The 56097-nt window shown below is 69.1% G+C and carries 52 protein-coding genes, 1 tRNA gene and 1 pseudogene; 31 read left to right on the forward strand and 23 right to left on the reverse strand.

From position 1 onward, the window contains the following. Window positions 1-644: 644 nt before the first annotated feature. Entirely contained in the window at window positions 645-1133 is a 489-nt protein-coding gene (locus ACIBTV_RS20055) for a hypothetical protein (protein ID WP_396706903.1), read from the reverse strand. A 234-nt stretch (window positions 1134-1367) separates the two neighbouring features. Beyond that, window positions 1368-2867 carry a hypothetical protein gene (locus ACIBTV_RS20060; protein ID WP_396707248.1) on the reverse strand — a complete coding sequence of 500 codons (1500 nt, stop codon included), beginning with the start codon at window positions 2865-2867 and terminating at the stop codon, window positions 1368-1370. A 93-nt stretch (window positions 2868-2960) separates the two neighbouring features. On the opposite strand from ACIBTV_RS20060, the pseudogene ACIBTV_RS20065 reads away from it, so the two are divergent. After that, window positions 2961-3419: pseudogene (locus tag ACIBTV_RS20065) on the forward strand (SMI1/KNR4 family protein); the annotation flags it as partial. Window positions 3420-3698: 279 nt separating this feature from the next. Further along, window positions 3699-4118, forward strand: coding sequence for a hypothetical protein (locus ACIBTV_RS20070; protein ID WP_396706905.1), 420 nt, complete (start codon window positions 3699-3701; stop codon window positions 4116-4118). 2231 nt (window positions 4119-6349) lie between these two features. On the opposite strand, the gene ACIBTV_RS20075 is transcribed toward ACIBTV_RS20070, so the two are convergent. The 4 genes from ACIBTV_RS20075 to amcA all read right to left on the reverse strand — a co-directional run bounded on the left by ACIBTV_RS20075 (window position 6350) and on the right by amcA (window position 8297). Next, window positions 6350-6805 (reverse strand): hypothetical protein, encoded by a 456-nt coding sequence (locus tag ACIBTV_RS20075; RefSeq protein WP_396706907.1) that lies wholly within the window; start codon window positions 6803-6805, stop codon window positions 6350-6352. A 4-nt stretch (window positions 6806-6809) separates the two neighbouring features. Continuing rightward, window positions 6810-7754, reverse strand: coding sequence for a polymorphic toxin-type HINT domain-containing protein (locus tag ACIBTV_RS20080; RefSeq protein WP_396706909.1), 945 nt, complete (start codon window positions 7752-7754; stop codon window positions 6810-6812). Between the two features lie 136 nt (window positions 7755-7890). Beyond that, window positions 7891-8133: a hypothetical protein gene (locus ACIBTV_RS20085; RefSeq protein WP_396706911.1), complete on the reverse strand. Its 243-nt coding sequence runs from the start codon at window positions 8131-8133 to the stop codon at window positions 7891-7893. Next, window positions 8133-8297 (reverse strand): multiple cyclophane-containing RiPP AmcA, encoded by a 165-nt coding sequence (amcA, locus tag ACIBTV_RS20090; RefSeq protein ID WP_396706913.1) that lies wholly within the window; start codon window positions 8295-8297, stop codon window positions 8133-8135. The genes ACIBTV_RS20085 and amcA overlap by 1 nt, the downstream gene beginning before the upstream one ends. 369 nt (window positions 8298-8666) lie before the next feature. Between amcA and ACIBTV_RS20095 the strand changes: the two genes are divergently transcribed. Continuing rightward, a complete protein-coding gene (locus tag ACIBTV_RS20095; RefSeq protein ID WP_396707225.1) occupies window positions 8667-9872 on the forward strand; it encodes a helix-turn-helix domain-containing protein in 1206 nt (401 codons plus the stop codon). 10 nt (window positions 9873-9882) lie between these two features. Continuing rightward, window positions 9883-10623: a 5-formyltetrahydrofolate cyclo-ligase gene (locus ACIBTV_RS20100; protein ID WP_396706915.1), complete on the forward strand. Its 741-nt coding sequence runs from the start codon at window positions 9883-9885 to the stop codon at window positions 10621-10623. Between the two features lie 650 nt (window positions 10624-11273). Here ACIBTV_RS20100 and ACIBTV_RS20105 read toward each other — a convergent pair. Then, entirely contained in the window at window positions 11274-11966 is a 693-nt protein-coding gene (locus ACIBTV_RS20105) for a hypothetical protein (protein WP_396706917.1), read from the reverse strand. A gap of 81 nt (window positions 11967-12047) precedes the next feature. On the opposite strand from ACIBTV_RS20105, the gene ACIBTV_RS20110 reads away from it, so the two are divergent. After that, window positions 12048-12659 carry a hypothetical protein gene (locus ACIBTV_RS20110; protein WP_396706919.1) on the forward strand — a complete coding sequence of 204 codons (612 nt, stop codon included), beginning with the start codon at window positions 12048-12050 and terminating at the stop codon, window positions 12657-12659. Between the two features lie 250 nt (window positions 12660-12909). Here the strand turns inward: ACIBTV_RS20110 and ACIBTV_RS20115 are convergent, their stop codons facing one another. Further along, entirely contained in the window at window positions 12910-14331 is a 1422-nt protein-coding gene (locus ACIBTV_RS20115; RefSeq protein ID WP_396706921.1) for an integrase, read from the reverse strand. A gap of 891 nt (window positions 14332-15222) precedes the next feature. On the opposite strand from ACIBTV_RS20115, the gene ACIBTV_RS20120 reads away from it, so the two are divergent. Continuing rightward, window positions 15223-19656 (forward strand): hypothetical protein, encoded by a 4434-nt coding sequence (locus tag ACIBTV_RS20120; RefSeq protein WP_396706923.1) that lies wholly within the window; start codon window positions 15223-15225, stop codon window positions 19654-19656. A 1204-nt stretch (window positions 19657-20860) separates the two neighbouring features. On the opposite strand, the gene ACIBTV_RS20125 is transcribed toward ACIBTV_RS20120, so the two are convergent. The 3 genes from ACIBTV_RS20125 to ACIBTV_RS20135 form a co-directional block, all read right to left on the reverse strand. Beyond that, window positions 20861-21310, reverse strand: a complete 450-nt coding sequence (locus tag ACIBTV_RS20125; RefSeq protein ID WP_396706926.1) for a hypothetical protein — start codon at window positions 21308-21310, stop codon at window positions 20861-20863. Between the two features lie 171 nt (window positions 21311-21481). Continuing rightward, entirely contained in the window at window positions 21482-22228 is a 747-nt protein-coding gene (locus tag ACIBTV_RS20130; RefSeq protein WP_396706927.1) for a glycosyltransferase family 2 protein, read from the reverse strand. Then, window positions 22225-23040, reverse strand: coding sequence for a GntR family transcriptional regulator (locus ACIBTV_RS20135; RefSeq protein ID WP_396706929.1), 816 nt, complete (start codon window positions 23038-23040; stop codon window positions 22225-22227). The genes ACIBTV_RS20130 and ACIBTV_RS20135 overlap by 4 nt, the downstream gene beginning before the upstream one ends. Window positions 23041-23215: 175 nt before the next feature. Between ACIBTV_RS20135 and ACIBTV_RS20140 the strand changes: the two genes are divergently transcribed. The 11 genes from ACIBTV_RS20140 to ACIBTV_RS20190 all read left to right on the forward strand — a co-directional run bounded on the left by ACIBTV_RS20140 (window position 23216) and on the right by ACIBTV_RS20190 (window position 30838). After that, window positions 23216-23614: a transcriptional regulator gene (locus ACIBTV_RS20140; RefSeq protein WP_396706931.1), complete on the forward strand. Its 399-nt coding sequence runs from the start codon at window positions 23216-23218 to the stop codon at window positions 23612-23614. Next, complete coding sequence (locus ACIBTV_RS20145) at window positions 23614-23826, forward strand: hypothetical protein (RefSeq protein WP_396706932.1); 213 nt, start codon at window positions 23614-23616, stop codon at window positions 23824-23826. The genes ACIBTV_RS20140 and ACIBTV_RS20145 overlap by 1 nt, the downstream gene beginning before the upstream one ends. Window positions 23827-24091: 265 nt before the next feature. After that, complete coding sequence (locus tag ACIBTV_RS20150) at window positions 24092-25729, forward strand: FtsK/SpoIIIE domain-containing protein (RefSeq protein WP_396706934.1); 1638 nt, start codon at window positions 24092-24094, stop codon at window positions 25727-25729. Further along, complete coding sequence (locus ACIBTV_RS20155) at window positions 25726-26031, forward strand: spread protein (RefSeq protein ID WP_396706936.1); 306 nt, start codon at window positions 25726-25728, stop codon at window positions 26029-26031. Before ACIBTV_RS20150 ends, ACIBTV_RS20155 begins: the two co-directional genes overlap by 4 nt. Before the next feature lie 27 nt (window positions 26032-26058). Continuing rightward, window positions 26059-26247: a hypothetical protein gene (locus ACIBTV_RS20160; RefSeq protein ID WP_396706938.1), complete on the forward strand. Its 189-nt coding sequence runs from the start codon at window positions 26059-26061 to the stop codon at window positions 26245-26247. Further along, window positions 26244-26954, forward strand: a complete 711-nt coding sequence (locus ACIBTV_RS20165) for a DUF2637 domain-containing protein (RefSeq protein WP_396706940.1) — start codon at window positions 26244-26246, stop codon at window positions 26952-26954. Before ACIBTV_RS20160 ends, ACIBTV_RS20165 begins: the two co-directional genes overlap by 4 nt. Continuing rightward, entirely contained in the window at window positions 26951-27388 is a 438-nt protein-coding gene (locus ACIBTV_RS20170) for a hypothetical protein (protein WP_396706942.1), read from the forward strand. The genes ACIBTV_RS20165 and ACIBTV_RS20170 overlap by 4 nt, the downstream gene beginning before the upstream one ends. Before the next feature lie 5 nt (window positions 27389-27393). Continuing rightward, entirely contained in the window at window positions 27394-27612 is a 219-nt protein-coding gene (locus ACIBTV_RS20175; RefSeq protein WP_396706944.1) for a hypothetical protein, read from the forward strand. Further along, complete coding sequence (locus tag ACIBTV_RS20180) at window positions 27609-29321, forward strand: replication initiator (protein WP_396706946.1); 1713 nt, start codon at window positions 27609-27611, stop codon at window positions 29319-29321. The genes ACIBTV_RS20175 and ACIBTV_RS20180 overlap by 4 nt, the downstream gene beginning before the upstream one ends. Before the next feature lie 93 nt (window positions 29322-29414). Then, window positions 29415-29621: a helix-turn-helix domain-containing protein gene (locus ACIBTV_RS20185; RefSeq protein WP_396706948.1), complete on the forward strand. Its 207-nt coding sequence runs from the start codon at window positions 29415-29417 to the stop codon at window positions 29619-29621. 452 nt (window positions 29622-30073) lie between these two features. Continuing rightward, complete coding sequence (locus ACIBTV_RS20190; RefSeq protein ID WP_396706951.1) at window positions 30074-30838, forward strand: tyrosine-type recombinase/integrase; 765 nt, start codon at window positions 30074-30076, stop codon at window positions 30836-30838. Window positions 30839-30895: 57 nt separating this feature from the next. On the opposite strand, the gene ACIBTV_RS20195 is transcribed toward ACIBTV_RS20190, so the two are convergent. Together ACIBTV_RS20195 and ACIBTV_RS20200 are read right to left on the reverse strand one after the other, a co-directional pair. Continuing rightward, window positions 30896-30970 (reverse strand) — tRNA-Val (locus tag ACIBTV_RS20195). 50 nt (window positions 30971-31020) lie between these two features. Then, the gene (locus ACIBTV_RS20200; RefSeq protein ID WP_396706953.1) at window positions 31021-31608 is read right to left on the reverse strand and encodes a TIGR02611 family protein; all 588 of its coding nucleotides are present in this window, start codon (window positions 31606-31608) and stop codon (window positions 31021-31023) included. Window positions 31609-31881: 273 nt separating this feature from the next. Between ACIBTV_RS20200 and ACIBTV_RS20205 the strand changes: the two genes are divergently transcribed. Continuing rightward, window positions 31882-32313, forward strand: a complete 432-nt coding sequence (locus ACIBTV_RS20205; protein WP_007457244.1) for an SsgA family sporulation/cell division regulator — start codon at window positions 31882-31884, stop codon at window positions 32311-32313. Between the two features lie 122 nt (window positions 32314-32435). Here ACIBTV_RS20205 and ACIBTV_RS20210 read toward each other — a convergent pair whose 3' ends face one another. Next, window positions 32436-33212, reverse strand: coding sequence for an SDR family oxidoreductase (locus ACIBTV_RS20210; protein WP_396706955.1), 777 nt, complete (start codon window positions 33210-33212; stop codon window positions 32436-32438). Between the two features lie 217 nt (window positions 33213-33429). Here ACIBTV_RS20210 and ACIBTV_RS20215 point away from each other — a divergent pair, with 217 nt between their 5' ends. The 3 genes from ACIBTV_RS20215 (at window position 33430) to ACIBTV_RS20225 (ending at window position 35202) form a co-directional block, all read left to right on the forward strand. Then, window positions 33430-34347 carry a helix-turn-helix transcriptional regulator gene (locus ACIBTV_RS20215; RefSeq protein WP_396706956.1) on the forward strand — a complete coding sequence of 306 codons (918 nt, stop codon included), beginning with the start codon at window positions 33430-33432 and terminating at the stop codon, window positions 34345-34347. An 82-nt stretch (window positions 34348-34429) separates the two neighbouring features. Then, window positions 34430-34885 (forward strand): RrF2 family transcriptional regulator, encoded by a 456-nt coding sequence (locus ACIBTV_RS20220; RefSeq protein WP_396706958.1) that lies wholly within the window; start codon window positions 34430-34432, stop codon window positions 34883-34885. A gap of 137 nt (window positions 34886-35022) precedes the next feature. Continuing rightward, the gene (locus tag ACIBTV_RS20225; protein ID WP_396706960.1) at window positions 35023-35202 is read left to right on the forward strand and encodes a DUF4236 domain-containing protein; all 180 of its coding nucleotides are present in this window, start codon (window positions 35023-35025) and stop codon (window positions 35200-35202) included. A 50-nt stretch (window positions 35203-35252) separates the two neighbouring features. Here the strand turns inward: ACIBTV_RS20225 and ACIBTV_RS20230 are convergent, their stop codons facing one another. Both ACIBTV_RS20230 and ACIBTV_RS20235 read right to left on the reverse strand, forming a co-directional pair. After that, on the reverse strand, window positions 35253-36254 hold the full coding sequence (locus ACIBTV_RS20230) for a hypothetical protein (protein WP_396706962.1): 1002 nt from the start codon (window positions 36252-36254) through the stop codon (window positions 35253-35255). A gap of 24 nt (window positions 36255-36278) precedes the next feature. After that, window positions 36279-36800: a VOC family protein gene (locus ACIBTV_RS20235; RefSeq protein ID WP_091590357.1), complete on the reverse strand. Its 522-nt coding sequence runs from the start codon at window positions 36798-36800 to the stop codon at window positions 36279-36281. A 49-nt stretch (window positions 36801-36849) separates the two neighbouring features. On the opposite strand from ACIBTV_RS20235, the gene ACIBTV_RS20240 reads away from it, so the two are divergent. Beyond that, complete coding sequence (locus ACIBTV_RS20240; protein WP_396706964.1) at window positions 36850-37311, forward strand: MarR family winged helix-turn-helix transcriptional regulator; 462 nt, start codon at window positions 36850-36852, stop codon at window positions 37309-37311. Between the two features lie 57 nt (window positions 37312-37368). After that, the gene (locus ACIBTV_RS20245) at window positions 37369-39048 is read left to right on the forward strand and encodes a tetratricopeptide repeat protein (RefSeq protein WP_396706966.1); all 1680 of its coding nucleotides are present in this window, start codon (window positions 37369-37371) and stop codon (window positions 39046-39048) included. A gap of 162 nt (window positions 39049-39210) precedes the next feature. Here ACIBTV_RS20245 and ACIBTV_RS20250 read toward each other — a convergent pair whose 3' ends face one another. Continuing rightward, on the reverse strand, window positions 39211-40587 hold the full coding sequence (locus tag ACIBTV_RS20250) for an ATP-binding protein (protein WP_396707227.1): 1377 nt from the start codon (window positions 40585-40587) through the stop codon (window positions 39211-39213). Window positions 40588-40637: 50 nt separating this feature from the next. After that, window positions 40638-41294 (reverse strand): response regulator transcription factor, encoded by a 657-nt coding sequence (locus tag ACIBTV_RS20255; protein ID WP_396706968.1) that lies wholly within the window; start codon window positions 41292-41294, stop codon window positions 40638-40640. Window positions 41295-41387: 93 nt separating this feature from the next. Between ACIBTV_RS20255 and ACIBTV_RS20260 the strand changes: the two genes are divergently transcribed. Continuing rightward, the gene (locus ACIBTV_RS20260; protein ID WP_396706970.1) at window positions 41388-42512 is read left to right on the forward strand and encodes an outer membrane lipoprotein carrier protein LolA; all 1125 of its coding nucleotides are present in this window, start codon (window positions 41388-41390) and stop codon (window positions 42510-42512) included. A 97-nt stretch (window positions 42513-42609) separates the two neighbouring features. Here ACIBTV_RS20260 and ACIBTV_RS20265 read toward each other — a convergent pair whose 3' ends face one another. Further along, complete coding sequence (locus ACIBTV_RS20265) at window positions 42610-43503, reverse strand: LysR family transcriptional regulator (RefSeq protein ID WP_396706971.1); 894 nt, start codon at window positions 43501-43503, stop codon at window positions 42610-42612. A gap of 83 nt (window positions 43504-43586) precedes the next feature. Between ACIBTV_RS20265 and ACIBTV_RS20270 the strand changes: the two genes are divergently transcribed. From ACIBTV_RS20270 to ACIBTV_RS20290, 5 genes are all read left to right on the forward strand, one after another. Next, a complete protein-coding gene (locus tag ACIBTV_RS20270) occupies window positions 43587-44522 on the forward strand; it encodes an EamA family transporter (RefSeq protein WP_396706972.1) in 936 nt (311 codons plus the stop codon). 42 nt (window positions 44523-44564) lie between these two features. Continuing rightward, window positions 44565-46859: a HelD family protein gene (locus ACIBTV_RS20275; protein WP_396706974.1), complete on the forward strand. Its 2295-nt coding sequence runs from the start codon at window positions 44565-44567 to the stop codon at window positions 46857-46859. Between the two features lie 88 nt (window positions 46860-46947). Beyond that, window positions 46948-47250, forward strand: coding sequence for an amphi-Trp domain-containing protein (locus ACIBTV_RS20280; RefSeq protein ID WP_396706976.1), 303 nt, complete (start codon window positions 46948-46950; stop codon window positions 47248-47250). Window positions 47251-47397: 147 nt separating this feature from the next. Further along, window positions 47398-48345: an ion transporter gene (locus tag ACIBTV_RS20285; RefSeq protein ID WP_396706977.1), complete on the forward strand. Its 948-nt coding sequence runs from the start codon at window positions 47398-47400 to the stop codon at window positions 48343-48345. Window positions 48346-48456: 111 nt separating this feature from the next. Then, on the forward strand, window positions 48457-48678 hold the full coding sequence (locus ACIBTV_RS20290) for a hypothetical protein (RefSeq protein ID WP_091590374.1): 222 nt from the start codon (window positions 48457-48459) through the stop codon (window positions 48676-48678). Window positions 48679-48735: 57 nt separating this feature from the next. Here ACIBTV_RS20290 and ACIBTV_RS20295 read toward each other — a convergent pair whose 3' ends face one another. After that, window positions 48736-49158 carry a hypothetical protein gene (locus ACIBTV_RS20295; RefSeq protein ID WP_396706979.1) on the reverse strand — a complete coding sequence of 141 codons (423 nt, stop codon included), beginning with the start codon at window positions 49156-49158 and terminating at the stop codon, window positions 48736-48738. A gap of 185 nt (window positions 49159-49343) precedes the next feature. On the opposite strand from ACIBTV_RS20295, the gene ACIBTV_RS20300 reads away from it, so the two are divergent. Both ACIBTV_RS20300 and ACIBTV_RS20305 read left to right on the forward strand, forming a co-directional pair. Then, entirely contained in the window at window positions 49344-51386 is a 2043-nt protein-coding gene (locus tag ACIBTV_RS20300) for a glycerophosphodiester phosphodiesterase family protein (protein WP_396706981.1), read from the forward strand. Between the two features lie 225 nt (window positions 51387-51611). After that, window positions 51612-51995, forward strand: a complete 384-nt coding sequence (locus tag ACIBTV_RS20305; protein ID WP_396706982.1) for a hypothetical protein — start codon at window positions 51612-51614, stop codon at window positions 51993-51995. Window positions 51996-52113: 118 nt separating this feature from the next. On the opposite strand, the gene ACIBTV_RS20310 is transcribed toward ACIBTV_RS20305, so the two are convergent. The 3 genes from ACIBTV_RS20310 to ACIBTV_RS20320 form a co-directional block, all read right to left on the reverse strand. After that, the gene (locus ACIBTV_RS20310; protein WP_396706984.1) at window positions 52114-53067 is read right to left on the reverse strand and encodes a sporulation protein; all 954 of its coding nucleotides are present in this window, start codon (window positions 53065-53067) and stop codon (window positions 52114-52116) included. 108 nt (window positions 53068-53175) lie between these two features. After that, on the reverse strand, window positions 53176-53952 hold the full coding sequence (locus ACIBTV_RS20315; protein ID WP_396706986.1) for a DeoR/GlpR family DNA-binding transcription regulator: 777 nt from the start codon (window positions 53950-53952) through the stop codon (window positions 53176-53178). Between the two features lie 30 nt (window positions 53953-53982). After that, window positions 53983-55983 (reverse strand): beta-galactosidase, encoded by a 2001-nt coding sequence (locus ACIBTV_RS20320; RefSeq protein WP_396706987.1) that lies wholly within the window; start codon window positions 55981-55983, stop codon window positions 53983-53985. Between the last annotated feature and the right edge of the window lie 114 nt (window positions 55984-56097).

A 56097-nucleotide genomic window follows, 5' to 3' on the forward strand; every position in this document is an offset into this window, starting at 1 on the left:
GAACTCACGGGGGTAGGGCTTGGGCACAGCAACATCCTTCCAGCTCACCGTCAGGGCAAGCCATCTCAGATGTCACCTGTCGGTGCAGCAGACCCGTTTGACCAACTGCCCGAGACCTTGGACCCGACTAGGAAGCAAGCGATCGTCCAGCGGCTCGAATACGGAGGGCTGCCTACGCAGGCGCAATGGGCAGACCTCAATAAGTAGCGTGAGCAGTCACACCTATGTGGTCGAGCCTTGCTTCGGTGCAACGCGCCGGCCTGCGGGCTGACACGTCTCGACCGCCACGACGGCAAGCCTGTCGATCACCCGTAGCGGTACCGCCGATCCCGCACGCGCTCAAGCTGTGCGCGCCTACTCGACCAGTTGAACCAGCACTAACCGTGGGAGGGAGCGGCCGAACGCTGGCGTCGACGCCCGGCCAGTGGATGGTGGCCTCGGACGCTCGGGAAGGTCCACATTCGCAAACTCGCCACCGCCCTCGACGAGCACACCGTCACCGTCTATGACGCCGACACTCCGATCGCGGCCGTTCCCCGCCGCAGCACCACCGATCCGAACCGCACCAGAGCTAACACCAGATCGCCATCCCGGGTCAGGACGGCAGCCTCGCCTTCGTGCGTGACCTGGCAACGTTTCGTCGGCTATGGGGCTGACCTCAGCCCGAGCGCACCGTGTTCGATGAGGCCCGCGGGAAGGTCGGTCCGTCCGGACTTCTGCGTCGTCAGCGCGACGAGCTCGGCACGCAGGTCCACGGCAGGCTCACCGAGCACGATCGCGCTGAGCACAAGCTCGACCATCACTCGGTCATAACGTTCAGAGCTGCGACGGTAACGCGACGGGTCGGACTCCACCGTCGCCGCTGAGATACGCCAACCACCGCCACCAACGGGCGAGAACGACGCTTCGAAGACCCCGTTACCGGTCCAGCTGCGATGCAGGAACGCGACCTGGTCCTCAACGAACACGTTCCACTTCTCGTCCATGCCGCCGCGAGCCTCGAAACCGAGCTTGATCCGTTCCCACTGCTCGTCGAACCACGTGCGGGTCGGCAGCTCGGCCATCGGCATCGGCGCCACGATCGGAAACACCTGCCGCAACGACGACCGGGTGACCGGTGACGGTTCGATCATCAGCAGATCCTACGGGCGCGACGGCGTTGACAACCGGACCATGACCACGCAGGAGCCCGACACCCCTACCATCGACCGAAGCACCAGCACGACTCGAACTCGACCTGGCGTCAAGCATCCTGCGGTGCCGTTTCCGTCAACCCATCATGGAAGACCGAGCCCCCGACGCTGGTAGCGCGCGCTCTGGCCTGATCTTGCATCGCTCGAACGCCACGGTAGGCCCGAGGGAGTCAGTTAGAAGTCACGCCACTCGTCGAGCCACTGGTCGGCCAGATGCGATGGGACTTCAGCTCGGGCAGCGAGTTCCATAAACGCGGCGCAGGCTTCGTCTCGGCGCAGCGTGTCGATGATCTCGTACTTCTGATCGATGCCGTTGAGCGCCTCAACCAGGGTGCGCAGAGCCGCTTCAGCTTCGTCGGCACGCCGATCATGGTCCTGCGGAAGCTTGTCAATGGTACGGACCGCTCTGGCGTATGCCTTGCAGGCGGCGGCTCCGCCTCGGGCGTCGTCGTCGACCCAGTCCCTGAACGGGTTGTTCAGGTTGGCAAGCAGCCACGTGTCGGACTTCGCGCCTTCGATGATCAGGCCCACCCCGGCGCCGCGGTAGCGGGCCTTCAAAGCCGGCACGATCGATCGGCGTAGACCGCCGATGCTCAGCTGCGTCAGCGAGATCAGGTCCGGCAATGTGTCCGCGTCCAAACCGTAGCCATCGAAAAGCTCGAGAACAGCCAGACGGGGCAGACCGGACAGAGCCGCGGCGTCGACCAGCCGCCCCGGGGGCTTGCGCCAGAAGATCCGGAAGCTCTCCAGCTCTTTCAGTTCCCCCACGGCAGCGGCGGACATGGTGCCGCCACCATCCAGGGCGACCCCTCGAACACCGTGCAGACCGGCAGGAACCGTCGTTTCCGCGTCGGCGCCGGTCAGGGTGAGATGAAGCCACCGGCCGTCGTCCGCCGCGTACACGGCCAGACTCGGGTCCACTGCCGCTAGCTCAAGGCCATGCAGGCCGCGGGGCAGCCGAACCTCGCGAACATCCGCACCGTGCAGCGACAGGTGCTGCAGACCGGTGTCAGCCAGATCAACGACCGGCGGGGCGTCCAGCCACGTCAGCCACGAAACAACAGGGCGCTCTGCCAACGCTCGTGCCAGACCTCGGTCCGGTCCCGCCCACGTCAACGCCGTACAGCGGGGCAACTGATCGAGAGCGGACCACCGCACCGGTCCGGACGTAGGCACCCGCACCGACCCCTCACCGTTCAAGTCCAGCCGAGACGTGGCCGCGCCGAGCGTTGCCGCCCCGGCACCGAAGTCGACGTCAACCTGGCCGCGGGTGGCCGCAGCACGGTAGGCGGACTTCACTGCCGCCGGCAGCTGGTCCCAGCGGCGCTGCCTGACTACATCGTCGGCAAGTGACTGCCAGCCCGAGTACGTGTTCGACAACGCCGGAACATCGTCAGGAACGGGCAGCCTTCCGATCCACGCGAACCCCGGCGGCACCGCATGCCAGCTGCCGATCGACAAGTGAGCAAGGCGCCCGTCATGGGCATGATGGTCAAGCCTCAGCGGCTCAACGCCGCGCAGCTCGTCCAGGCTCGGCCGGTCCACCGAATGCCAACACAGCGCATACGCCGACGTCACATCGGCATCGGCACCCGTGACCTGACACGCCCCAAAACCACCGTCGGACAACCTCATCACGGCGACATCGCCGGGACGCACCGCTCGGTCAACCACCCCGCGAAGCTACCCGACCGGGACAACCACTCGCCCGCCCGAACCGTGCCACGGCGCGCGACCGGAGGTCGAGTCCGTAATCATGCAGGACTCTCGGTGGAAGCGCAGCTTGGGCAGCAGTTGCCCGCCTCGTACGTCGACCCTGCCCGTCGACACAACGGCGGCTCGTTCGCCCGCGACGCCCACCCCGCACCCAGCCGAACATCCTGGGCCGAGGACCACATTGGCGTGTACACCCTGGCGGCGATCGGCGGAACTGCTCGGTTCAGCCTCTGCGGCGAGTTCGGCAGCGCGTTCTGGGTAGCGAAGTGGAGCTACCCGGAAATCGGCATCTACATCTCCAACTACCCGTCGGCGGGTCACGACATGGTCGCCCTCGACTATCGCTCGCCCGGTGAGCCGGCCGTCGTACACGTCGACCAGGAGTGGAACTACCGGATCACGATCCTCGCCCCCGACTTCGAGACCTTCATGGTCAGCATCTCCTCATACCCCGATAGCGTGTCGGAGCGTGGATCGAGGATGGCCGTGTCTTGGGCAGGCAGGCCGTGAGCGTTGGTGGTGACCGAAACGGCCTCGCCGGTGCGGCCAGCGCGGTCGGTGACGGTGAGGCTGGGCAGCTCGGCAAGGAGGGTGAGCACCGCGGCGCGCTGGGTCGGGCTCAGCAGCCGCACGCCAGCGAGTTTGGGCGACGTCCTGAAGGTACTGCACCGGTGCCGTCGCGGCAGCTAACGCCTGATCCAAGATGGTGAATAGCGGGCGGTTGCAGCGGATGCGGTTTCCTGTGGTGTCTGTTTGAGTCCTGTGTTTTGTCGATCTCGGAGGTAACAGATGTTGACCGAAAGATTGGACTTTGGCCCGATCGGCAGCGCCACTTGGCGCCACTTCCCTGAGGTGCGTTCGTCGATTAGGGAGCTTGTGTGCGACGAACTCGACTCGGCTATCGAGGAAGACCGCTTCCCTGAGGCAATCGAGCACTTCAAGTACGTGCTAAATGCTGTTAGTCCGTTGCTATTCGATCGTCTGGGCGTTGTTGATCTCGATCCAGACTTGGTACGCCGGTTCTGTCTTTTCTGTCGAGAGGTGCTTGACTACTCCGGGCCGGATTCCTACGACGTGTCATATACATTTCAAATGTACGTTCTCGAAAGCCTCGACGGCCCGTCGGTCGTCCGGCTCATCAAGCACATCGATCCTGGGCTGGTTGATTTGGTCCGCACCCGCTATCCGGGTAGTTGGGCTGATGAATAAGGTGTCGGGCCGCCGATGCCCGGGCTCTCAGGTGCTTCCATCGGGTAGGGATCTGTAACCCATGGACCAACCGTGACTTCGTTGGCGACTTCGTTCTGACGCCTTCGGATCCGCCGAAGCGGTCACCGCCCAGTAAGCCCTGGTCAGAGGATTTCCTGTGGGAGCGAGTCTCAACTGCCGGAATCCCTACCGACTCCGCCACGTCGAATGCAGAGCCGCACGTCGATGCCAGATGTCCTCCGGTGAATGGCGCCAGCGGGTCCAGGACGACAAGCCTCTATCAGCCAGGTGGGAGCAGTCAACGCTGACCACTTCGGAGTTCTCTGGGTGGTCACGTGGACCGGGCTCGCCGCATCACCGCAGGTCAAAGCCCTCTTTCCCGTCCGGTCTCGGTGAGCACTTCGGGCGCGGTGACCACTTCGCCAACCTGCACCCAATCTGCTCCCAATTGCAAGGCCAGGCCATCCAGCGGCTCCTTACCGCCGTGACCTGCGCATACACTAGCGCCAGGCGACATAGACTTCTGTCGACTGCTGCGCAAAACCGCTGAGCACTCCGTGTGAAACAGGACGCCGCACCGCCTCTGACCTGCGAGAACGAGGAGCCGCAGCTCAGGGTGGGTGCGGTTGAGTGCTGTTCAGTGCGGTTCGATGCCGTTCGGAGCCGTTCAGGGCACCCGCGTGCTCCCAACCTGCTCCCCCGATCCCCAGGCTTGTCACCGGGCTGCCGCCAGCCGGACGCGGATGGGTGCTACCGCAGGTCGTTCGTCATTCCGCCGTAACCGTGGACGGGACCGGCCGCACGCTGGCGTCGACGCCTGGCCAGTGGCCGGCGGCCTCATACGCTCCCGGTTTGCTCCCACGATCCTGCGGTGGACCGGAAACCCTCACCGATGCAGCGCCCTATCAGCGGCTAGATCAGTGCGTCGGCGGACGACTCGCAGCGTCGGCCCTATTCGTCGTAGATGGTCGGCACAGTCTTACGACCGTACCGGAGGATGTATTGTTCGAATCCAAAGGGAGGAGGGCTCAGCGAGCATTCATGCGCAGGCCGAGCCCTCCCCTTTGATTGCAAGCTCAAGCGACGACCACTGTCACCCTGACTCGGCATTTCCCGAGGTTCAACAAGCACGCGGACCACGATTGACCCGACCCTTGGAGGGTGACGGCCCAACATCGTCCAAGGCCGGAAACGCCGCCAACTTCAAGATCCGCCACCTGGATTACCCCGTTCAAGGCTGCATTGCGAGACACTAGGTCTGTTCCAACGGGCAACTCTTCACCTTCGCCAGCTTGTGCTTGCCGATTTGGCTGTCGACGGTCAATTGGAGGGCCTTAGCATCGCCTGCAATGCGCCGCAACCCCCTGCAACCATCCATCCCGACCAGCCCAGCCCAAGGGCAGTCGCGACGCCGGCCATATCGCCGACAGCTCTTCAGCTAGACCGAAACCCTTTTCGGCCAGATCGAGCCGACCGGCCACGGCCGAAATGAAGATACCGTCTTCAACTTCGTTTACGGCAGGTGGCAAACCGCCTTCAGCCTGCGCCGCGCGAAACGGTGGTACTCCCCGACAATGTCTTCAGTTGACGGAGGATCGCCAAGAGACAGCGGACTCTGCGCAGACATTCGCCGGAACGCGTCTTGGCACACCTGGTCGTGCTGGGCAAAGCTTATCGACTCCTGGACCCCGGAGCCCCCCTGAAGTCGATGAGGCATCGTCATCGTGACGACTGGAAACTCGCGCGTCAAAGCGTGCACGTGTGCGGTTGAAAATGCGAGTCTCCTGCAGCGGACACATCCAAGGTAATTCCCATCAGAAGCAAACCATGATCGAAGAATGCCGTGAAACAGCCAATCAGGTTCGTCCTCAGTGTCAGGATGCAAGATTTCCTCGATTGATCTGAGTTACGGTTCCACCTTGTGATCGAGTACGTCGATGATGGCAGAGCGGGCATGACTCACTTCGGACGTCAGTTAATAAGGCGTAGGAACCTCGGTGATCACCTGAATCGGTCACGCCCGCCCTGCTACCCCAGGCAAGGGCGCGTCTACCCCAACCGCCTCAAGCCAGGCATCCCCGCGACTTTGCCGGGGCCCTGGGCTGCTCACCCCTCCTCAAGTTCAGGCAGAAACAGTTCTCACGCCCCGGGGACACGCCCGACATCATTTCGTTCAGGAGTTCTTAGCCTCAGAGCTCACGATCTGCTCCCACGACTCGGCTTTTACTCGATTACTCACCTTCGGCGACCCCGTACTCGATCTCGAAGAAGTCGCGCAACTCCCCTAGAGAAGTAACCCACTCGGAGATCCTGACCCCATCCTCGTTGACTGACTCGTAGGTCGGGACTGATCGACTTGGATTCGCGAGATCGATTTCGTGGTCGAGTTCGTTAGCGAAGAATAGTCGCTCCTGAATCCGAATCTCATTACCAAGTCGGTAGAGGACATACCCTCTCAGCCAGTTAGCACTGAGCGGATCAACCACCAAGGTCAAGAGTACAGCCCTGTCAGCGCCGTCGAGGATCCGCTGCAGCTCACTTCTCCAACTCGCACGGTAGGCCGCCTCATCCCACTCGGATGTTGGAGCTTCGAAGGCCTCATCGAGGCCGTCAGCAGTGATCCGACCGAGACTAACGCTAGAACCGAGCACGGCGTCGCCCGAGCGGGCGAGTCTGATGCTAAACATCACTCTAGGGCTTCAGGTAGTTGAGATCAGAATCGTATGTACCAAGGCGGTTCCCCTTTCGATCAAACATCTTCCAGCCATTCAGCGTGTTGTGCCCAGTGACGTCAGGCGTGATGTAGCGCTTGCCGTCAAAGAACGCAGCCTGCCCTTTGGAGTCGAACGGAACCTTCTGCGCTGGGACGCGCTGCGAGAACCCGAGGGAGCCGGCCCGCTCCTTCAGCCATTGCCCTTTAGACGCGCCATCCGGAATCTGGAGCCCTCGTCCCTGCTGACCGCTGGGTACCGAGCCTCCGCCCGGTGGACAGTTATGCACCAGTACGGGACTGCTCCCAGCCAGCACATAGTACGTGTGGATGTCATCGACGGTGAGGTTATATGCACCAGCACGGTGAGCGGTAGTCCAGTCGATCCCGTTGACTGCTGGACCGTCACCTTCGGGCGTGAGGAGGCGGTCGCCGAGGGTGACGTCCTGTGCCTCCTGCCATCTGTGCTTGGTTTGGTTCCAGAAGGGATGGTCCTCGGTTGTGGTCAGGGAGCTGTTGTCGTCGAGCTTGAGGTCGACGAGCTGGTCCTCGTGAACCCATACACGCGTGACGACACGCCGACCCTGTTCGCCTGTCTCCGGGTCAGTCGCGAGGACCTGGTCGCCCGTACGGATATCTGCGATCGGTTTCGTCGTCCCGTCGGCCATGAGCACGTGCGTGTCACCACTGAAGCTCATCGCTCCGCAGCTGGTCGACGCCGTGCTAGCCTTCCCGGCCCTCCCGGCCTTGATGGCTTGTCTGGCCATTGCCGCCGCGTAGCCGATCGAATCGGCACTGATGTCGCAGTAGTCCGCGCATACCAAGATGGTGCGAGCCTCGAAGAGTTCCTCGTACCAATCGCCGCAGGCATCCCTGCCGATCTTGTCACAGACCTGCATGGCGAGGTCCAGCTCAGCTTCGGCCATCCAGCGAGGGTTGGCAAGAGATCCGTCTGTGTTCTGGTAGGCGAAGTATCCTGCACGGAGTTCGCCCCACGTTCGGGTGAACTCCTCGAGGTTCACGTCGTCTGGAACACGGACGGTCTTTCCAAGATCACGTTCGTCATCGTTGCTCTGTTTGGGCGTACTGCCGGAGCAGCGCGGCCAGCAGGCGGAATGCTTGGATTTGTTCGAGGAATAGGCTCACGCGGTTGTCCTGGTACTCGGTGAGAAGAGCGACCTTCGCCGCTCCGCATGGCCATGGTTGTCCGCAGCGGCGACACAGCCACAACGGGCGTAGCGGCAGATGCTCCACGAGCTCACCCGCGAGTGGGCGTCCCAAGGTGCGGCCCTGCTCCTCTGTCATCAAAGATCGTCCTCCCGGGCCTGCTGCTCAAAGAGCCGACGCCACACGTGGGTGAGCAGCGGCGGATCAGGGCGATGCGCCTGCTGCCGCGCGGGAACGTGGGTCAGGGTTTCGGATCGCCAGCTCTGGTCGTCTCTCGCGTTACGCGAGACATACACCGTCATTCCGCCACCCCCCTTCCAGCTCGGTGAGCGGTGGGCTCGCCGGTGGTAGGCGAACCCACCGCCGCACTACAGCGGCTAGGAGCAGGCCGCCGGTCACCCACCCACGCAGCCCTCGTGGCAGTACGCAGATGGGGCATCACCCACAGGCGACCGGGAGTACCACGCGGCGGTAGCGACCGATGATCGAGGTTGTCCTCGGCAGCCGTATCAGTTCGATCTAGCTCTTCGGAGCTCACCTCGCACCCCCGCTCGGTAGGTCGGGCATGATCGCCGCCCGTGGCTTCACCTAACCGCGGAGGGCATGCGGTTCACAGAGCGGCGATGACGCAGAACTGATGCATCCTCATTGCGCTACACGGCGTGAGCTGGATGAATGAGTCCGTGATGGTCAACGGCGGAGGAGGGCGGCGCCCGGGCAAGCGTCGGCATCGGCTGGCCGAGCGCCGGAAGGCGTTCGGCTTGAGCCAGGAAGGCCTTGCCGAAGTTCTTGGCGTCGACCGCTCTACCATTGTGCGGTGGGAACGGGCAGAGACTGATCCACAGCCGTGGCATCGACCGCGTTTGGCTGCGGCTCTCAAACTGTCGGTCGAGGAGCTGGCAGACCTGTTGGTCGAGGTCGACCAGCCACCGTCGCCGCCCAACGAGCGTCTCAACTATGTGCTGCGGCACCCCCGCCGCGTCGACCTAGTCACCGTCGCGTACCTACGGGAGCGTGTGCAGTGCCTTGACGAGCGCTACGACCGGATGCCTTCGACGCTTCTGCTCGCCGAGGCGGGGCAGCTACACGGCCAGGCGACCTTCCTGCGCCAGCACGCCAGCGACGGCTTGGTTCAGCGTGAACTGGCCGCAGCCGTCGCCGAGTCCGCCACGCTGATGGGTCAGCTCGTGTGGGACGCCTCCCAGCGTCACGACCACGCCGCCAGCGCCGCATACTTCGACCAGGCGGTCCGCGCCGCACAGGACGCCCGCGACGGAGTCACTGAGGCCAACGCGTTGCTGCGCAAGAGCTATCTCGCTCTATACGGCACCAAGCAGCCGACCGCTGGCGTTGCCTTGACCGTGCGCGCCGCCGGCGTAAGCCGCACCGGCAGCCACGTGATCGCGGGCCTCGCCCAACTGCACCGTGCCGAGGCGCACGCGATGCTCGGCCAGGCCCGCGACTGCTTCGATGCCCTTGGTGCCGCTGAAGATCACTTCGCCTCGGTAGATCGTCGGGATCCGGCCGCTGCCCTTTTCTGTCCCAGCCATCACGCGCGACTCGCGGGGTCTTGTTGGTTGTCTCTGGGCAAGCCGGCCGACGCCATCACCGCCTTGGAGGAGGCTCGACAACTCATCGCCGCACGCCGCAAGTCGACCGCCGTCGTCCTCGGCAATCTCGCCCTTGCCAGCATCCTTCATCGTGACGTCGATGCCGCCACGTCCTACCTGCACCAGACCATCGAGGTCATCGAGCGGACCCGCGCTGGTGGCGGCCTCAACCTCGCCTTCGCCGCGGCCCGTCAACTGCGTCCCTGGCGCGACCTGCCCTCGGTCCAGGACGTCAACGACCGACTGTTCACCCTCATGACCCGGTAGGAGGAGCAGCGTGACCAGCATTGGCCATGCCAAGCAGTCCGTTCGGCAACGGGTCTGGGATCTCCTTGAACGCGAAGGTGCCGCACCCATCGGCGTTCACGGTCACATCCCTGACTTCACCGGCAAGGAAGACGCCGCCGCCCGACTCGCCGCGTTGGATGTCTGGAGGCGGGCACGGGTCATCAAGTGCAATCCCGACCGGGCCCAACTGCCCGTGCGAGTACGCGCTCTCCAAGAGGGCAAGCTGCTCTACATGGCGGTCCCGCGACTCGCCACGCCGAAGCCCTTCTACCTGCTCGACCCGACCGTTCTAACCGCTCCGTTCGAGGCGGCCGCCACCAGCACCGGCGCACCTGACGTCGCACCTACAGTCGGCCCCGACGACATGCGCCCGGTGGACCTGATCGTCTGCGGTAGCGTCGCCGTGAGCCGGCGGGACGGCGTACGGGTCGGCAAGGGCGCCGGCTACTCCGACCTAGAGATCGCGCTCCTCACCGAGGCTGGACTCGTCACCAAGGGGACCGCCATCACCACCACCATCCACCAGATCCAACTCCTCGACGAGGAACTACCCCGCGCCAGCCACGACTTCAACGTCGATCTTGCGATCACCCCCACCGAGGTGCTCAACTACCCGGCGGATCGAGATCGACCGGCAGGCATCATCGGGAAAGACCTCCGTCACGATCAGCTAGACAGCATCCCGATTCTGGGCGGCACAAGATGGCAAGACGCCCGGCACAACCCCTAGCAGGACCGTCGGGACAGGGCGTTTCCCGGGCATCAACGCTGGCTTGGCCATCGAGACCAGAGGTCGAGCAGGCCCGCTGGTGGAACTCCAGTTGCTGCGGGCCGCGGGAGATGCGATCAAGCCGGTCGCTAGTGGAGTTTGCCAGCCGACGGATCCGAGCCAGGGCACGCCGATGAACGCGGGCCCGGGCCATAGGGAATGCCAGGCCAACCAAGGGCGGGAGCGCCGTGCTCCCAATCTGCTCCCAATTTAAGGGGCAACAGCGGAGAAGCCCGTTACCGGTGGTTCCGGTGACGGGCTTCTTACCTGCATATATTCATGGTGGGCGATACTGGGATCGAACCAGTGACCTCTTCGGTGTGAATGTCGATCTCGCCCGCCATCGCGGTTCAAGCAGTGCCATCTCGTGTCGTCGGACGCGGGCCGAACACCATCCGGCGTCGCCCAGCGACGGATGGCGCTGGGCCTCTTGCTGACTTCTTGATGACGTAGCGGCCTCGGCGCCCTACTTGGCCTGGCGCCGTGTCCGCAGGAGAGCGGCCCACCTCGACATGGATCATTGGCGCCGGTGGGGCCGGACTGAGCCGCCAGCTGTTGTTCCTAGTGGGGACAGTGCTGAGCTACGGATGCGCTCACCGCTAGAGCCGCCGTCAGTCGTTCAGGTAGGCGTCCTGCGCCTGCGACATGTACGCGACGGGCAGGGCTGGCTGGCACCTTCCGCAGCGCCGGTAGTTGGCTCCGCCCTTCGGCCCGCGCACCGACCGAATCCACTCCGCCAGCTCGTCGCCGGTCATCCGGCGTGCCCCGTTCGTCGGCTCACCCTGATACCCCGGCCGTACCTCCACCCTGCCGTCGACCAGCTTGCCGTGAACGAACTCCTCCAGTGTCGCCCCCGGGTGGAACAGCTCCTCCGTCGGCGCCGCAGGACACTTCCAGAGGTGTACAGCCGAGGATCGGGTGACGATGAAGGGGTGCGTATCGCCGGTCATTCCGGCCTGGCGCTCAGCCAAATCCGCGGTCGCCTCCTCGTACGCGGCGAGTGCCTTCTCGTAGCTGGGCAACGCCGACTCGCAATCGGGGCAGCATCCATGCGGCAGGAGCTGGGTAATGCAGTCGAGCAGGGCCTCGCGGAGCATCCCCGGCTCGCCGCCGGCGCGTTCAATTGCCTCGACCAAAGCGAGAACACTCGGGACGTCGATAGCCCATCCCTCAGCCTGGTCCTTGGGCCGCGGGCGTGGTTCGCCGATCCGTCGGTCCCTCGGCGGCCGTACAGCCCAGAGCAGCGAAACGTCTTCGACGGTGGTGTCGCAGACCGTGATGTCAGTGCTGAGAAACATGCCCACGCTCTCGCCCTCCCCGGCTCATTTGATCGCCGACCATACGCGGGATGCCGAAGCGCCGGGAGCCTCGTGCACACTCTCGGCGTGCCGCTAGTGAATCTGCCCATGGTCAACTGGGACACCGTCGTGACCGCCGCCACGACCGCCGTCTTCGTGACCCTCGCCGTCGAGTACCTGGCCAAGCCTCGTCTTGAGGCTCGCAAGGAGCGCATCCTGGAGGACGTGCGCCTACGTCGGGACCTGCTCACCGCGATTCTGGACCTGACACTGTCGGCCGCCATCCTCGTTCACGAGATCCCCAACGATGCGTCGGCGGAGGTCAAGCAGTCGCTGCGGCAGGAGCGGAAGCGCCATTACGAACGCATGAGCCTTCGCATCAACGAGCTGCACGACAACGCCGGGAGGTACGCCCGCGCGTTCAAGGAGCCCAAACGGACCGCGGTCCTCCGCTACCTGAACTGCGTAAAGGGCCTGGTGCTGTCCGAGCGGACACGACATCGCCAGGCCGAAATCGTTCACTCCCTCGGCGTTCCTGTGGCCACGATCCTTGAGGGCACGCTGTGGTGGCCGATCCCGTACGCCAAGGCTTGGATGAAGCTCGAAGGACTGGTAGCGGACACAGAGATGCCCGCCGACCCCAAGCCGACCGGCACCCCCGAGATCGGGCGTCAGCCTGCGGCCGACGAACGGGTCTGAGCCTTGCCGTCCGGCAGCGTCTTGGCCCAGTGACGTCGGCACGACGCATCCGACGGGCGGCCGAGCTGGTTGGCCCTGAGGGATTGGCGGCTGCCTTCTGATCCGTAGCTCCGGGCGGTGCGAGGTCTTACGGCCAGCACCGCAGCCGAGGAGCGCCTGATCGTTCCGTTGTGGCTCCTGCAGCCCGATCGGTTGCTGTACTCCGTTGCTGTACCGCTATCAACATCCCCCAGTCGCCTGACACTTGTTGTCACTCGAGCAACGACACAACCTCGGGGCCCAATGAATCGCCGACCAGCTCAAGCGAGTTGGCGGCGCGCGCGGCGAGTTCCAGTGGGCCGACTCCTGTCTGCAGCTTTGCGTGCACCAGCCGATCCAAGCCGGCGCCTACTAGCGGCGGCGCTGTACGAAGTGTGGCGTCCATTGCCACCGAGGCCGTCGTGCCGCCATGCACCACGATGTTGCGCTGCCGATACAGCCTGCGTAGGACGCCCTCGAACACAGTCCTCACGTCGGCAAGCTCCTTGTATGGATTGGCCAGCACCGCTGCCATGCGCTGAACCGCCGCGGCATCGCTGGGCGAGCTGACGGCCAGCACATGACCACCGGCGAGTGCTGAAGCGACGGCACGGCTGCGCTCCATGTTGTTCTTGAGCTGTGTCAGTTCCGTGCTCAGCGGATCGGGTGGGTTCGGCTTGTGTCGGTAGGACAGAGCCGTTAGTTCAGCCCGTGGCCAAGAGCAGGTGACCAGCGCCGCGAGACGGTCGGCTGCGACCACCCTGCCAGGCTTACCCTCCCCCGCGTCCGCAGCCTGCGATAGCAGTGACTCGATTGCAGCCCAGCCGCCTGAGATCGCTGGCGCCGGTGGACCCGCATTGAGAGGTGCAGCCATCTCCAACGCGTCGTCAAGCAAGTTGTTGCTGGCGATGGAGTACATGGTCTTCTCGCGCACAAGCGAGAGGACGTCAACGCCCCGTGCTGGCGGGGCGACGGGCAGCGCGCGGTCGTGGCCCGCGATCCACACCTGGCCAATCGGCTCAAGCCTGTTCCCGGTTTCGCCTCGGGCATACGACGCACGGGCCTGCAGCCGCTGCACAAGTGTGCCGGCGCCGCGGGCAGCGGCAGTCGGGTCCTTAGCAGTGATGGGGTACAGGAAGGCCCCATATTGTCGTGGCGGGCGGCCGACACCGTTGGAGGCGAACCAATCGGCAGCCTGAGTCGCTGTTCGCCACTCGGGCAAGTGCGCGGCAAGTCGATCGTGGTCAGGCACGGAACGGAATGGGACCAGCACGTCGTAAGTGACATCTGGACGGCGAGCCAGTGCACATGCTCCGTCCAACAGGTCGCCGAGCGAAGCCCCCGCCGTGCGGCATAGCTGCCGTGCCCAGCGATGCAACTGACCGGAGCTGTGGCCGAGGTCGAGCAAGTGTGTTGCGATGGCCCGGGCAAGTCGCTCGGGTGACGGCAAGGGGCCAGCATCAACGGAGTCCCGCCACCGGTCGAGATAGCCGTCGTTGATGGCGGGTAGCAGCTGGCCAAGCTGGCGACGTTCTGCGCTGTTGGGTCCCAGGCCCGAACGCAAGAGGTTAGTCACGTGACGGCGGAGCTTGCCGTCGCCGAGACCTCGGTCAGGGCCAAGTTGACGCTCTAGACTACGCAGGTACCAGGTCACCGCTCCGGGCGATATGACCTGGCGTGCCTGCCACCGCCCAGCTTCGTGCGCCTCCCGCAGGGCTAGAACACTGCTGATGTCCCACAGACGCCGGGGCCAGGGCGTCGTATCAGCGAAGAAGTCCAGCAGCCGAGCTGCAACATGACTGGCGTAGGGATCTGTGGCCAGCAGCACCGACAGTTGTGGGGATGGAGAGGTCACAAGGTGCTATGCTCTCACCTAGAGCGCTGAAGCTCGATGACTAAAGCAGGGGAGTCGCCCACTGGGCCACTCCCCTCTTTCTTGCGTACTCCCACACCTTACGCCTGGATTGGGACGTATGTCGGGAGCTGAGCGGCGGGCTACTTGGCATGCAAGCGGCGGTGGTTGGCCCCCGTGGGCATGCGCAAAGCCGACCCGACGCGACGTCACAGGAACATGACGGAGCATCAATCTTGGCTGCTGGGATCGGCACCTCGCCGCCCCCCTCCTCACTGTCCGCGGATTAAGAGGACCCGCTTACGGTCATGGTCACGCCTCCTGGCCTCGCCGTGGCCCGCTCAGCCCGGGGTGCCGGTCGTGCCCGTCTTGCAGCCGCTTGGGGTCGGGGTGGGATCAGGGCAAGCACGACCTCTTCGGCGTGAATGGTGGTCTCTAAGTCGACTTGCCTCACCGCTGCCATCTGATGCCGTCAGGTTCGGGGTGGCTACCGTCTGGGGTCGGCTGGCCATCGTTGGTCTGGTGCCTCTTGCTGATTTCTCCCTGACGGAGGCACGCGCCATGCACCTTGACCCTCAGACCTCGCCAACACACTCCACGAAGTCTGGGTGTGGAGCCAAGATCCTATTGCTGCGATGATAGAAGCTGATACGTGTCCGTTACCAGCATCCCTCATGTCCTGGAGTCGCAGAGATGAGTCCTCGCCCTGGCGGTGAAGCTGACAAGCTCGGCAACCACTACGAGGGCGCGTGGATCGTCTCGCAGCTTCTTGAGGTCGTGGCAGGTCGGGCTGAGTCCATCACGGTTGAGCCACTTGGCGAGCTGGGCAAGGGGACGGAGTTTGCTCTGCGTCGCGCTGGCGTCGTGGAGGTACACCAGCTCAAGCGACAGCGGGGAGTCTCCAACTACTGGACTCTGGCAGACCTCCGTGCAGAGGGCGTGCTTGAGGCGGCTCGGCTGCATGTAGGTGCTGGGCGGCAATTTCACTTCGTCTCCACGATTCCTGCCCAGGAGCTGCGCGACCTGGCCGAGATGGCGCAGCACTCCGCTGATGTTCAAACCTTCACAGAAACGCTGGCGAGCAAGGCCAACCAGAACTTTATCTATCTAGTCTCAAAGGTGTATGGGTCGGCGGATGTCGCGTGGCGAACCCTACGCGGCACCTCGGCACACTGGCCTGACGAACGACATGTCCGCAACACCAACGCTGCCCTGGCAGCCACCTTCTTTGATGGGGCACCAGGCCCTGCCGTCGCTGCGGCCCTAGCTGACCTTGTTATCGAGAACTTGTCAGACGAGCTGGATATGCAAGCCATGGGCGAGAAGCTAGCGCCGTATGGGCTGACCTTCCGATCTGTCACTGCCTCTCCATCACTCAGGACCGCGGTCAGGGATGCAGTGGCGGTCTGGAGGTCTGGCATTGAGCGTGAGGTGGTGCGGCCGGTAATCCTCCGGCCAGAGGCCGGCGAGATTAGCACAGAGCTGTCGGGTGATCGGCAGTGTGTCTTTGTGGCTGGCGCAGGCGGGTCGGGAAAGAGCACCGTGCTGCTCGAATCCGTGAGCAAAGCCGAGTCTCTCGGCTGGGTTGTTCTTCCGTTACGCCTTGACCGACAGGCTCCGTTCCATACGACGCATGAGCTAGGAGCGAGACTCGGGCTAGGGCGCTCGCCCGTTGCTGCTTTGGCCAGCATGGCTGGTGATCGTCCGAGCTTGCTGGTAGTCGACCAGCTTGACGCTGTCAGCAAGGCCTCTGGCCGGATGCCGCAGACCTTTGACGCCGTAGCCGACCTGGTGCGCGAAGCGACTGCATTCCCAGCCATGCGCGTGCTTCTGGCATGCAGGAAGTTCGATGTTGACAACGATGACCGCATCCGCACTCTGATTAAGAACCACGACGCAAAGCAAGTCTCGGTTGCTGGTTTGTCAGATGAACAAGTGACGGCTGCTGTTCAGGCTCTCGGTATCGAGGCCAGCAGACTGTCCAGGCAGCAGCGCGATCTCTTGCGGTTACCACTACATCTGAAGCTGCTGGCGACGATAGCGGACCAGTCGGAACCGTTCTCCTTCAGCACAACCCACGAACTATTTGATGCCTACTGGGATCGGAAGCGACGTGACTGTCGCACGCGTAAAGGTGCGACCGTGCGCTTTGCGGACGTTGTCGGTGCCCTAGCGGACGAGATGAGCCGTCGGCAGAGCCTGACGGCCCCCGTATCGGTCTTGGACGACATGGACTTGGCGGACGATGCTGATGTGCTGGCCTCTGAGCATGTCCTCGTACGCGACGGTCGGCAGTTTGCATTCTTTCACGAGACCTTTTTCGACTATGCCTTTGCTCGGCATTGGAGTCGCCGGGGCCAGACCTTGGTACAGTTCATCCTTGCTGGCGAGCAGGAGTTGTTCCGGCGGGCACAGGTTCGCCAGATCCTGACCTACCTCCGTTTGGAGAGCTCCGAGCGGTTTGTGGGCGAGCTTGAGGAGCTACTAGGACACGCCAGCGTGCGGTTCCATCTAAAGGACGTGGCACTCGGGGTTATTCGGTCGCTGGAAGATCCTACCCTTGCTGAATGGCAGATGGTTGAGCGCTTAATCAGTCTCGGACTTCCTATGACAGAACGGCTATGGCTCGCGCTGCGTACTGGCCCGTGGTTCGACCTTCTGGAACGTCAGGGGGTCCTGGCGTCCTGGCTAGGCGGCACTGATCCCGGAACCCAGAACAGGGCGATAGACCTGATGGCTGCCGGCGCGCGGGAGCGGCCGGACAAAGTGGCGGCACTACTTGCTCCGCATGAACGCCAGGCGGAGAGGTATCCCAGTTGGCTTCGCTGGATGGCACGCCTAGCCGACCTAGACCAGAGCCGCGCACTCTTCCAACTTGTCGTAGCCTCTACTGCCCGGGGCGACCATGACGGCCACGAGCACGAGCTCTTTATGCCGGCTCATGACCTCGGCGAACGCAGGCCCGAGTGGGCGATCGAGCTGCTGGCCGCTTACCTCATCGAGCGGCCCAAGGCGTTCGAACTTGATGAGTCCGGCAAGGTTCAAGCTTTGCAGTCGCGCGACTACGGGGCTCTTGAGCTGCTGACTGGCGCCGCCAGTGCTGAGCCGGCCAGGTTTTGCCTGACATTCGTGCCGTACATGCTGGATGTGATGGCTCTAACGGCTTGGGAGGCCGAGTCTGGCCGCGTTTTTACTCGACACTTCTTCAGCAAAGACAACGAGCCCCCATTCCACGAACTAGAGGATGCGTTGATCGTCTGCGCTGCTGAGGCGCTCCGTAAGTTCGTACAGGACCAGCCGGATGAGGCTCGTCCCTTGCTGGACCGGCTGGCCGACGACCCGCATGAGGCCGCACAATGGCTGCTCTATGAAGCTCTGGCAGCAGGCGGTCCCGTGCATGCCGAGTACGCAGCCGGGCTACTCCTTGACCGCGCGGACGGACTGTACGCACCCAACTCAACATGGACAGTCCGTTGCCTTATCCGGGCAATTAGCCCTCATCTGTCGAATGAGCTGTTCGCTCGCCTCGAACAAGCAATCCTTGGCTTCCGCGCGAGCTGGGAAGATCGGCGCCCCGGACGAGCCCAATTTAACCTTCTTTCCGGGCTTGAGGAATCGAGACTGTCAGCACAGGGAGCCAGGCGACTTGGCGAACTGCGTCGGCTCTTTGGTGTCGAAGAACCACCTGCGCCCGAGGGCGTGACCGGTGGCTTTATCGGTTCTCCAATCCCACAAGAGGCTGCTCAGCGTATGAATGACGAGCAGTGGCTTCGCGCCATGAGGAAGCACGACGGAGAGAGGGAGGACTGGACAACTTTCCGTGGCGGTGCACGGGAACTCTCGCATGTCCTGAAGGAGGAGGTGAAGAAAGATCCAGGCCGATTCGCGCGGCTAGCGCTTCGCTTTCCACAACATGTGAACCCGGCTTACACTGACGCGCTCCTGCTCGGCCTAAGCGATGCCGAGGCGGCGGTAGACCCCGAGCTTGTTTTCGAAGCGGTAAGGCATGTTGCTTCATTCGATGTGGCCGAGAATGACCGCTGGCTCGGATGGGCGCTGCGAAAGCATCTGAATGAGCAGATTCCCGCGGACGTGATACAACTGCTAGTTGAACGGACGCTCCGGTCGCCAAGTCCTCAAGACGATAATTCTTACAGTTCGTCGGACGATGAGGATGACCGCAGGGACCAGCTTTTCAGTCGAGGCATAAATACGCCCCGTGGTGCATGTGTTGAGATGCTGGGCAATATTGTCGGCCACGATCCTGACGGAAGTCGGACGGCTTTTGTTGCTCCGTGGCTCCGACACCTTGCCGCTGACTCTTCGCTGGCCGTCCGGACCTGTGTGGCCCACCTGCTTACGGCTTGCCTACGGTACGCCCGTGAGGAGGCGGTCGCTTCGTTTCAGATGCTCGTTGACGCCGACGACAAGTTGCTTGCAACGAACCCGGTGGAGAGATTGCTGGTCTACATCGCTAACGGCGATAACGACGTAGCTATGCCGGTCATTCATCGCATGCTCTCTTCCGGCTCCGCGGACGTGCAGAAGGCAGGCGCTCGTCTTGCCACCTACGTAGGGCTAGAGCTGGGAGCCGACGAGCTTGTTGCTCATGTGGTAGGGAGTCCTACTGTGGCGATACGCAAGGGAGCGGCTGAGGTCTTTGCCGGCAGACTTGGGCACAGCGCCAAGGCAGCCGTGGCAGGCGCGGCTCTGCGGGTGTTGGTAAACGATGAGGAAGAGGAAGTTCAGAAGGCTGCGGCAAGATTTCCCGGAATGCTTCGAGGGAGGGCACTGGCTCCGTACAGGGCAGAGTTGGAAGCGTTTATTGCGTCGCCATCCTTTCCACATGGGCTATCTCAACTCTTGATTACCTTGGAACATGCTCCAGACAAGATTGACACACTTGCTCTCAAATGCGCGGCCCGCTTTGTTGAGGTGCACGGTATGGAGGCGGGTGACGTCCGCACGGGTACATCCGCTGAAGCCCGTGAAGTCGGTGAGCTGCTCTTGAGGGCATACGCCCAGGCCAGGGTTGGTTCAAGAGGTCAAATCCTTGACATCCTCGATTCGCTCTTGCTTGCTGGTGCCTATGGCGTTGCCGACTTGGTTGACGCAACCGAGCGGTGATCTGGCTCGGGATCGTCGCCGCCGCCTCCGCCACCGTGGGCTGCGGCGTGATTCGCCCAGCCCAACCTCCTGCTTGCCGCCATCCCGTCTGCCGCCGACCCACACACCGTGGAGCGGACCAGGGCCAGGGTGACAAGGTGGAGCGCCCCACCGGACGTACGACCTTGTCGCCCTGGCCCTGGTCTGCTCGGCTTGCCTGGGTCGGTGGCGGGCGGGATGGCAGCTCCCCAACCACCCACGTACCGGAACCGTTCGGCAACTTCATCCTGGAGTCGTCTGGCCCCCGCCGGAGGCAGCTCTAGCCTCTCCCTCTCCATCACCTCTCACCCTCTCCACCTCCCTCCTTCCCCTGGGCCTTAGCGGCCCGTGTGCGCCCGTTCGGCAACCCCGGCTGCCCGAGGATGGCTACTGGCTTCCTGTGCCTTTGGATCGCAGAGAACGGGTGGTGGCATGTCCGCCTGGCCTACGGTCCTCCGGGACTCGTCACCGGGTCGCCTCACAGACCCAGGGCTGACGCGCGGGGCGGGGCGTGGGTTTCGGGCCGGCTGACTTTCCGCCCCGGCGCCGTAGGCGGCCGGGGCGGCGGCTCCGGAGGAGCCGGTTGCCGCGCCCCGGCCCGCGCCGCGCGGAGCGCCTTGATCCAGTACAGGCCAATTCGGCAACAGATCACGGGCAATCACGGGCAAGCTCCGAGCCGACCAAGGCCGGCACGGCGACACATCCATCCCGGCCATGGCATCCAAGGCGCCGCGGAACCTGTCGGCTCACCTCGCGTGCATGACGGTGGTGGCACTGTCGCTCTCAGCGGTGCTGCTGACCACTCCTCCTCACAGGCCCCCCAGGAGCCTCATGTTCAGCCCACCACCGGCTCCTCTTCCTCACCCCACCGCCCCACCACGGATTTAGAACGCCTGTACGATTATCAAGTGCCGAGGGAGCTAGTGTCGCGCTGGTGGAACGGCGTGTGGGGCCGGCTGACCCGACGTGACGTATGGCTTGCCCGTGAAGTCCGCTGGCACGTTGTTGCGAGGGCTGGCGACTCCGAGACGGGCAGGGTGCTCCGGTGGCAGTTCGACACCGAAGACGAGGCGCGACGCATGGTGCAACGCCTCATGCACGCCGACGGCGGCAGGTGGCGCGAGATGAACGGCGAAGCCTCTACAGAACCCCCACAATGACGCCGCCCCGGCTCTAACTCAACAGCTCACGTGCTGGTCGGGCAGAGACTCGCGCGGACGTACACACCACACCAGGGCGGCAGGTCTACAGACCAGATCCGCCACCCGCCCCGGTCTTTGCGCACCTCGAACCGCCACGGGTGCGCCATGCCGGACCGGATCGTCGCTCCGTCCCACCACACGGCTTGGACTTGCTCGGTGACCGTGGCGCGGTCGTCGCCCTGGTGCTCAACGACACTCGGCCCACTGGTCGTGATCTTCCCGGGTGGCTTCGCCGTGCTGTCGATGACTGCGCGGTATTCGCGCCACTGCTGGAGCAGATCGTCATGCCGGCGCTTCGCCAACACTCGCGAGAGTCCCAGCTCGTCACCGGCGCTGGTTTGCAGCACCCACACCAGCGCGGCGGCCTCCGGCGCGGCTTCGCCCCGTTCTGCCTGCACCTGCTTCCGCACCGCCCAGGTCGCCGGCACTGCCACAAGGCCAGTGCAGACAACGGCAACGAGACTGAGTAACACCCAGGGCCAATGCCGTCTCGTGCGGGCTGGCGCTACCCGGTGCGGCCGCCACTCTTGCGGTTCCTCCCCCATGGTCATCTACGTGACCATACGAGAGGCAGTAGCACGCGGCAAAGTCTGGCGCCGAACGCCCTAGCCCATTAGGGCAAGCAATGCACGCGCCCTGTCCTCAACGATCCGGGTCCGGTGGACCCGCGCTTCTTCGTCGATAAAAGTGGCCTGCATCGTAGTCTGTCCGGACCACTTGCGGTAAAGCAAACCCGGCTCTTCGATGAAATAGCCATCGCTCAGAACGTTTGCGGCAAGCAGTAACCCCGTGTCTTCTGACGCAGGAAGCGCCATCCAACCACCTAGGGCCAGGAGTAGTTGACGCCGAATGCACAGTGTTGCCGGGTGCACAGGAAGCCGGTGTTCATTGTTCAGCCAGAAATCTACGATGCTCCGCCGCGCGATGGGTCCTTCTTCCGGATCCTGATGTTTCCAGGAGATCTGAGTCCCGTCGGGAAGTAGGTCCAGGACTCGCGAAGTAGTCCAGCCGACCTCCGGCCGCTCCGTGAGCAGCGCAATGTCGCGGGCTAGCGCACCTGCGGTGAGCTGGTCGTCTGCATCGAGCACCTTCACAAGTTCACCGGTGGCCCGGGCTAGAGCAACGGTGCGGGCGACACCTGGGCCGCCGGGCTTACCTGAACCGAACTTGATTCGTTTATCGACGGGCAGCAGCTTGGCTATCTGTCCGTCTAGGCTGTCCTCCTGCACCAGCCATTCCCATTTCCAGCCTGAAGGAAGCTCCTGCTTCACGAGCGACGCATAGGCATCTTGCAGAAGATCCGCCATCGGCGCGTGGACGGCAGTGATGACGCTGATAACGCGACTGCTCATGCCTGGTTCCAACGCTTCAACCCGATGTTGTAGACGAGTTCGGTCCGGTCCGCCGGATAAACCGCGTCGGCCACCTCCACCACCTTGCCCTCAGTGCTGGTCGAGATCTTGCGGAGAACTAGGACCCAATCACCCGACTCGGTTCGCAAGATGTCTGCCTCATCCGGGGATGGGGGGCGCGCGACGACATGATCCGTGATGTGGTCAATTTCAATTCCCACCGTCGACAACTGGTGGTGCGTTCCGCCGGGCCACGGCTCGTTTCTGTCGCTCAATAGATCCGGGTTTTTTGCTACCACCTCGTGGACGAGATACGAACGCGACATGCTGAGCGGCGCATCTTCCGTCTTCGCGCTCGTCCAATAAGTCCGTTGCAGCAGCTTGGTGCCAGAGCGCACTCCGAAGATGTGCGCGAGATCTGAAGGTGCGTCCATCTCCTGATACTTGGCGTGGAACTTCAAATCATGCACCGACAACCCCGTGTCATGTTCGGTGCCACCAGTCTGCCGTCGGACTTCCTCTGGCTCGTGGACGCGGTCCTTCTCCCACTGGTAGCGCTCGACGTTGCTGCGCTTGACCCTTACCTTCGGCCTCCGAACGAACGTCCCGCGCCCCTGCTCGGCGCGGACCAGGCCCCACTCGCGGAGCTGCCGTATCGCGTTGCGGACGCTCGTGCGCGAGATCCCCGTTTGCTCGGCTAGCTCCGGCTCACTGGGAAGCGGTTCCCCCGCCGGCAGTTCCCCTCGTTGGATCTTCTCGCGCAGCTCTTCGGCTAGCTGGACGTATCGGGGTCGCCAGTCACGTTCGGACACACCGGTCACCGTACTCCCTGCCTGTCGTCATGTCTGCCATCCCAACATGCGGTCTGGCCGACGGAGGTTGTTGACTTGTCTGCCAAGTTCCGCCTAACGTCCTTCACAACTTGGCAGACATGCCAACAAGTGTCCCTCGCCGGGTGGCCGGGAGGGAACTACCCAGGAGGTAGCAGTGGCTCTTCGCGGTGGAACTCGGTTCTCGGTCCCGTTCGAAGCGGTCTTCCCGCACGGCTGTGTGTTCGTGCCGGAGTCGATTGCGGAGGCGCAGGACTTCGATGAGAAGACGCGGGCACGGACGCCGAGCAAGGACAAGATCACCGGTCAGCGGGTGTGGCAGTGCCGCGTGATGGACATGGACCCGGAGTTGGGTGCGCGGTCTCGTGAGGTGTCGATCAAGATCCTGTCGGATGTGCGGCCGGTGCCGCCGGTGGGTCCGTTCCAGCAGGTGGAGTTCGAGAACCTGACGGTGACCCCGTACGTGGGCAGCAACGGGCGGCTGGCGTTCTCCTACCGGGCCACGGCGCTGGTGCCGCCGAAGTCCCTCGCTGAGTCGCGCGGCAAGGCTGCCTGATGGCTGTGGTGATGGCGGGTGTGCACGTCAGGCCGGACACCGAGTTGTCGTTCCGGTCGTACCCGTCGCAGGACCGGGTGACGGTGGCCCTCGGCGACGCCGACGGTGCGGTGACCCTGTTTCTGCCTCGGTCGGACATCGACCGGTTGGCGGGTGTGCTGGCGCAGGCTCGCGAGTCGCTGTCGGCGGTGGCCGTGAAGGCGGCTGCCTGATTCCTGATGTTGGCGCGGGGCGGTCTCGGCCCTAGGAAAGCTCGACCGCCCCGCTGCCCAACCAATTCCTCTCGGCCTGGAAGGGCGGGTTCATCATGCCTTCTTTCCTGGACTGGACTCGCGGTGGTGGTGCCGGCGAGTCCGCTCCGTGTGTCATCTGCGGCCGTCCGGCGATCTGCCGTAGCCCTGGTGGGAAGCCGGTGCACAAGGTCTGCGCGGAGATGTGGACTGAGCAGCACCGCGGCGACCGTAAGGCGGTGGCGTGATGCGCGCCCCGCTGGTCAACTTCCGTCGTCTTCAGGTGGCCACCCCGTGGCCCCTGGTCTGGACGGTCACGATCGCGTTCCTGCTGGCTCGTCTCGCCGTGGCGGTCGTGCGGTTCGCGGTGTGGTCGGTGCGGCACTGGCGGGCCTGGCCGGGCTTGCTCCTGGTCCTGGTCGCCGTCGCCGTCTACCAGTCGCACGGCTGGTTGCCCCACGTCCTGGTCCTCGTCTTCCTCGCCGCTGGCGCCGGACTGTGGTGCTGGCGGGGGCGGGACTCGTTTCACCGCCTTGTCGTGCTGCGCGCGGTCACGGTGTGGCGGCGGCTGTGGGTCTACCGGCGGCAGTGGCGCGAGGCCATGACCCTCTGCGGGCTGGTGAAGAAGTACGACGGTGGCGAGAAGGTCCCGCAGCTGCTGTCGGTGCGCTGCTCCTACGCCACGGATGAAGTCGTGCTGCGGATGCCCCGCGGGCAGAACCCGGAGGCGTACCAGAAAGCGGCCCGGGACCTGGCGTACTCGTTCGGCACCCGGCACTGCCGGGTCTACTCCGGCCGTCGCCACCCGGCCCCGCACCGCGTCGGGCGCCTCGCCTGGCTGCTGCGCCTGGTCGACCGGGTCCGGTTCCGGGACCGGCCGCGGCATGTGTGGCTGGTGTTCATCCGCCGTGACCCGCTGACCCGCGTGGTGGCGCCGCTGCCCGTCTCGGCCCGCCCGGACTTCACCGCCCTCCCGCTCGGCCTGCGGGAGGACCTCGCCACGTACTGCCTGCGGCTGCTCGCCACTCACGTCCTCGTGGGTGGGGCGACGCGGATGGGCAAGGGCTCGGTCATCTGGTCCCTGATCCGATCCCTCGCCGCCGGGATCCGGTCGGGTCTGGTGCGGGTGTGGGCGATCGACCCCAAGGGCGGCATGGAACTCGCGATCGGGCGACCGCTGTTCTCCCGCTACGTCGATGACGACTGGTCCCGCATGGCTGATCTGCTCGAAGACGCCGTGGCGCGGATGCGTGCCCGTCAGCAGATCCTGCGAGGCAAGGTGCGGGTGCACACCCCGACCCTGGATGAGCCGCTGATCGTCATCGTCATTGACGAGTTGGCCACCCTGCTGGCGTTCCTGCCTGACACCGAGATCCGTAACCGCATCACTCAGGCCCTCGGTGTGCTGCTGTCGCAAGGCGCCGGGCTCGGCGTCCTGGTCGTCGCTGCCACGCAGGACCCGCGCAAGGAAGTCGTCACCGTCCGGGACTACTTCCCGACCCGCATCGCCCTCGGCCTCACCGAGAAGAGCCACGTCGACCTGCTGCTGGGTGACGGCGCCCGCGACCGCGGCGCCCTGGCCGATCAGATCCCGCTGTCCGCGAAGGGCATCGGCTACGTGCTGCTCGACGGTCAGCCCGAACCGGCCCGGGTCCGGTTCTCCTACATCCCCGATGACGTGATTCGGGACATGGCCGACACCTTCCCCGCCCCACCGGAGACCCACCCCGAACCGGAGGTGGTCCCGGCTCCGGCCAAGCCGGCCCGCACCAACGGGCGGCACACCTACCGGCCGACCCCGCCGAAGCAGGCGGCGCCACTGCTGCCGCCGTCGTTGCTCAACGCCCTGGACCTCAACGGCACCAACGGGAGTGACCCCCGATGACCACCGACCTGCCCGACGGCACGCCCACCCGGATGCCCTACGCCGACGAACCCGAGCCCGCCCAGGAGCCGCGGCGCTTCTACCGGCTGCGCGCCCCGCACATCGACAAAACCTCCGTGCCGGTCACGGTCCGGGTCACCCCCGACGCCGACCTCTACGTCGCGGTCGGCTCCGGCCGACGCCGCATGTACCTGACCCCGAACGAGGCGTGGGCGCTGTGGCGCTGCCTGTCCGAAGCGGTCGCCTCCACCGGTGAGCCGCCGGAGTGGATCCGCGTGCACATCACCCCCGCCCACCGCTGATTCCCCCCGCCTGCCTTGGAGCCCGTGATGCGTACCCGTCGACTCACCCGCCGACCCATCCGCCGGACCTGCCTCGACCTCGCCCACACCGACCCCGACCAGCACTGCCCCTACTGCGCCCCCGACACCCACGCCGACGCGATCCTCGCCGCCGCTCTCGCCCGGCACGCCGAGATCGCCGCCGAGGACGCCGAGACCTGGGGGTGGGCGGCGTGAGCACCGACCCGAGCACGTTCACGCAGCAGTTCGCCGCCGAGTACGCCCGAAACGCGGTCCCGACCATGCTGAAGGCGATTCAGTCGATCAAGAAGTACAACCGGTTCGTCCTGCTCGGCGCGCTCGCGACCAGCTACCTGCACCAGGCCCACTACCTGTGGACGCAGGAGGCCGGCTACTTCGCCTACCTCGTGCCGCTGATCTTCGACGCCGCGATGGTGTCGATGCTGACCGTCGTACGCACCTCCGGCATCGCGAAGGATGCCAAGCGCGGAGCGCTGGTCGTGTTCGCCGGCTGTGGCCTGCTGTCGGCCACCATCAACTTCGCCTCCCCGGGCAGCCTCGGGCTGCGGCTGGTCTTCGCCCTGGTCGTCGTCCTCGTCATCGGCGTCGAGCTGGTCGCCGGACGCATCCGACCCGACTTCGCCGCCATCCAGGCCGAAGCCGCAGCGCTGCTCGCCGCCGCCCGCGACCTCGCCGCCCAGGACGAGCAGACCACCGACGACACCGACACCGCCGACACCCCGGACACCGTCGACATCCCGGCTGCCGTCGACCTCGAACCCGAGCCGGTACCGGTCGTCACCCCGCCGGCACCCGTCCCCACCCCGCCCGCGACCCCGTCGCCGATGCGGTCGGCGCTGGTGTCCTCCGTCATCCAGACCCCGCGCAACGGGCACGTCTTCACCTCGGAGGTGACCCGATGACCCGCACCCAACTCGCCCGCATCAACACCCGCCGCCCCACCGTCGTCGCTCGGCGGATCGTCGGCACTCCGGCTGAAGTGGCCGCGTCCGTCGCCCTGGTCCGCGACTCCGGCCGGCTGCTGTCCATGACCACCCCCCGCCAGATCCCCGGCGACCGGCGGGTGACGGTCACGGTGCGGTTCCTCAACCACGACCGGCACGCCCCGGCTCCGGTCCGCCGGCTCCGGCGCGGTCCCGTCATCGCCGCCATCGCCGTACCCGCCGTCGGTGCCGTCGCCGCGGTCGGCTACCTCGCCGCCGGGCTCGTCACCGCGATCCGGGGCGCGTTCCCGCTGATCCTCGGCGGCCTCCTGGTCCTGGTCGTCATCGCCCTGCTGCTGCGCGGCTCGGATCGCTGCTGCCCCGGCCTGCACTGCCCCGGCTGCGGCCACTGACCGCGATGACCGGCCGGCCCACCTACTGCGCCCGCTGCGGTGGGCCGGCCACCGCCCTGATCGAAGCCGGCCACCCCGGCACCGGCCACTACCGCGCCGAGGTCGCCTGCCACCGCCACGAACCTGCCGCCCACCGCTGGGCCGCCCACGTCGGCCCGACCCGCACCACCCGCATCGGCCCCACTCAACCCCCGCTGTTCGAGCTACCGGAGGTGACCCGTTGACCGCCCCCACCCTGCCCGGCCTCACCCCCGACCCCGCCCCGGCGACCGTTGCGCCGGCGAGCGGGTCCCGCGCCGCCCGCCTCGCTATGCCCATGTCCCGGCAGGTCCTCAAGGAGATGGCCGCCGAGTACGGCGTCTGCCTGCGACCCGTCACCCTGCGCCGCACCGACCTCGCCACCGGCCAAACGGAAGTCATCGACCTGCCCTGCGGCACCACCCGCGAAGACAAGTGCCCACCGTGCGCGAAGCGTGCCCGCCGGCTACGCCAGACCCAGATCCGCGAGGGCTGGCACCGCGCCGACGAACCCGCCCCCGCACCCGACCCGGCCACCGACGCCCAGCGGGAGTTGATCCTGCTGCGGGCGCACCTGGAGTTCGCCCGCGATGAGGCGCAACGGGCGGCGCAGTTCGACCAGATGCCCGCGCTGGATGACGCGATCGCTGAGGTGGAAGACGCGATCGCCGCCGAAGGGATGCGCGGGCAGGTCGCCCCACCCCACGACGGCGAAGGATCCGACGGTGCCCGCCGCAAGCGGTCGACCCGCCGCCGTCAGGACGCCCCCGACCTGCCCCGCAAGAAAGTCGAGGCGCGCACCGTCGGCCGCGTCTATACCGCACCGGACGGCACCGAACACCGCCCGTCCATGTGGCTGTCGCTCACCCTCGACTCCTACGGGCGAGTCCTGCCCGACGGCACACCCGTCGACCCCGACAGCTACAACTACCGGCGGGCGGCCTGGGACGCGGTCCACTTCGCCCGGCTCCTGGATCGGTTCTGGCAGAACCTGCGCCGCTGCGTGGGCTGGAACGTCCAGTACGCCGGCTGCGTCGAGCCGCAACGCCGACTGGCGCCACACGCCCACTTCGCCATCCGCGGCACCATCCCCCGGGCGGTGCTGCGGCAGGTCGCCGCCGCGACCTATCACCAGGTGTGGTGGCCCCCGGCGGATGAGCTGGTGTATCCGCTGGACCGGCCGCCGGTGTGGGACGACAGCCGCGGGGAGTGGGTCGACCCCGACACCCGGGAACCGCTGCGGTCGTGGGCGGATGCCCTGGACCTGGTCGACGCCGACCCCCAGGCCCAACCCGTCCACGTCGTGCGCTTCGGCCGGCAGGTCCACGCCGAGGGCGTCACCCCCGGCACCGTCCACGCCGAACGCACCATCGGCTACATCACCAAATACATCACCAAGAGCGCCGCCGACTGCCACAAGACCACCACCGACCGGCAGCGAGACCACCTCGACCGGCTCTGGCAGCAACTACGGATCACGCCGTGCAACGAGCGGTGCGCCAACTGGCTGCTCTACGGCATCCAACCCAAGAAAGCCCACGGGCGCCTGCAAGCCGGGCGCTGCAAGGGCAAGGTCCACCAGCGGGCCACCCTCGGCATCGGCGGCCGACGCATCCTCGTCTCCCGCGACTGGTCCGGTAAAACCCTCGCCGACCACCGCGCCGACGCCCGCGCCTGGGTCCGCAACCTCCTCGGCATCAGCACCAGCGCCGACAACGCCGACCCCACCGGCCCGGACGACCCACCCGCCTACGCCTGGGAACTCGCCCGACCCGACGACCCCGACATTCCACCCCTGCAACACCGACTGCTCCGCGCGCTATCCCAACGCGCCCAATGGAAAGCCGCACTCCTCGCCGCCAGGGACCGTGCCACCGCCGACACCAGCACCGCCGTCTATCCCGTCGCCCGCTAAACCGGAGGAATCATGCAACGCGCTGTCGTCTCCCTAACCGACCGTCTCCGTCCCGCCCCCGTCGAAACCGACGCCCCCGGCCGTCTGCTCCGTATGGCCGACAGCCGCGCCGTCTATTCCGTTCGCGAAGTCGCCCGGTTGCTGTCGCTGTCCCTCGGTAGCACCTACGCCCTGGTCCGAGAGGGTGAGATACCCGCCCGCAAGCTCGGCGGACGTTGGGTCATCCCCAAGAAGCGCTTCCACGACTGGCTCGACGAGTGCACCGAGCAGCCGAGCGACGAACCGAAGGGCTGGGCCTAATGGGACACATCATCAAGACGCCTGCGGGCACCTTCCGAGCCAACTGGCGGGACGCGACGGGCCGTCAAAAGGCCAAGACCTTTCCGACCAGGCGTCAGGCGGCTTCCTTTCTCGCCGAAACGGAAACCGCCATCGCACGGGGCGGCTACGTCGACCCTCACGCCGGACGACTCCCGTTCGGGAAATACGCGGAACGGTGGCGGGAGTCGCGGAACGACGAACTCACCACGAAAGCTCGAGATGCGTCGATCCTGCGAACGCACGTGCTCCCGCGCTGGTCCGACGTGCCGCTGCACCGAATCGATCACCTTGCCGTACAGACCTGGGTGACGGAGCTCAGCGCGCGACGCTCGCCCGCCACGGTGGCGGAGTGCTTCCGCCTGCTCTCGGCTGTCCTTCGTTCCGCCGTCCGTGATCGGCTCATCGGCACCAACCCGTGTGAGGGTGTCAAGGTGCCAGCGCGACGTAGGAAGGACACCGATGGACATGTCCTGTCCCACGCTGATCTGGTCGCCAAGCTCCTGCCGGCCGTGCCTGACCGGTACCGCGCCCTGGTCGCGCTTGCCGGCGGCACTGGGCTGCGGTGGGGCGAGTGCACCGGGCTCCGCTGGGAATCACTCGACCTGGGCAGGAAGACGGTCGAGGTCGTCCGGGTCGCCGTCGAGGTCGCCGGCACCGTCACCAGCAAGCCCTATCCGAAGTCACGGGCGGGTCGGCGTACCGTCCCGGTGCCTGGCTTCGCGGTCGAGCTGCTGACGGCCCATCGTGACGTCTTTCCCACCGGTCCCCGCGGTGAGGTCTTCACGAACTCGTCCGGTGGTCCGCTACGTCGGACGTTGTTCCGCGCACGGGTCTGGCGGCCGTCGCTCGTCCGTGCCGGCCTGCTCGGAAACGTGAGTCGGCTCGGGCACTTCAAGTGGCGCGCGGCATGGCTCGACTCCGAGGGCGTCGAGTGGACCGCGGAGTTCACCACCGAGCGGGAGGCGGTTGCGCACGTGGCGAAGATGGCGCCAGGCGGGCTTCGCTTCCACGACCTTCGGCACTCGTACGCCACCGAGCTGGTGTCGCGCGGTGTTCCGATCAACGACGTCCAGGGCGTGATGGGCCACGAGAAACCGTCGACCACGCTGAACCTCTACACCCACCGATCAGACGGGAGGGATCAACGCATCCGGGAGGCGTTCGCTGACGATCCGCTGACACCCAACGACAACTGACGATGGAATCAGCAAGAGCCACCCTCATCCGAGGGTGGCTCTTCTGCGTTACTTCGATGGTGGGCGATACTGGGATCGAACCAGTGACCTCTTCGGTGTGAACGAAGCGCTCTCCCGCTGAGCTAATCGCCCTCAGCGCGGATGACTGTACCTGATCCGCTCCCCCGTCCGCGAATCCGGGGTCAGTGCGTCGCGAGGTAGTGCATGATCCGCGCGACGAGGTCGATGCCGAGGCTGTACTTGAGGCTGAGCCAGAGCACCGCGGCCACGAACACGAGGCCGACGGAGCCGAGCACGACTCGCACGGCGAGTGACTGGACCTTCACCCACTGCGTCCAGCTGTGAACGTGTCGGCGGGTGAAGCCGAGCAGCCGGCGGGCCCAGTGGTATTCGACCGCCCAGATGCCCAGGCCGGCGATCACCAGCAGCCAGCCGGGGCCGGGCAGCGGGATGAGCGCGATGCCGAGGGTGACGACGAGGGCGCCGGCGATGGAGATGAAGATCTTGAGCGCGATCCGGCCGGTGGGGTTGGCGCGGATCAGGTCGAGGGTGGTGGAGACGCGCAGCCGCCACCGTTCCCACCGTCGCCGTTCGGCCACCGCGAGGCCGCCCTGACCGGGCCTGGCGGGCCCGTTCCCGGAGGCTCGCGGGCCGGGCCGGTCGTGCTGGTCCATCGACACCGCGTACCCCCGCTTTTCGGCTGCTCGGACCCCGACGTTCGGCGAGCTGGGCGCCACTATCGGATCCACTGAGGATCGTTTCGTGACCATTTCACCCCCCAGTGTCGCTCGGGACCGTCACCCCTTCCGACGACTGGACGTTACCGGAGTAAGTCGACGACTGAACCACCCGCTCCGGGCGGGACGACGCACTGGGCAGAACCGGAAATCCTACAAGAATTTTCACATTCTGGCTGGCCTTTCCGACCCCCTTCCCACCACTGGGTGAAGTCAGCGTATGGCGGAGCGTAGCCAGGAGTAGCGCCTGAGTATGGGAAAAGCGGGACACGCGCGTTCCGCAGCGGTGCCGGGGGGAGAACGTCCATGAGTGTCATCCGACCGACGACCGTAGAGGTCGAGACGTCGCTAAGGCTCGTCGCGCCTGACGCCACCGCCTTGCCGGTGCGTGCCAGCTTGCGTTACGACCCTGCTGACCCGTATGCGGTCCATGTCCTGTTCCACGCCGAATCGGCGGGGGGCGAGGCAGTCAGCTGGTCGTTCGCGCGCGAGCTGCTGGTCACCGGCCTCGACGAGCCGGCCGGCATCGGCGACGTCCGAGTGTGGCCGTGGGCCACGCCGCGCGGCGACTTCGTCGCGCTCGCGCTGTCGTCACCCGACGGCAACGCTCTCTTCGAGGTGCCGAGGAGCGTCCTGGTGCGCTTCCTGCGGCGGACGTACGTCGTCGTCCCGCGTGGCCGCGAGGCCGAGCACCTGGACGTCGACACCGCGGTGAACCGGCTGCTCGCGGGCCGCTGAACCGTCACACCGGGTAACACCGGCCTTTCCGGCCACCTGGGGCCGCGCGGATCTGCCGAGTCCGCGCGGCTCCGGCACACCCGGGGCGTACGCACAGCCGCCCGCCCCGGGACGGTCACGTGTCAGCCGTGCGTGGTGATGCCGCCGTCGACCGGAATGACCGCTCCCGTGAGGTACGCCCCGGCGCGCGACGAGAGGTAGATCGCGGTGCCGGCCATGTCCTCCGGCCGCCCGATCCGCCCCAGCGGCACCTGCTTCTCGATCGCCTCCCGGGACGACGGGTCGTCCAGCGCGAACGCCATCATCTTGCTCTCGAACGGGCCCGGCGCGATCGCGTTGACCGTGATCTGCTCACCGGCCAGCTGGTGGGCGAGGCTGCGGGTGAGCATGTGCACGGCCGCCTTGGTCGCCGAGTAGGCGTACACCTCCATCCACGGCACCCGGATGCCGTCGATCGACCCGATGTTGATCACCCGGGCGGGGTCGTCGGCGCCGGCGGCGGCGCGCAGCGCCGGCAACAGCGCGGTGGTCAGCCGGAAGACGGCCTTGACGTTCACCGCCCAGAGCTTGTCGAAGGCGCTCTCCGGGTACGCCTCCAGCGGCGCGCCCCACGTCGCACCCGCGTTGTTGACCAGCACGTCGAGCCGGTCGACCCGCTCCCGCACGGCGGCGGCGAGGCCCTCGGCCCCGGCGTCGCCGCTCAGGTCCGCCGGGATCGCCTCGCAGCGCCCCTCGGCGGAGAGCTTCTCGGCCACCGCGGCGCAGACGTCCGCCTTCCGGGACGAGATGATCACGTGCGCTCCGGCCCGGACGAACCCCTGGGCGATCATCAGGCCGATCCCCCGCGAACCGCCGGTGACCAGGACCGTCTTGCCTTCGACCGAGAACAGATCCGTCATGCCATCCCCTCGAGTGTCGGCGGTGCCCGGTGGCCGACGGGGGACGCGGGCGGCCCGGCCGCCGGTCGTGCCGGACCACACGGCGCTACCGCCGGGTAACGTAGCCCGGGTGCCGGGACCGGGACAAGACCGAGCGGGGCCGGGCGGGCGGTCGGCGGCGCGCCCGGGCGGACGGTCGGGATGCGATGACCTGCGGCTCGGGCTACCGTCGGCAGCGATGGTCTCTCCCGGTCAGCCGCCCGCGGCAATCGTCAGCACCCCGTCCGTCCTGCCCGTGGACATCGACACGCTCGATCTCGCCGATGTCGCCGGCGACCCGAGCCGGCGTCGCCCCGTGCTCGTCGACCGGGACCTGCTGGTGCTGACGACGGGCGGGCACGGCGACGCCGAAGTGGACTTCCAGCCGCTGCCCTGCCGCCCGGGCACCCTGCTGCGGGTACGCGTCGGCCAGGTCCTGCGCTGCCCCTGCCCGCAGCTGGACGCCACCGTCGTGCGGTGGGAGGCCGGTGCGCTGAGTGGCCTCCAGGTCGACCCGGACGCCGTGCCGACGTGGCGGCAGCTCGCCGGCGAGGACGAGGATGCGGTCATCAGCGAGGTGAGCCAGCTCGCGGTCGACTGTGCCCGGCACCGGGGGGTGCCCGCCGCCCAGCCGTTGCTGCGGCACCAGCTCGCGGTGCTTTTGCTGCGGCTCGCCCTCGCCGGCCAGGACCGGCACCCGGCGGCGCGGCCCGAGCAGGACACCTTCGACCGGTTCTGCCGCGAGGTCGAACGCGACTACCAGCGCACCCGCCGGGTCGAGGACTACGCCGCGCGGCTGGCCTGCTCGGTGCGTACGCTGACCCGCGCCTGCCTGGCCGTCACCGGGCGCAGCGCGAAGCAGGTGATCGACGATCGGGTGGCGTTGCAGGCCAGCCGCCTGCTGGCGGCGACCGACGAGCCGGTGGCGCGGATCGGTCGGCACCTCGGCTTCTCCGAGCCGACCAACTTCGGCCGGTTCTTCGCCCGGGAGGTGGGGGTGAGCCCGGGCGCGTTCCGGGCCGCGCGCGACGAGCCGCCGCCCGCCGCGATCGTCCGGCCCCGCCCACCGGCCGAGCCGCCGCGCGCACTCCCGGCGCCGTCCCGTTCGCTGCGCTGACCGGCCCGGTATGGAGGGGCGCGCCCGACCCCGTACGACGCCCGGCGCGTCGGCCGTCCACCCTGGTGGGCATGATGACGGGGTGCAGATCTCCGCGCGCGGTGACTACGCGGTCCGGGCGGCTCTGAGCCTCGCCGCGGCGTACCCCTCGCTGCTGTCCACCCAGGCGATCGCCGCCGACCAGGACCTGCCCCGCAAGTTCCTCGAGGCCGTGCTGGCCGACCTGCGCCGGGCCGGTGTCGTCCGCGCCCAGCGGGGCGCCGAGGGCGGCTACACGCTGGCCCGTCCGCCGCGCGAGGTGACCGTCGGCTCGGTGCTGCGGGCGGTCGAGGGTCCGCTGGCCGGGGTGCGCGGCCTGCGTCCGGAGGAGACCAGCTACGCGGGCGCGGCCGAGAACCTGCCCAGCCTGTGGGTGGCGGTGCGGGCGGCGCTGCGCCGGGTGGTGGACGAGGTGAGCCTCGCCGACATCGTCGGGGGTCGCCTGCCCGCGCACGTGCGGAAGTTGACCGCGCTGCCGGACGCGTGGCAGCCACGCTGACCGGCACCGGTCGGACCGGCCTCGGTGACCCGCCGCTCACACCGTCCAGGGTGGAATCGGACGGCGTTTCGCCATTCGTCGCATCGGGAATGTTCGGGACCGACACGGCAGGGAACGGTGACGAAGGGAGTCCCGCGATGGGCCTCATGTTCCGCAAGCGCAAGAAGATCGGTCCGCTGATCCTCAACTTCACCGAGAACGGCTTCTCGTCGTGGAGCATCAAGATCGGGCGATGGTCCTGGAACTCCCGGGCGAAGGCGCACCGCGTCGACCTGCCCGGCCCGCTGTCCTGGAAGCAGGACAAGTCCCGCACCTGACCTCCGGGCCCCGCCCCGTCCCGACGGCGTCGGGGCGGGGCGTGCTGGTGTCAGACAGGTGGTTGCGGGTTCGCGGAGCTGATCACCACGTCGCCGGCGAGGCGGCCGTGGGTCGGGTTGCGGGTGACCGCGCCGGTGGTGAGCAACCCGGTGAGCGCGCGGACCGCGTCCGTCGAGCGGTAGACCGTCGACGTCAGCGTGTAGCGGCGCAGTTCCGTCACCGTACGCGGCCCGGAGCGGGCCAGCTCGGCCGACAACTCCCGGCGTAGCGGGCCGGGTTCCGGGTCGAGCGCGATGTCGAGCAGGCGCCCGGCCGGGTCCGCCGGGTCGCGGTAGCGCACACCGGCGAACTCGTCCACCGCCCAGAGCGCCTCCTTCACGGCCTCCAGGCTGCGGTCCGAGCCGGTGCCGAAGGCGAGAGTCACCGCAGCGCCGTCGGCCGGCACAAGCTCCACCTCGGTCACGAGCGGGAAGCCGGCCCCGCCGAGCGCGGCGCGAGCAGTCCCGCCGGGCAGGCGGAGCAGCACCTCGGCGGGTCGGCCGATCGCCGTCGCGGCCAGCACCTGGCCGTCCACCCCGGCCGACGGGGCTCCCGCCGTCGGCGGCGCGGCGGCACCCCGGGACGGGCCGCGAACGTCCTCGTCCGACGGGCCGTCGGCGTCGTCTCCCGACGGAGCGGCGACGGCGTCCACGAAGGAGAACGTCGGCGCACCGGCCGCGCCGGCCGCCTTCGCGGCGACCGGTAGGCGTGACGGGTCGCCGGGCACCACGTGCACGGCGACCTCCGGCGGCAGGCCCGCCTCGATCGGGCCGAGCCGCGCCGGCAGGTCGACCGCGGTGGCGAGCACCAGCACGGTGAGCCGCCGGCCGTGGAGCCGGTCCGCGTACTCGGCGACGGCCCGCAGGGCGTCGGCCGACGACTCGGCGTCGCCTCCCGCGTACGCCAGGGCGATGGTGGCCCGCCGCGAGCGGTGCAGCGCCGCGGGCAGCCAGGTCTCCACCTGGCGGACCAGCAGTTCGCGGACGACGGGGGCGGTCGGGTCGGTCGGCATGGTGTCGTTCTACCGCACCGCCGGTCAGGCCGGAATCGAGATGCCCACTCCGCCTCGCGTCTGCCCGCCGTAGCGCTGCCGCTCGCGGTCCAGGTCGAGCCGTCCGATGCGCTTGCGCGCGGACAGCGCCGCGTCGTCGAGCAGGTCGGCGGGGACCAGCCAGACCACCTCGAACTCCAGGCCGTCCGGGTCCTGCCCGTAGAGGCTCTTGGTGGTGCCGTGGTCGGAGGTGCCGACCAGGGCGCCCGCTGCCGTCAGCCGCTCGGCGGTGGCGGCCAGTTCGTCGAGGGTGTCCACCTCCCAGGCCAGGTGGTAGAGGCCGACGGTGGCCCGGCCGGCGGTCGACCGCCCGGCGGCGGCGCCGATCTCGAACAGCCCGAGGTCGTGGTCGTTGGTGGAGTCGGGCGCCTGGAGGAAGGTCGCGCCCCGGAAGCCGTCGGGAGTCATCTCGACCGGGCGGAAGCCCAGCACGTCCCGGTAGAAGGCGACGCTGCGGGCGAGGTCACTGACGTAGAGGACGGCGTGGTTGAGTCGGTGGATTCCCATGCCACCACGGTAGCCCGGTTTAGTTGAGCCTTCAACTAAACCGGTTATGATGGCCGTCATGACGCGGTGGTTGGACCCGGACGAGCAGCAGACCTGGCGGGCCTTCCTCACCGCCTCCCAAGGGCTCATGGACGTGCTCGACCGGGAGTTGCAACGCGACGCCGGGATGCCGCACGCCTACTACGAGATCCTGGTCCGACTCTCCGAGGCCCCCGGCCGGCACCTGCGCATGAGCGAGCTCGCCGACGCCGCCGGCTCGTCCCGCAGCCGGCTCTCGCACGCCGTCGCCCGCCTGGAGTCCGCCGGCTGGGTCCGGCGCGAGGAGCACCCCACCGACCGGCGCGGCCAGGTCGCCCACCTCACCGACGAGGGCTTCGCCACCCTCGCGGACGCGGCACCCGGCCACGTCGAGGGCGTACGCCGGCACCTGTTCGACGCGCTCACCCCGGCCCAGGTCGACCAGCTGCGCCGTATCAGCGAGACGCTGGTCGACCACCTGACCGGATCCTGACCAATCCACACCGGCGCGGGTCTTGTACTTACCGTCGTCGGATGAGCACGATGGGGCGTGCCCTCCGGCTTCGGCGAACTGACTGATCAGGCGCACCACCTGGTGTCCCTCGGCGACCTGGCCGGCGCGCAACGGCTGCTCTCCGACCCGCTGACCGACGCCGACCCGAGCCCCGCCAACGCCGACCCCGAGCTGGCCGAGGCGGCCAGCCTCCAGGCACGCGTGCTGGTGGCCCTCGGCGAGCCGCACTCCGCCCGAGGCTGGGCCGCCTTCGCGTACGCCGCCGCCACCCGCCTGCACGGCCGCTCCGACCCGCGTACCGTCTCGGCCGCGGCCACCCTGGCCGCCGTGCTCTACCGGGTGGGCAGCCACTCCCGCGCCGGCCGCCTCTACCAGGAGGTGATCGTCGAGCTGACCGCCCAGGAGGGGCCGGAGTCGCTGCGCGTGCTCGCCGCCCACGCCGACCTGGCCACCGTGGAATACGCGCGAGGGCAGTGCCAGGTCGCCCGCGACCGCCTGCGGGACGCCTGGGAACTGCACCGCGAGGTGTACGGCGAGGGCCACCCCAGCGGCATCAAGATGCTGGCCCGACTCGGCGGCATGCAACGCGACTGCGGGCAGTTCGCCGAGGCGCACGAGAACCTGGCGCTGGCCCGGGAGCTGGCCCGCCAGCACCTCCCGGCCGACGACCCGCTGGCCCTCCAGGTGGCGGCGCTGGCTCGGGCCGCCGCGAACCCCGACCACGTCTGCGCCGACAGCACGCCGGACGCCCCGGTGGTGCCCGCCGCCCGCACGTCGCCCTTCGACGACGCGGACCCACGCGCCGACGAACCGGCCGAGGCGGCGAGTCCGACCCACCCGCCGTACCTGCACGCCGCCGGGGCCGGGGAGGCCTACCCGGACCCGGACAGCACGGGCGCGACGTACGCGGACGCCGGCGGCACGGGCGGGACGGCGTACCACCCGGGGATGCCGGACCACGACGGCCCCGCCGTGCCCAATCCGCGTCAGCCCGTCGACGAGCCGGTCGGCGCCGAGCAGGCGTGGTGGCCGCCGGAACCGGCCGGCGGCGCCGTGCCGCCGGCGGTGGTCACGTTGGCCGGCGCCGGCCCCGCCGAGGAGGCGGAGGGTGTGCACCGGGTCCGCGTCCCCGACGACCCGGGCGAGCCCTACCAGCCGTCCCGGCTGCTGCCGGTGCCGGTGCACCGGCCGCCGGCTCCCACCGGCCGCCGGCTGCTGCCGATCGTGGTCGGCGGCATCGTGGTGGTGCTGCTGGGCGCCGCCGCCGTGATCGCCGGGGTGGCCCGGGTCGACGGCGAGGCGGACCCGGAACCGACACCGGGCACCGGGTCCACTCCGGCCGCCACGGCGACCACCGGCGACCCGGCCGGCTCCGGCAGCGCGAGCGGACCGCCCGGTCCGGGAGGCACGGCGAGCCGCACGCCCGGCGCGGCCGTGGCGACGCCCGGCACGCCGCCCAGCGGCGTCGCTCTGCGCGACACCCGGGACTCCATCGTGCTGCGCTGGACGTACCCGGCCGGCGGCGAGGGGCCGGTGGTCATCTCCGGCGGCCGGGCCGGCCAGGACAAGAGCATCTTCGCCGACCTACCGCCCGGCGAGACCAGCTACATCGTCTACGGCCTCAACCGCACCACCGACTACTGCTTCACGGTGGCGGTGGTCTGGTCCGCCGACGTCGTGGCCACCGCCGACGAGGTCTGCACCCGCCGCCGCTGACGTCCGCCACCCCGGCCCGGTTGTCACGCGCCGTCGCCGCCGGGCTGGCACGTCTCCCGAGACGGCCCATAACGGACAGTCATGAATATGCCTCTCCGTCATAGTGCTCGTCGCGGACTCGTCCGCCGGACGACGACACGCCCACCCGCCGCGACGGCCCGCTCAGCGGCCGTCGTCGGTCGCGGGCAGCGCCGGCAACCGCAGTGACACGCGCAGGCCCGGCCCGTCGGCGTCGCCGAGGGTGACGGTGCCGCCGGCACGGCGCACCAGCTCGCGGACGATCGCCAGGCCCAGGCCGGCGCCCCCGCCGTCCCGGGCGCGGGCGTCGTCGAGGCGGGTGAAGCGGTCGAAGACCCGCTCACGGTCCGCGGCCGGGATACCCGGCCCGTCGTCGGTCACCGTGACCCGGTGGTACGCGCCCTCCGCCCCGACGGCGAGCACCACCCGGGTACGCGCGTGCCGCACCGCGTTGTCCACCACGTTGGTCAGCACCCGGCGCAGCTCGTCGGGGTGCCCGACGGTCCACAGCGGCTCGCCGGGTGGCTCCACCCGCACCGGCGGCGACGGATAGCGGGCGGCCACCGTCGCGAGCAGGTCGCCCAGCTCGACCGGGCCGACGGCGTGGCCACCCACACCGCCCGGGCCGGCGGAGGCGGTCGCCGTGGGGGCCGCGCCGGACTCGTCGAGGCGGGCGAGCAGCAGCAGGTCGTCCACGAGGTGGCTCAGCCGCTCGGTGTCGGCGAGCAGGTTGTCGGTGACCGCCGCCCAGTCCGTCCGGTCGCCGAGACGCTGGGCGACCTCCAGCTCGGTGCGGATGTTGGTGACCGGGCTGCGCAGCTCGTGCGCGGCGTCGGCGACGAACGCCCGCTGCCGCTGCCGGGCCGACTCCAGCCGGTCCAGCATCCCGTTGAGGGTGACCGCGAGCCGGTGCACCTCGTCCCGGGACGCGGGCACCGGCAGCCGCCCCGGGCCGGCCCGCCCGGTGATCTCCTCCGCGCCCCGGCGCAGGGCCTCGACCGGCCGCAGGGTCGCGCCGACCACCCGCCAGGCGACGGCGGCGAGCGCCGCCACCAGCAGCGGGAAGCTGACCACGAGGATGGTGCCGACCACGTGGGTGCTGTGCCGCACGTCGCTCAGCGACTTGGCGACCAGGACGGTGAGCGGGTCGGCGGCGGTGCCCGCGGGCACCGTCACCACCCGCACCGGGCCGACGAGGCCGACCCGCTCCCCCGACACCACCAGCCGCTGCCGCTGGTCCGGCTCCAGGCGTTCGGCGCGGACCATCGGCACGAGCCGGTCCGCGTCGATCGACGCGGCCCGCACCCGGCCCTGGGCGTCCACGACCTGCACCCGGAGCTGCCCGCCGGCGACCGGCAACGGGTCGGGCAGCGCGTCCTCGGCGGCGAGCAGCGCGACCGCGTCGGCGGTGCGGAACGCCTCGTTGTCCACGCTGCGCTGCAACACGAACCCGAGGACGCCGATCAGCACCAGCCCGCCGAGGGCCAGCCCGACGGAGAGGCCGAGCACGCCGATCGCCATGAGCCGCCCGCGCAGCCCCAGGGCGGGCAGGTGGGGACGCGGCAGCGGCCTCACGTGGCGAGCCGGTAACCGGCGCCGCGGACCGTCTCCAGGCGCTCCCGGCCGATCTTGCGGCGGAGGTAGCCGACGTACACCTCGACGGCGTTCGGGGCCGTCTCCACACTGGCGTCCCAGACGTGGTCCAGCAGCTCGGTCTTGGAGACCACCTCGCCGGGGCGGCGCATGAGGTAGTCGAGCAGCGCGAACTCGCGGGCGGTCAGGGCGACCTCGACGTCGGCACGGGTCACCCGCCGCCGGGCGGGGTCGAGGCGCAGGTCGGCGACGGCGAGCACCGTCGGACGTTCGGGTGCGCCCCGACGCAGCAGGGCGCGCACCCGGGCCAGCAGCACCACGTACGAGAAGGGCTTCGTCAGGTAGTCGTCGGCGCCGCAGTCGAGGCCGTCGGCCTGGTCGTACTCGCCGTCCTTGGCCGAGAGCATGAGCACCGGGATCCAGTGCTCCTCGGCGCGTAGCCGGCGGACCACCTCGTAGCCGGAGAGCCCGGGCAGCATCACGTCGAGGATCATGGCGTCGTAGCCGCCGCCACGGGCGGCGTCCAGGCCGGCCGGGCCGGTCGGGGCGACGTCGACGGCGAAGCCCTCCGCCTGCAGGCCACGTTGCAGGGCGGCCGCGAGCCGCGCCTCGTCCTCCACCACCAGCAGCCGCACGCGGTCAAGGGTGCCACCCGATCGCACACAGTTGCCGGCGTCCTCAGCGCCCTCACAGCCACCACCGGGCAGGATGTGGTCAGGAGGTGCCTGATGTCCGTCCTGAAGAGTCGTCCCGTCCTGCGGTGGGTGGTGCCCGCCGTCGCCGCTGTCGCCGTGATCGGTGGTGGCGCCGCCGTCGGCACGTTCGCCGCCGAGGCCGAGCCGAGCCTGCCGCCGCGTACGGCCGCCCAGCTCCTCGTCGATCTGCAGACGGCCCAGCTGGACGGGCTGTCCGGCACGGTCGTCCAGCGGGCCGACCTCGGTCTGCCGCCGATCGCCGGCCTGCTGGGCGGCACCAATGACCTGACCGCCCTGGTGACCGGCACGCACACGCTTCGGGTGTGGCACTCCGGGCCGGACAAGCAGCGGATCGCCCTGTTGGACACGCTCGGCGAGAAGAACGTGATCCGCAACGGCCGCGACCTGTGGGTGTGGGACAGCCGGCGCAACGAGGCGAGCCACCGGTCGCTCGGCGCCGGCTCCGGCGAGCGGGGCGCCCACGAGGGCGCGGCGCCGGAGGTGCCGCTGACCCCGCGGGAGGCCGCGGACAAGGCGTTGGCCGCCGTCGACCCGACCACCGCGGTCAGCGTCGGCCGGGCCGCGACGGTGGCCGGGCGCGACGCGTACGAGCTGGTGCTGGAGCCGCGCGACAAGACGTCGCTGGTGCACCAGCTGCGGATCGCCATCGACGCCCGCGAGCACGTGCCGCTGCGGTTCGAGGTCTTCGCCACCGGCAGCGACCAGCCGGCGTTCGAGGTGGCGTTCACCCAGGTCGACTTCCGCCGGCCGGACGCGGACCAGTTCTCGTTCAACCCGCCGCCCGGTGTGCGGGTACGGGAGGAGTCGGCCGAGCGGCCCGCCGGTCCGGCACGCAAGCCGGCGGCGGACGCGCAGCCGCGGGTGCGTACGGTCGGCACCGGCTGGACCACGGTGATCGAGGCGCGGACCGGCGAGGCCCTGCCGACGGGCGCCGCGGCGGGCGCGACCGGCGGGGCGAAGGACCCGGCCGGCGGTGCGATCGCCGGTGCGCTGGGCTCGCTGCCGGCGGTCAGCGGTGACTGGGGCAGCGGCCGACTGCTGACCGGCAAGCTGTTCAGCGTGCTGCTCACCGACGACGGTCGGGTGCTGGCCGGCGCGGTGACCCCGGAGCGGCTCTACGAGGTGGCCCGGGGCTGACCCGGGCCGTCACCCGGCGACCTCGCCGGGACCACGGGCGCCGCCGGCGGATCTCGCCGGCGGCGCCCGCCGTGTCGGATGGTCGTGCCGCGCCGGCTCAGGAGATCGCGGCGTGGGCGGTGACGAGGTCCAGGACGAGGGCGAGCGGCGGCCAGCCACTCCGGCCTCGGCGGGTGACCGCGTACGAGCGCAGCCGCACCTCCGGGCCGGTGAGCGGGAGCAGGCGGACGCCAGGCAGGGTCGGCTGGTCGGCCGGCAACAACCCCACGCCCAGCCCGGCGACGATCATGTCCTGGACCAGTTCCAGGCTGTCCGCGTGGTGCTCGACGCGGGGCACGAAGTCCGCCATCGAGGCGACCGTGCGCACCACCTGCTCGTCGGCGCTGTTGCGGGAGTTGACGATCCAGTGATCGGTCGCGAACCGGCGGAAGACCTCGGGGGACGTGCCGGTGACCGGGGGTGTGTCGGCCGGCACGCCCAGGCTCCACCGGGCGGACCAGAGCGGGGTGGCCTCGACGGTGGGACCGGCGGGCGCCGGGGCGAGGCGGTAGTCGTAGGTGAGCGCCAGGTCGACCTCGTCCGCCGCGAGCAGCGCGTACGCCTCGGCCGGCTCGTGTTCGTGGATGCGCAGCCGGACCGCCGGGTGGTGGGCCGCGAGGTCGGCGGCGACCGGCAGCAGCGACCGGCGTACGGCGGTGGCGAAGCCGGCGACGCGGACCGTGCCGGCCGGCTCGGCCTGCGGGTCGAGGTCCAGCCGGGCCGCGTCGACGGCGGCGAGGATCGTCACGGCGTGCCCGGCGAGCCGCCGCCCGGCCGGGGTGAGCCGGACCCGCCGCCCGGAGGGCTCGATCAGGTCGGCGCCGACCTCGCGGGCCAGCACGGCGAGCTGCTGGGAGACCGTGGAGGTCGTCACGCCCAACTCCTCGGCGACCTCCCGCATCGAGCCCAGTCTGGCCAGCTCGTGCAGCAGGCGGAGGCGGCGCAGGTCCATCCCCGCATTGTTCAGCAATGCCGAATGATCCGTCCAGCAATGACACGTGGACGTGAACGGTTCGGGGGCGTTCTACTGGGCGCATGACTCCCACCCGCGCCGGTTCCGCGATGGCCCTCACCTCGATGATGCTCGTGCAGGTCGGGTTGGCCGCCTCGGTCGGCCTCTTCGACCAGGTCGGCCCCGAGGGCGCCGCCTGGCTCCGGCTCGCCTGGGCCGGAGTGCTGCTCGTGGTCCTGGTCCGCCCACGCCCGTCCGCGTTCACCCGCTCCGCGCTGTACGCCTGCCTGGCGCTCGGCGTGGTGACCGCCGGGGTCACCATCCTGTTCATGGCCGCCGTGGCCCGGCTGCCCCTGGGCACGGCCAGCGCGCTCGAGTTCCTCGGCCCGCTCGGGGTCGCGGTGGCCCGGGGCCGGGGCGGCACGAAGCTGTGGCCGGTGCTCGCCGGCGTCGGGGTGCTGCTGCTCACCGAGCCCTGGCGGGGCGGCGCCGACCTGCTGGGCGTCGGGTACGCGCTGGCCGCCGGCGCCTGCTGGGCGGCGTACATCCTGCTCACCCAGCGCGTCGGCGACGAGGTCTCCGGGCTCCGCGGCCTGGCCGTCTCCATGCCGGTGGCCGCCCTGGTGGCCACCGTGGTCGTCGGGCCGTCGGTCGTTCCCGACCTGACCGGGGAGGTGCTGCTCGCCGGCCTGGGCCTGGCGTTGCTGCTGCCGGTGATCCCGTTCGCCCTGGAGCTGCTCGCCCTGCGCCGGTTGACCACCGCCGCGTTCGGCACCCTGATGAGCCTGGAACCGGCGATCGCCCTGCTCGTCGGCCTGGTCGCGCTGCGCCAGGTGCCGGGTGTCGCGCCGCTGCTGGGCGTCGCGTTCGTGGTGGTCGCCGGCATCGGCGCGGAGCGCACCGGCGGGCGGACGGAGGTGACGGAGGTAGCGCGACGTGACTCGCCCGGCGGACTTGGTCGGGCCCGCGCCGGCGCGCTATCTTTCACTGTTCACGCGCACAAAAAAGAACGGCTGTGAAAAGCCGTTCTGACATCAAATTCTAATTCTTAGGGAGACGGCTTGTCAAGGCACTCCGGAGTTACCGGCGAATTGCCGCTCGACGACGAGATCGGCCGCGAGCAGGAGTACGTCTCGATGCTCTACGGCCGGCTGGACGACCTGCGTGACCAGGCCGCCCGCCGGCTCACCGAGGAGTTGCGGGCGACCGGTGGCACGCTCCAGGCCCGCTCCCAGCGCGACAGTTCGGTGACCATGTACGCCGAGCAGGTCGAGCAGTTCTCGGCGGTCGAGAACGGGCTGTGTTTCGGCCGGCTCGACGGCGACGACGGCGCCCGGCACTACGTCGGCCGGATCGGCATCTTCGACACCACCGGCGACTACGACCCGCTGCTGATGGACTGGCGTGCCCCGGCCGCCCGGCCGTTCTACCTGGCGACCGCGGCGAACCCGCAGGGCGTACGCCGACGCCGGCACCTGCGCACCCGGCAGCGGAAGGTCACCGGGCTCAACGACGAGGTGCTGGACATCGCCACCGCCTCCCCCACCGCGCACGAGGAGCTGACCGGCGAGGCGTCGCTGCTCGCCGCGCTCAACGCGGGCCGGACCGGCCGGATGCGGGACATCGTCGAGACCATCCAGGCCGAGCAGGACGAGATCATCCGGGCGGACCTGCCCGGGGTGCTCGTCGTCCAGGGCGGCCCGGGCACCGGCAAGACCGCGGTGGCGCTGCACCGGGCCGCGTACCTGCTCTACACGCACCGGCGGGAGCTCTCCACCCGGGGTGTGCTGCTGGTCGGCCCGAACGCGACGTTCCTGCGCTACATCTCGCAGGTGCTCCCGGCGCTCGCCGAGACCGGTGTGCTGCTGCGCACCCAGGCCGACCTGTTCCCCGGGGTACGGGCCCGCCGGGTGGAGTCCGCCGAGGCCGCCGCGCTGAAGGGCCGGACGGTGATGGTCGACGTGCTGACCGCGGCCGTGCGGGACCGGCAGCGGGTGCCGGACGAGCCGATGGAGATCGAGGTCGAGCGGGAGGTGCTGACCCTCGACCCGGAGGTCGTGCGGGCGGCCCGCGAGCGGGCCCGCCGCTCGGGGCGGCCGCACAACCTGGCCCGCGCGCTCTTCGACGTCGAGGTGGTGCACGCGCTCGCCGACCAGGTGGCCGAGCGCATCGGCGCCGACCCGCTCGGCGGTGAGAACCTGCTCGACGAGGCCGACCGCGCCGAGATCCGTCGCGAGCTGCGCGACGAGCCGGAGCTGCGGGCGGCGCTGGACGAGCTGTGGCCGGTGCTCACCCCTCAGCGGCTGCTCGCCGACCTGTACGCCGACCCGGACCGGATCGCCGCCGCCGCGCCCGCGCTCACCGCCGAGGAGCGGGCAATGCTGCACCGGGAGCCGGGCGGCTGGACGCCGGCCGACGTGCCGCTGCTGGACGAGGCCGCCGAGCTGCTGGGCGAGGACGAGCGCGCCGCGGCGGCCCGCCGGGAGCGGATCCGGTCGCTGCAACTGGAGTACGCGGAGGGCGTGCTCGAGATCGCCCGGGGCTCCCGGTCGATCGATGTGGAGGACGAGGCGGACGGCGGTGAGATCCTCGGCGTCACCGACCTGATCGACGCCGACCGGCTGCTGGAACGGCAGGAGGAGTCGGACCGGTTGACCACCGCGCAGCGGGCGGCGGCGGACCGGAGCTGGGCGTTCGGACACGTGATCGTGGACGAGGCACAGGAGCTGTCACCGATGGCGTGGCGGCTGCTCATGCGGCGCTGCCCGAGCCGGTCGATGACGATCGTCGGGGACGTGGCGCAGACGGGGGCGCTCGCCGGCACCCCGTCCTGGCGGGAGGCGCTGACGCCGTACGTGGCGGACCGCTGGCGGCTCACCGAGCTGACGGTCAGCTACCGCACCCCGGCGGAGATCATGGCGGTCGCCGCGGAGCTGCTCACCGAGATCGACGCGTCGCTGCGGCCGCCTCGCTCCGTACGGGAGAGCGGCTTCCCGCCGTGGGACCGCACGGTGACCACGGGCCGGCTCGCGGCGGAGCTGGTCGACGCGGCCAGCCGGGAGGCGGCCGATCTCACCGACGGCCGGCTCGGGGTGATCGTCCCGGCGGGCCTGGTCGACGAGGTGGCCGCGGCGGTCACGGCCGCGCTGCCGGAGGCGGCCGTCGGTGACCAGCCCGAGCTGGAGAGCCGGGTGGTGGTGCTCACGGTGGCCCAGGCGAAGGGGCTGGAGTTCGACTCGGTGCTGGTCGCCGACCCGGACCGGATCGTCGCGGAGTCGCCGCGCGGACGCAGTGATCTGTACGTCGCGCTCACCCGCGCCACCCAGCGTCTCGGTGTGCTCCGCGTCGCGGGGTGACGCGAGGGAGATCCATACCACTGCGGCCCGGCTGACCGGAGCCCGCCCACCCCGTGACCGTCCAGTGTGGAGTGCGAGCATGTGCCGCATGGATATCTACGAGGACGCCCGCGCCGTGTCGCGGGCCGACCTGGCCGCCTGGCTGCGTCAGCTGGCCAACCAGCTGGAGTCCGACGGCAAGATCTTCTACGGGGCGGCGGGCGCGGTCGCGGTCGCCGATCGCGTGACGTGCGAGCTGGAGATCGAGCGCGACGACGACGAGGTCTCGGTCGAGATCGAGTTCTCCTGGACGGAGCCCGCGCCGGCGAAGCCGGCCGAGCAGGACACCGCCGAGCAGGAGACCGCCGAGCAGGCGGCCGAGGAGTCCGACGAGGCCACGCCGGCGGCGTGAGCCACGGCACGCCGGAGGGTCACCGGTCGCCCGGGCGACCCTCCGGCGTACCACCCGCGGTCCGTCCGCAGTGGATGGTGCGGTGACGGTCCCGGTTCGTGGATGACCTAGGCTGCTGCGCGGTCCACGGGCGGGTTGAGGAGATTCATGACGGGCGCCGTTCGCGATCGCGTACACCGGTTGGCCGACGCGTGCGGCCGGCTCGCCGGCAGCCCCCGGTTCGGCCTGGCGAGCTTCACGGTCATCGTCGTCAACTCCGTGGCGCTCGGCCTGGAGACGTACGGCCGGCTGGTGGTGGCCGTCGGGCCGTCGCTGCGGCTGGTCGAGTACGCGTGCCTGGCCTACTTCGTGCTCGAGCTGCTGGTGCGCTTCGGGGCGCACCTGACCGCCCCGGCCGGGTTCTTCCGGGACCGGTGGAACGTGTTCGACCTGGTGATCGTCGCCGCACCACTGCTGCCCGGGCTGCGGGAGAACGTGACGATCCTGCGGTTGCTGCGCCTGGCCCGCATCGTCCGCGCGTTCCGCCTCTTCCCCAGCCTGCGGGTGATCCTGGTCGGGATCCGCCGCAGCATCCCCGGGCTCGGCAGCTTCCTGCTGGTCACCCTGCTGGTGCTCTACGGGTACGCGATGATCGGCTGGATGCTCTTCGGCGCGTCCTATCCGCAGCGGTACGGCACGGTCGGGCAGGCGATGCTCACCCTGTTCCTGCTGCTGTCGCTGGACGGGATCACCGACACGCTCCAGGCGGGCCGCGAGGTCACCGAGTGGGCGGTGCTGTACTACGTCTCATACATGATCGCCGCCTGCTACCTGCTCACCAACCTGCTGGTAGGGGTGGTCCTGCGCGCCTTGGAGGAGGCCCACCAGGAGGAGCGCGCGGCCGGTCGGAGCGGCCCGCCGGACGTGCCCGAGGAGCGGGCCGTCCCGTCCGTCCACGCGCAGCTCGCGCAGCTGCGGGCGATCATCACCGACCTGGAGCAGCGGCTTCCGGAGAACGGCGACGAGCCGGGGTCGGCATCCGACCGGCCGACACCCGACGGGCCGGCTCGGCCGGCGTCCGAGCGGGTGCCCGACGCGGCCGCGCTGACCGGGTGACCGGGGTCGCCACCGTCCGATGTGGAGAGAAATCCGGGCGGGTGATGTAATGCACCCCGGTTGATCCACATTCGGGCGGGATGTCCCGCCCGGAATACCGAAGGAGCACGCATGCCTGTCACCGCCGACCTGACCAAGCTGGTCGACAAGGCCTACCAGGACAAGACCCTCGCCGAGCTGGTCGACGCCCCGGTGGCCGCGCTCGCCGGGGTCAGCGAGAGCGACGCCAAGCTGCTCAAGCAGGCCTTCAACATCACCACCGTGGGTGACCTCGGCCGCAACCCGTACTTCCGCACCGCGCAGGCCCTGGTCTCCCTGGCCCCCGCCAAGTAGCCCACGACGGCACGGTGCCCGACGGAGCACCGCCGGGCACCGTGCCGAGCCGCGTGGTCACCGGGACGGATCGTTCTCGGTGGTGAAGTTGCCGACCTGGCTCGCGGAGCTGGACTGGTCGCTGGTGCTGCCGCCGGCCGGCGTGCTCATGCCACCGGTCGTGGCGTCGCCGGTCGTCGTCGGCGCGACCTTGCCCCGGTGCCGCTCCGGCTGCCGGGCCACCCGGCGTACGCTCGCCGGCCCCGCGGTGCCACCGGTCGTGGTGATCGCGCCCTGACCGGCGACCGGACCACCGTCGCGCAGCACCGTCGGGTCGACCCGCACGTGCGCCGGGTCGCCCGGATCCTCGTCCTGGATCACCCGCTGCACGTCCGTACGCGGCACCGTCACCTCGTCGACGGCGCCCTTGCCGTAGATCCCGCCGGCGATCCGGTCCTCGGCCCGCCGGGCGGCTTCCTGTCGCATGTCGTCCTCACGCACGTGACACCACCTCGCAGAAACGTCGGTCTCTCTGCGTGCCCGCCGCCGGGCGGCCCAAACACCGCCGGCCCACCGTCCGCCCGGGTTCACCCGTACGTCTCCCGATGGCTGCCTGCGCGCCGTTCCCGCTACCCATGCTGACCGGCGGACCGGCGGGACGGGCCCGCCGGAGGAGGAGTGACAGCGTGCGCACAGTACGCCGTATCGCGGTCGCGGCCCTGGCCGCCACGACCGTGACGACCGGGCTCGCGGCGCCCGCCGGCGCCACCCCGCGTCCGGACCGGACATTCGACCTGCAGGCCCACCGCGGCGGTCTCGGCCTGCGCGTGGAGAACACCCTCGCCTCATTCGGCAACGCCCTCCAACTCGGGGTGAGCACCCTCGAACTGGACGTGCAGATCACCGAGGACGGGCAGGCCGTCGTCACCCACGATCGCAAGATCAGTGGCGCGAAGTGCACCGACACCGCGCCGGTGACCACCGGTGACCCGGAGTTCCCCTACGTCGGCAAGTACATCAACACGCTCACCCTGGCCCAGGTCCGCACCCTGGACTGCGGCTCGAAGACGCTGGCCGACAAGCCCGGCCAGCTCGCCGTGCCCGGCGCGAAGATGCCGCTGCTGCGCGAGGTCTTCGCGCTGGTGAAGCGCTACCGGGCCGACGACGTGAAGCTCAACGTGGAGACCAAGGTCGAGGCGGGCGCGCCGACCGAGACCGCGCCGCGGGAGCAGTTCGTGCAGGTCACCGCGGCCGAGATCCGCGCCGCCGGGCTGCTCAAGCAGGTGACCATCCAGAGCTTCGACTGGGGCGCCCTCATGCGGATGCGCCAGGTCGAGCCGCGCCTGCCGCTGGTCGCCCTGACCAACTACGACTTCCTGCAGACCGGGCAGCCGGGCGCGTCGCCGTGGCTGGGCGGGCTGGACATCGACACCTTCGGGGGCGACCCGATCAAGGCCGTCCGCAGCTTCGGCGCGGACGCGTTCTCGCCGGTGCACGGCTTCCCGCAGAACGGCAAGGTCACCGACCCGGACTACAAGCCGTACGTGACCCGCGAGATGGTCACGCACGCGCACCGCTACGGCATCAAGGTGATCCCGTGGACGGTCGACGACGTGCCGACCATGGCGAAGCTGATCGACGACGGTGTGGACGGCATCATCACCGACTACCCGGACCGGCTGCGCGGCCTGCTGGCGCAGCGCGGCTACCGGCTGCCGACGGGCCACACCTCGCCCTTCGACATCCAGGCGCACCGCGGTGGCCGGGCGAACCTCCCGGAGAACACCCTGCCGGCGTTCGGCAACGCCCTGGCCGACAAGGCCATCTCCACGCTGGAGCTGGACACCGGTGTGACCCGGGACGGCAAGCTCGTGGTGCTGCACGACCGGGCCATCAACGGTTCGCACTGCGTCGACACCGCCCCCGCCAGCCCCGGTGACCGCCAGTTCCCGTACGTGGGCAAGCTGGTCCACGACCTGACCCTCGCGCAGATCAAGACCATCGACTGCGGCACGAAGACCCTGCCCGAGCTGCCGAACCAGGTGCCCGCCCCGGGTGCCCGCATCCCCACCCTCGACGAGGTCTTCGCGCTGGTGAAGGCGAGCGGGCGCGGCGACGTCCGGATGAACATCGAGACGAAGCTCAGCCCGCTGGTGGACGACACCGAGCCGTACCGCAGCTTCACCCGCAAGCTCGTCACCGCGATCGAGCGGGCCGGTTTCGTCGACCGCGCGACCATCCAGTCGTTCGACTGGCGGACCATCACCTACGCCCGTGAGCTGAACAAGCGGATCGGCACCGTCGCCCTGGTCTGGCAGTACGGCCCGGCCGAGTGCGCCGGCCTCGCCGACGAGTGCTCGCTTCAGGCCGTCTACGGCGACCCGAAGGTGAAGAGCCCGTGGACCGCCGGGCTGGACTGGTGGAAGTACCGCGACCTGGGCAAGCTGACCAAGGCGGCGGGCGCCGGCACGGTGTCGGCGAACTGGCAGGTGCACGACCCGGCGCAGGGCACCGTCGCCTCGTCCGACTGGTACCTGCGGGAGAACCCGGCGTACTTCCACGGACCGGACGTCCGCACCCTCCAGGGCCGGTACGGGCTGAAGGTGATCCCGTACACCGTCGACGACGCCGGGATCATGCAGCGCGTCATCGACCTCGGGGTGGACGGCATCATCACCGACGACCCGGAGCTGCTGATCGGCGTGGCCGTCCGCAACGGCCTGCGCTGACCCGCGCGTACCCCGCCGGTGGCGCCACGGGGCGTCACCGGCGGTGCCGTTCCGGGGTCGGGAGCGGGCGGGCGATTTTCCGGCCACCGGTGAGGGTTACCTTCTCATCGGCCTCGGGTAGTCGACGGGCGTCCCCGCCACAGAGACGAAACCGTGCCGTGGCCTAGACGCGGTAGCGGGGCGAGGGAATGCAGGTACGACTCATCGCATCCTGAGGAGGACCAGATGAGCACGCAGGCTGCATCCGCCAGGCCGATGAACCGGCCGGCCACCGACATGCAGAACCGGCAGTCGATGCAGGAGACGCCCACGCGTCCGATGCCGATGATGAACGACGGCCATCGGGAGCCGATGCCGGCGCAGACCGGCACCGAGACCAAGCAGGCGTTCCTGACGACCGAGTTCTGGATCTACGCCGCCGCGGTCGCGGCCGTCGTGATCGCCGCCTTCTGGCGGGGTCCGGCCACGAACGGGCTGAACATCAACAACCCGGTTCAGTCGTGGTGGATCATCGCCGCTCTGACCGCCGGTTACCTCGTCAGCCGAGGGCTGTCGAAGGCCGGGTCGCCGAAGCGCTCGCTGGGCGAACGGCGTTCGGGTCGGCGTTGACCCGCAGTAACACGGGCGGCCTCCGGGAATCCTCCCGGAGGCCGCCGTCGTGTTTTCCCGGGCGCGCGGGCCGACGCGGGCCGGCGCTGCCGGCCGACGCCTCCGCCGGCCCGGACGCCTACTCGTCGAAGCCGAAGTCCTCGCCGAGGTCGCCCTCGAACGCGTCCTCGATCAGCTCACCGGCGAGCATGCCGCCGGCGACACCGAGCGCACCGGCCGCGACCATGCCACCGATGCCGCTGCCCCGGCCGTGCCCGTGGCCGTATCCGCCGTGCCCGTAGTTGGCCCGCAGGCTGCCGTAGCGGGACGTCGTCTCGCGCAGCCAGCCGTCGACGATCTGCACCCAGTCCGACCGGGCGGCGTCGGTGTGCGGCACGTGGTAGCGGCCGAAGACGTCGTGCCCGGCGCTGAGGAAGCCGCCGCGCTTGTCGCACTCCAGCACCACGTCCACGCCGCGCTGGCTCGTCACGAAGGTCAGCTCGACCTCGGTGATGGTCTGCGCGTACTGCGGCGCGGCGAAGAACTCGATCTCCTGGTAGAACGGCAGCGTCTGCTGCACGCCGTGGATGCGACCACGCTCCAGGTCGGCGTTCTTGAACCGGAAACCCAGCTGGTGGAACGCGTCGAGGATGCGCTCGTGCACCGGCAGCGGGTGCACCGCCACCTGGTCCAGGTCGCTCTTGTCGACCGCCCGCGCCACCGCCAGCTCGGTGCGCAGACCCATGGTCATGCCGCGCAGCCGCTGACCGTAGACGTCGGTGATCGGGGTCTCCCACGGCACCGGCAGCTGGAACGGGATCGCCAGCTGCTGCTTCGGGGCCAGCTGGAGCGGGCCGCTTACCACCATGCGGTGGAACTCCATGATGCCGGAGTACTCGGTGTCGTGCCCCTCGATCTCGACCCGGGTGACGAGGCTCAGCACCACCTGCTCGATGTTGGCCGACGCGTCCCCGCCGAGCAGGTTGACCTGCCCCTCGAGGGTGAGGCCGGGTCGCGTGTTCGGGTTGGTCAGCACCGTGTCGACGCTGGGGCCGCCCACGCCGAACGCGCTCATCATCTTCTTGAAGACCATCGGAACTCCTGTGCGACCGCCGGAGGCTCCACCGTGGAGCCGGACGTTGACTCGACCGCACCCTATCCGGCGGCCCTGTGAGGTCCCTGTGAAGCGGTCCCGGCGGGTCTAGCGCGCGTCGACCACGACCAGCTCACCGACCTGCTCACCGACGGCGGCACGCGCCTCGCCCGGCAGCCCCGAGTCGGTGACCAGCACGTCGGCCGCCGCCAGCGGGGCGATGGTGGCGATGCCGGTGGTCTCCCACTTGGTGTGGTCGGCGAGCACCACCAGCCGGCGGGCGGAGTCGATGAGGCAGCGGTTGACGCCGGCTTCCAGGAGGTTCGGGGTGGTGAAGCCGGTACGCGGGCTCATCCCGTGCACGCCGAGGAAGAGCAGGTCGACGTTGAGCGAGCTGACCGCCGCCTCGGCGACCGGCCCGGTGAGCGCGTCGGACGGCGTACGGATCCCGCCGGTCAGCACCACCGTCTGGTCGGCGCGCGGGTCCTGGTAGAGCGCGTCGGCGACCGGGACCGAGTTGGTCACCACGGTGAGGCCGCGTACCTCCGACAGCAGCCGGGCCAGCGCGGCGGTGGTCGTGCCGGCGGAGAGCGCGATGGCCATGCCGGGCTCCACCAGCACGGCCGCGCGCTCCGCGATGGCGCGCTTCTCGGCCTGCTGGCGCACCGACTTCGCGGCGAACCCGGGCTCGTCGGCCGAACCGGGGCCGGCCAGGGTGGCCCCGCCGTGCACCTTGTCGATGAGGCCGCGCTCAGCCAGCACCTCCAGGTCCCGGCGGATCGTCATGTCCGAGACACCGAAGCGGCTCACCAGGTGGCTCACCCGGACGCCGCCGCGCTGACGGATCAGATCGAGGATGGCGCTCTGCCGCTGCTGGGCGAGCATGTGTCGACCTCCTTCCGATCCGTTGCGGGCTCAGGCGGCGACGGTGCCGTCCTCGCGGACCACCGCCACCTCACCGGCGGGCACCACCAGCTCACCCGCGCAGGTCGTGCCGGTCAGCAGCTCGACACCGGCCGCGGCGAGCCGCGCCTCGTCAGCGGTGTGGTTGAGGACGAACAGCCAGCTGCGGTCGCCGTCGCGACGCCGGACCACCTCCACCCCGGGCGGGGCGGTCGTCGCCGGACGCACCCCGGCCTCGGCGAGCAACCGAGCCACCAGCGCGTCGGTGGCGGGCTCGTCCAGCCGGGTGCCGACGTACCAGGCGGCACCCTCCCCCACCGCGTGCCGGGTCACCGCGGCGACGCCCGGCAACGGCCCGTCGGCGTACGCGGCCAGCACGTCCGCGCCGTCGGCGTGCAGCCACTCGGTCCACACGTCGGCGGTGGCGCCGTCGTCGAGCCGCACCCGCTCGCCCTCGCGCAGCGGGAAGAACTCCTCGGTGCGGACGCCGAGCAGCTCCCGGAACGCCCCCGGGTAGCCGCCGAGCCGGACGTGGTCGTGCTCGTCGACGATCCCGCTGAAGTACGTCACCAGCGCCGAGCCGCCGGCCGCGACGAACCGGTGCAGCGCGGCGACGTCGGCGTCGCGTACCAGGTAGAGGGTGGGCACCAGCACCAGGCGGTAGCCGCTGAGGTCGGTCGAGGGGTGGACGACGTCGGCGGTCACGTTGGCCCGCCACAGCGAGTCGTGGAGCGCGCGCAGCCGGTCCAGGTAGGTCACGTCGACGCTCGGGTGCGAGTCCAGCTCGACGCCCCACCACGCCTCGTAGTCGAACAGGATCGCCACCTCGGCGTCCACCCGGCTGCCCCGCACCTCGGCGAGCGCGGCCAGGTCGGCGCCGAGCCGGCACACCTCCCGGTAGACCTTCGTGTCCGGCCCGGCGTGCGGCACCAGCGCGGAATGGAACTTCTCCGCGCCGGCCCGGGAGGCCCGCCACTGGAAGAAGAGCACGCCGTCGGCACCGCGGGCCACGTGCGCGAGGCTGTTGCGGCGCAGCTGACCCGGGGTCTTGGCGACGTTGCGCGGCTGCCAGTTGACCGCGCTGGTGGAGTGCTCCATCAGCAGCCACGGCTCGCCGCGCGCGACCCCCCGGGTGTGGTCCGCCGACAGCGCCAACCCCACGTGCGCCCGAGGGTCGGCCGCGGTCAGGTAGTGGTCGTTGGCGACGACGTCCACGTCGTCGACCCACGAGTGGTAGTCCAGTGCCTTGACCCCCGTGCCGATCATGAAGTTCGTGGTGACCGGCTGGCGGACCAGCCGGTGCAGCAGGTCACGTTCGGCGCGCAGCTGGGCCCGCTGCTCGTCCGAGGAGAAGCGCAGGAAGTCGAGCTGCTGGGTGGGGTTGGCGAAGGTCGGCGCGGTGCGCGGCGGGTTGATCTCGGCCCAGTCGCCGTAGCGCTGGCTCCAGAACGCGGTGCCCCAGGCGGCGTTGAGCCCGTCCAGGTCACCGTAGCGGTCGCGCAGCCAGGCCCGGAACGCCTCGGCGCTCACGTCGCAGTAGCAGTGCGCGTTGTGACAGCCCAGCTCGTTGGAGACGTGCCACAGCACCACCGCCGGGTGGTCGGCGTACCGGCCGGCGACCGCCTCGACCAGGGCGAGGGCCCGCTCCCGGAAGATCGGCGAGCTGGGGCAGTACGCCTGCCGGCCGCCGGGCCAGAGCACGGTGCCGTCGGCACGGCGCGGCAGCGTCTCGGGATGCGCCCGGGCCAGCCACGGTGGCGGGCTCGCGGTGGCGGTGGCCAGGTCGACGTCGACGCCGCCGTCGTGCAGCAGGTCGAGCACCCGGTCGAGCCAGCCGAACTCGTACCGGCCGGGGGCCGGCTCGAGCAGCGCCCAGGAGAAGATCCCGACCGACACCAGGTTGACCCCGGCGCGGCGCATCAGCTCGACGTCCTCGGCCCAGACCTCCTCCGGCCACTGCTCCGGGTTGTAGTCACCGCCGAAGAGGATCCGGTCGCTCTGCCAGCGTCGCATGGCAGCAGAGCGTGCCCCCACCGATCGACAAAGTCAACAGTTTCCAACACGCCCGCCTCGGTCGACGTGCGGCGCCCGACGGTCCCGTCACAATCGCAGGCATCGACCCCCTTG

The organism is Micromonospora sp. NPDC049366 (genome assembly GCF_044466625.1).
Taxonomy (GTDB): Bacteria; Actinomycetota; Actinomycetes; order Mycobacteriales; family Micromonosporaceae; genus Micromonospora.

What these genes read in the sequence shown, in the direction of transcription:
- ACIBTV_RS20150 (WP_396706934.1), top strand. Translation starts at nt 24,092, where the DNA reads ATGCGCGCCCCGCTGGTCAACTTCCGTCGTCTTCAGGTGGCCACCCCG.
- ACIBTV_RS20310 (WP_396706984.1), bottom strand. Translation starts at nt 53,067, where the DNA reads ATGGTCTTCAAGAAGATGATGAGCGCGTTCGGCGTGGGCGGCCCCAGC.
- ACIBTV_RS20210 (WP_396706955.1), bottom strand. Translation starts at nt 33,212, where the DNA reads ATGACGGATCTGTTCTCGGTCGAAGGCAAGACGGTCCTGGTCACCGGC.
- ACIBTV_RS20145 (WP_396706932.1), top strand. Translation starts at nt 23,614, where the DNA reads ATGGCTGTGGTGATGGCGGGTGTGCACGTCAGGCCGGACACCGAGTTG.
- ACIBTV_RS20280 (WP_396706976.1), top strand. Translation starts at nt 46,948, where the DNA reads ATGGATATCTACGAGGACGCCCGCGCCGTGTCGCGGGCCGACCTGGCC.
- amcA (WP_396706913.1), bottom strand. Translation starts at nt 8,297, where the DNA reads ATGACGGTGTATGTCTCGCGTAACGCGAGAGACGACCAGAGCTGGCGA.
- ACIBTV_RS20055 (WP_396706903.1), bottom strand. Translation starts at nt 1,133, where the DNA reads ATGATCGAACCGTCACCGGTCACCCGGTCGTCGTTGCGGCAGGTGTTT.
- ACIBTV_RS20240 (WP_396706964.1), top strand. Translation starts at nt 36,850, where the DNA reads ATGGCCGTCATGACGCGGTGGTTGGACCCGGACGAGCAGCAGACCTGG.
- ACIBTV_RS20260 (WP_396706970.1), top strand. Translation starts at nt 41,388, where the DNA reads ATGTCCGTCCTGAAGAGTCGTCCCGTCCTGCGGTGGGTGGTGCCCGCC.
- ACIBTV_RS20225 (WP_396706960.1), top strand. Translation starts at nt 35,023, where the DNA reads ATGGGCCTCATGTTCCGCAAGCGCAAGAAGATCGGTCCGCTGATCCTC.
- ACIBTV_RS20075 (WP_396706907.1), bottom strand. Translation starts at nt 6,805, where the DNA reads ATGTTTAGCATCAGACTCGCCCGCTCGGGCGACGCCGTGCTCGGTTCT.
- ACIBTV_RS20315 (WP_396706986.1), bottom strand. Translation starts at nt 53,952, where the DNA reads ATGCTCGCCCAGCAGCGGCAGAGCGCCATCCTCGATCTGATCCGTCAG.
- ACIBTV_RS20270 (WP_396706972.1), top strand. Translation starts at nt 43,587, where the DNA reads ATGACTCCCACCCGCGCCGGTTCCGCGATGGCCCTCACCTCGATGATG.
- ACIBTV_RS20305 (WP_396706982.1), top strand. Translation starts at nt 51,612, where the DNA reads ATGAGCACGCAGGCTGCATCCGCCAGGCCGATGAACCGGCCGGCCACC.
- ACIBTV_RS20170 (WP_396706942.1), top strand. Translation starts at nt 26,951, where the DNA reads ATGACCCGCACCCAACTCGCCCGCATCAACACCCGCCGCCCCACCGTC.
- ACIBTV_RS20205 (WP_007457244.1), top strand. Translation starts at nt 31,882, where the DNA reads ATGAGTGTCATCCGACCGACGACCGTAGAGGTCGAGACGTCGCTAAGG.
- ACIBTV_RS20265 (WP_396706971.1), bottom strand. Translation starts at nt 43,503, where the DNA reads ATGGACCTGCGCCGCCTCCGCCTGCTGCACGAGCTGGCCAGACTGGGC.
- ACIBTV_RS20230 (WP_396706962.1), bottom strand. Translation starts at nt 36,254, where the DNA reads ATGCCGACCGACCCGACCGCCCCCGTCGTCCGCGAACTGCTGGTCCGC.
- ACIBTV_RS20080 (WP_396706909.1), bottom strand. Translation starts at nt 7,754, where the DNA reads ATGGCCGAAGCTGAGCTGGACCTCGCCATGCAGGTCTGTGACAAGATC.
- ACIBTV_RS20215 (WP_396706956.1), top strand. Translation starts at nt 33,430, where the DNA reads ATGGTCTCTCCCGGTCAGCCGCCCGCGGCAATCGTCAGCACCCCGTCC.
- ACIBTV_RS20320 (WP_396706987.1), bottom strand. Translation starts at nt 55,983, where the DNA reads ATGCGACGCTGGCAGAGCGACCGGATCCTCTTCGGCGGTGACTACAAC.
- ACIBTV_RS20085 (WP_396706911.1), bottom strand. Translation starts at nt 8,133, where the DNA reads ATGACAGAGGAGCAGGGCCGCACCTTGGGACGCCCACTCGCGGGTGAG.
- ACIBTV_RS20290 (WP_091590374.1), top strand. Translation starts at nt 48,457, where the DNA reads ATGCCTGTCACCGCCGACCTGACCAAGCTGGTCGACAAGGCCTACCAG.
- ACIBTV_RS20120 (WP_396706923.1), top strand. Translation starts at nt 15,223, where the DNA reads ATGAGTCCTCGCCCTGGCGGTGAAGCTGACAAGCTCGGCAACCACTAC.
- ACIBTV_RS20185 (WP_396706948.1), top strand. Translation starts at nt 29,415, where the DNA reads ATGGCCGACAGCCGCGCCGTCTATTCCGTTCGCGAAGTCGCCCGGTTG.
- ACIBTV_RS20160 (WP_396706938.1), top strand. Translation starts at nt 26,059, where the DNA reads ATGCGTACCCGTCGACTCACCCGCCGACCCATCCGCCGGACCTGCCTC.
- ACIBTV_RS20235 (WP_091590357.1), bottom strand. Translation starts at nt 36,800, where the DNA reads ATGGGAATCCACCGACTCAACCACGCCGTCCTCTACGTCAGTGACCTC.
- ACIBTV_RS20285 (WP_396706977.1), top strand. Translation starts at nt 47,398, where the DNA reads ATGACGGGCGCCGTTCGCGATCGCGTACACCGGTTGGCCGACGCGTGC.
- ACIBTV_RS20155 (WP_396706936.1), top strand. Translation starts at nt 25,726, where the DNA reads ATGACCACCGACCTGCCCGACGGCACGCCCACCCGGATGCCCTACGCC.
- ACIBTV_RS20095 (WP_396707225.1), top strand. Translation starts at nt 8,667, where the DNA reads ATGAATGAGTCCGTGATGGTCAACGGCGGAGGAGGGCGGCGCCCGGGC.
- ACIBTV_RS20200 (WP_396706953.1), bottom strand. Translation starts at nt 31,608, where the DNA reads ATGGTCACGAAACGATCCTCAGTGGATCCGATAGTGGCGCCCAGCTCG.
- ACIBTV_RS20250 (WP_396707227.1), bottom strand. Translation starts at nt 40,587, where the DNA reads ATGGCGATCGGCGTGCTCGGCCTCTCCGTCGGGCTGGCCCTCGGCGGG.
- ACIBTV_RS20130 (WP_396706927.1), bottom strand. Translation starts at nt 22,228, where the DNA reads ATGAGCAGTCGCGTTATCAGCGTCATCACTGCCGTCCACGCGCCGATG.
- ACIBTV_RS20070 (WP_396706905.1), top strand. Translation starts at nt 3,699, where the DNA reads ATGTTGACCGAAAGATTGGACTTTGGCCCGATCGGCAGCGCCACTTGG.
- ACIBTV_RS20175 (WP_396706944.1), top strand. Translation starts at nt 27,394, where the DNA reads ATGACCGGCCGGCCCACCTACTGCGCCCGCTGCGGTGGGCCGGCCACC.